The organism is Acinetobacter sp. SM1B, assembly GCF_003289665.1.
Taxonomy (GTDB): Bacteria; Pseudomonadota; Gammaproteobacteria; order Pseudomonadales; family Moraxellaceae; genus Acinetobacter; species Acinetobacter schindleri.
This window is the reverse complement of record NZ_QMBM01000001.1, coordinates 894768-935341: the sequence shown is the minus strand read 5'-3', so window position 1 is coordinate 935341 and position 40574 is coordinate 894768. Positions and strand designations below refer to the sequence as shown.

Here is a 40574-nt window from a genome sequence, read left to right as displayed (position 1 = left end):
TTATATCGCTAAAAAAGCCTTTACAGATAGGTTTGTGCAACAAAGCCGTTTGATCGGTCTTATTTATGCCAGCGATATAAATTGCGCCTCCATCGTTGGCCATACCGCGATGTAATTTCACATACTCTAGGGTGAGCTTACCTTGGTTATAAATTAAGCCCCCTTTGCTCACTTTACAACTGATAACACCACATCCTTCTAGTGTAACTTCACGCAGTCTGACAGATACGGTCTGATTTTTTTCTGAAACTGTTTCAGAATTAGCAATATTGAAAATTCCGCCCAAGGTATTAGCAGGCAGATTGTCCATAATTCTTATAGTTGCATTGCTCAAACCATCCTCTAGATTATCCCCCATCTTCTTTTCATAGGTGGTATGGATATACATGGAGCGTATTATTTGTAATGGAGAATTTAGCTTATAAATTTCCTTCTCTTTTAACTTGATAACAGGAACAGGCTTGTCATCCCCACAGCCCAGATAAGGCTTATCCATCCCCTGATTAATATATTGTACAGCCTCACGTAGGGAACATTCTTTATCATCCCTGACGATATCTTCAGTGGTAGTGACGACAATTTCAGCACTGTATGCCTGCCCCATAATACATAGCAAAGCAATGCCTAAGCTCTTCTTGAGCATGACCTTCTCCTAATTTCTTATATTCTTTCTTTTTATTCTAAAATCGCATCATCCTAGCGATATTTGAATTATTTTGCTCTAATCTGTCATAACTTGAGTAATTACTCAAGAATTTTTATTATTTATCGATATTCGTCAATCAATGCATAAATCTGCCTTAAATTAGCATTACTCACTTTGAGTTTCTCGCCCTTTAAAAGTTGAATAATTTGTTCAAGTGTTTGTAAAAGTACTGAGGTCTGATGCGGACCATGACTCAGCAGGTAATCAAAAATTTGCTGATCCAGATGAATCCCACGTCTATCCAATACTGATGATACTAAAGCAAAACGGTCAGCATAAAGACTTCCGTTCGGAACGCGCGTACTTACCGCCTGGGTCAAACGAGACTGTAAATCCGGTAATTCCAGCTTAAGTTCAATCGGAGCAAACCTTGAAGAAAAGACCAGCTGACCACCGCCTTCATTATTATAATTAATTAAGTGAAAAACTGCCTTTTGCCAGTGGGGTACGCCACTAATCGCTTCAATATCATCTAAAGCTACCAGATCATAGCGGTCAAGTGAGGTAATGGCTTCTGTAGGTGCATCCAAAAGTTCCAATAAAGAGACCTGAATTGCAGTTTTCCCCACTTCTAAGTAAGAATCACAAATCGCAGAAAGTAAATGACTCTTACCTGTTCCAGCACCACCATAGACATAAAAACGATTAATCAGACCCGCATGGAGCTGGCGAATCGCATCAATTACATGCCCCCATCCCGGACCCGAAAAATCACTGATTCGGGCATCGAGCTGGGGTTCAATATCAAGTTGCAATTGACGCATATCTATTTTTTGGCCTATCCATCTTTAAGCTGGGTTTGTTCAATCTTACTCGATTTTTCATCTGCTTGCAGTGCTTTCTCATGAGGCGATTTCAGGTCAATATCTACATCTACATTAGGGGTTTCAATATTGATAGAGCCAGTAGAGGCTTTTTGGATGATGAGGGTTCTATTATCGTAGAGTGCACTTTTTTCATAGAATTCACGGGCATGACGCAGCAATACAACGATCACCGCAGCGACTGGCAAGGCAATCAGCATACCCAGGAATCCTGCCAGTTGAGCACCTGCCAATACGGCAAATACCACAGCAACTGGTGACAGACCTATTTTATCGCCAAGCAGGAATGGCTGCAGGATATAGCCTTCTACTGCCTGACCTACCATGAATACAATACCCACTAGAACCAGTTGCCACCAGTCAATTCCAAACTGGAATAAAGTCGCCACTACTGCTGCAATAATCCCAACTGCAAAACCCAGATACGGGATAATACTACACAGGCCTGCGACCATCCCGATGATCAGACCGATTTCCAGGCCAATCAATTGTAAACCGACGGCATAAACAACGCCTAGTAATACCATGACCAGAAATTGTCCTTTCACAAATGCACCCAAAACTTCGTGACATTCACCAACAACTTCCAAAGTACTACGCTCGTATGGACGTGGAATGAGTCGGCGCATGCTGTCGAGCATGCGTTCCCAGTCGAGCAGGAAATAAAAAGCAATGATGGGAACAAGAACAATCGTTCCACCAATCTGAATAAAACTAATGCCAGATTGTGCCAATTTCAAGGCCATTGCCTGAATGCTGTCGGCACTATAATTGGTCTGGACATAATCCATGACCACACTGGAAATCTGATTGGTGTCAATTTCCATTGGCACGAGATTAAAGGTATCAGACAACCATGGCAGGAAAGTATAATTGACCCAGTGAATTCCAGCAGGAATGCTGTCGCGGGCATACATTAACTGTTTCCACACCAACGGCACCAAGTACCACATGGCTAGGGTCAGCACCACCCCGATCCCGATAAAAACAATACTGATAGAGAGCCAGCGCGGCAGACCAATACGATGTAAACGATCAACCAAAGGACTAAATAAATAGGCGATAAAAAATGCGCCGACAAATGGAACAACAACAGGCTTAAGCAGGTATAACACCCAAATAATCAAGGCGATACCAGCCAAGATAAAAATGCGACGTAAGGTACGATCTACCATAAAGTCTTGCCTTTTCTCTATTAATCATTATAAAAAGTAAAATATTTGAATAAAGATAGCATTTTAGGACATAAATAACATAAGAGTTTCGTATATTCGGGTATAATCAGCGCCGCGAATGCGGAGACTTCATTATGAGCAACTCAACTTCTACCCCAAACACTGGTTTAAGCTACAAAGATGCAGGTGTCGATATTGAAGCGGGAGACGCGTTAGTCGACCGAATCAAGTCCGTCGCTAAGCGCACTAAACGTCCTGAAGTTATGGGCGGTCTTGGTGGCTTTGGTGCACTTTGTAAAATCCCTAAAGGTTATGAAGAACCTGTTCTCGTATCTGGCACTGATGGTGTTGGTACAAAATTACGTTTAGCATTGAATTTGAACCGTCATGACACAATTGGTCAGGATCTGGTTGCAATGTGTGTAAACGACCTTCTCGTTTGTGGTGCTGAACCACTGTTCTTCCTGGATTACTATGCAACTGGTCACTTGAATGTTGATGTCGCAGCAAATGTTGTTACTGGCATTGGTGCTGGCTGTGAACTTGCTGGTTGTGCATTGGTTGGCGGTGAAACTGCTGAAATGCCAGGCATGTATGAAGGTGAAGACTACGACCTTGCAGGTTTCTGTGTGGGTGTTGTTGAGCAAAGTAAAATTATTGATGGCTCTAAAGTTAAAGCAGGCGATGTGCTAGTTGGTGTTGCATCTTCAGGTGCACACTCAAATGGTTACTCACTACTTCGTAAAATTCTTGACGTGAAAAACGTTGATTTAAACCAGATCATCGATGGTCGACTACTTGCTGACGTAGCAATGGAACCAACACGTATTTATGTAAAACCGATTCTTGAATTGCTTAAACAGGTAGATGTGCATGCAATGGCACACATCACTGGTGGTGGTTTGCCAGGTAACCTGCCTCGCGTACTTCCAAACGGGGCTCAAGCAGTTGTGAATGAGTCTTCTTGGGAATGGCCTGAACTATTCAAGCTTCTTCAACGCGAAGGTGGTGTAGAACAGTTTGAAATGTATCGTACATTTAACTGCGGCGTAGGTATGGTACTTGTTGTTGACGCAGCAGATGCAGACAAGACTGTAGACGTACTGAACAGCCTTGGCGAAAAAGCATGGACGATGGGTCACATTGCGGACAATGCCGAGTCTGTAGAAGGCGCTGATGAAAAAATCCGTGTGATCTTCGCATAATCGCATGATTAAAATTGCTGTTCTTGTTTCAGGCAGTGGATCTAACCTGCAAGCCCTGATTGATGCCAATCTGTCAGGGCAAATTGTCGGCGTAATTTCCAACAAGCCTGAAGCTTATGCTTTAGCGCGTGCGCAAAAAGCTGGAATTCAGACTGCAGTCATTGAACACAAGCAGTATCCGAATCGTGAAGCTTTTGATGATGTGATGCATCAACAACTGTTAGATTGGGATGTGGATTTAGTAGTACTGGCAGGCTTTATGCGAATTTTAAGTGAAAAATTTGTTAAAGCCTGGGAAGGTAAAATGGTGAACATCCATCCTTCTCTCTTGCCGAATTACAAAGGTATGCACACGCATCAACGGGTGCTGAATACTGGGGATACCCTGCACGGCTGTACCGTACATTATGTAACCGCTGAATTGGATGCCGGTCAGGCCTTGGCTCAAGGTATTTTAAAAGTATCTCATCAAGATACAACACATACTTTAGCTCAGCGCGTGCATGTACTGGAACATCTGATTTACCCGCAAGTGGTGGAATGGATCTGTACTGGTACGATTCAGCATACTGCTGCTGGCGTAATGTATCGCGGTGAGTTGATGCAGGAACCGGTTCAATTCTGCAAATTCTAAAGAATACACTGCATAAAAAAACGCATCCCCGGATGCGTTTTTTTATGCTTCACTTTTTTTACTTTAAAGACTGCTCTGCGATGAGCTGCTTGATCAGACCAACGACTTCATACGGTCTTTCTAAAGGAAACATGTGTCCACCTGGCGTTACCGTAAAGGGAATACCAAATTTCTTCTGGACCAATCTTGGAAACTGTCTTTTATGAAACAGGCTTTCATCACCTACAACAAGATGCATCGGCAGTTTGACCTTTGCTTGCGGTAACCACCATAAGGATGGATTGGTACGAAAGATATTCACTTCATCCATTTTGGGAATGGTCAGCTCAACCCCACCCCGCACTGGGTCATCTTTCAAGGCATGATCAATATAGGCTTGAAAACAATCCTGATCAAAATCTTTATAAAAGCCCTTTGAACGTAGTAATTCTGCTGCCTGCTCACGGGATTTCCAATGATCACGACGGCGTAAAGACAAAGCAGCGGGTGACATCGTATCCACAGCCTTTAGCTTTAACACTTTTGCCATATGCAGCATCAATGAAGATGGTCCCATAATCAAAGGTGGGTCCAGCATGATCACCTGCTTGAACAGTTCAGGCCGTTGACGAGCAGCCATCATGGTTAAGGCTCCACCTAGCGAATGCCCCAGACCAATCACCTGGCGACCTTGCGCTTGGCGTACGATACTGTCGATCACTTGCTGGGTCAGGCTATTCCAATGATTATCAATCGGATAACGTTTATCTGGACCCAGCAACGGCACATAGATAATGTCATACTCATCTTTTAGTCCATCAAACAGTTTCTGATAGACACGAGAAGGCACGCCATTGGCGTGCGCAAAATGAATAATTGGCTTCATTGCAGTTTGGTCTGACTTTCAGTACTGAGTTTCTGAGCGACCGAGCTGGCAATACCTTCGCCTAGGGAAGCCCCCATACGACCTAAGATAGACTCAAATGGGCTGTATTCAACGGTGTAGTTCAAGGCTTTATCAGTTTTCAGTTCACGCTTCAAGGTTTGTAAGCTACCGGTACGGTCAGCAATACCTAATTGTACTGCCTGTTCACCCGTCCAGAACAGACCAGAGAAAATTGCAGGATCAGTTGATTTAAGCTTTGCTCCACGACCTTGTTTCACTGCATTGATAAAGTGAGCATGCACATTATCCAACACACCTTGAACATGGGCTTTCTGTGCAGCATCAACTGGCTGGGTCATCGAAAGTAGTGCCTTATTTTCACCCGAAGTCATGGTACGGTCTTCCACGCCCAGTTTCTGCATCAGGTTACTCACGCCATAGTTCGGCATGATCACGCCAATTGAACCGACCAGACTCGATGGATTGACAATAATTTCATCTGCAGCAGAAGCAATATAATAAGCACCCGAAGCGCCAGTATCACCAATTACAGCATACAGCTTTTTCTGCGGATACTGCTTTTTCAGGTACTGAATTTCCTGCCAGATTTCATCAGATTGCACTGGTGAACCACCTGGAGAATTGATATTCAGAACCACTGCTTTCGCCTGCTTACTTGCATAAGCTTTCTTCAGCGACTTGATGGTGTTGTTACTATTCACACTTTGCTTGTCTGATGCAATCGTGCCAATAATATCAACCACCGCCAGATGCTCATCTGAAGTTTTAGTGGCATCAGTCGATGCTGTACTGCAGCTTTTGCCCATGGCAAGGATAATAAACAGCAAATAGGCAAACGTCAGGAATTTAAAGAAGATCCCCCAACGACGTGCGCGGCGCTGCTCTTCTACAGAGGCAAGTACCGCTTTTTCAAGCAGTTTCCACTCAGGTCCTGTCGGTTGCTGAGGTTGTGGCGTATTTTGTATTTGATTTTCAGGTTTTGGTGGCCAATCGGACATAAACAATCCAACACATAATTATATTGTGCCCATTATATACACCGATTTGAGTATTTCTGTCTAAACCAGTAGTTTTATCCTATAATAAATTTCAATTATTCCTTCCCATTGCTCTTAATATCAATTCAATGACTGCACAAAGCTCAAAGAATTCAACCTATGGTTTGCTTAAATTCGTCAGCCGACTTCCGCTCCCAATTACGAGATTGATGGCAAGCAGTCTTGCGGGCATTGTAAATCTATTGAAGACTTCCAAGACCTCAGAAACTATTCGCTTTAATCTGAAAATTGCACTTCCGGAGCTTTCAGAGCAGCAACGTGAAGAGATTACGCGTGCCTCAATCCGGAATGAATTGATGTCTTATTTTGAGTTTTTTAGTATTTGGGGCTCGAGCAATGAAAAAAATCTTCAACGTATCCATCATGTAGAAGGACAACATTTACTTAAGGAAGCACTTGCAGCAAATAAAGGGCTGGTACTGATTGTGCCGCATTTTGGTACCTGGGAAATCATGAATGCTTATATTGCTCAATTTACTCAAATGAGCATTATGTACAAGCCGGTCAAAGATCCTGCCGTGGATAACTTTGTTCGTGAGGCACGGAGTCGTGAGCAGGCTACCTTATTACCCACCGATGAAACAGGCGTTCGTCAGATTTTTAAAGCCTTGAAACAAGGCGGCACGACAGTGATTCTTCCAGACCATACCCCAACTGCAGGCGGTGAATATATTCCTTTTTTTGGTGTACCACTCAGCTCAAGCAACCTCAGCGCCAAACTGATTCAAAAGACCAAGGCAAAATGCCTGTTCCTTTTTGCAATGCGTAATACTGAAGGAGGCTTTGATGTATTCTTCGAGCCACTCGATGAGCAAATCTATAACTCTACCCCGAATCAGGGTACCGAGATTATTTTCAAGAAAATGGAAGAACTGATTCATCGTTACCCGGAGCACTACCATTGGAGCTATAAACGCTTTAAAGCGCATGAGTCTCTGGGCGGCACCATTTATCGCATTCCACAGGATGAAGCACTGGCTAAAATTAATGATCTGCGCCAGGCTTATCAGGACGAACAGGCAAAACTTGCAGCAGAAACTTTACAGACTTTAAATACGAATACAGCTATTGAATCTTAAGATTTTCTCTCTGCAACCATCTATATTTAGATCGATAAGATGCAAGGTGTATCTGTTGTTCTTTAATAAAAAACTCGACGCTACCGTGCTCTGGCGTACTTAACAGTGGAATATTTAAAGCTTGTAATCGTGCTTGAGTCAATCGACTGGGATGGCCATAACGATTAAATCGCCCAGCAGAAGCAATCGCGATTTTGGGGCGGTAATGCTGTAAAAACTGATAGGCTGAACTGTGCTGGCTACCATGATGCCCCAAGATCAACACATCGACTTTTAAATCCGGATAATCTCTTAGCAAATGAAACTCAGTTTGCCAGCCTGTATCGCCCATCAGTAAAAAATGCTGATAAGGCCAGGCATCTTTAACTTGTATATGGATAACACAGGAATTTTCATTTTTATCAGGTTTAAACTGATTAAGTGAGTCTGACCGCGGTGATAACACCTGAAAATAAACCTGTTCATTCCAGTTCCAGGACTGTCCCTGCTGACATAATTTAAATTGAGTACTTTCATTCAGTTCAGGCTGTTCACTGGCGATAAGCTCTGAAACCTTAAGTTGATCACGGATATGCATATAAGCTCCACTATGATCCTGATCCAAATGGGTCAATACCAGCTGATCAAGCTTAGATATTCCCTGCACGGATAGAAATGGAAGAATAATCTGCTCACCGATACTAAAACGACTTTCATCATAATTACCACCAGTATCCACCATCATGTTATGTTGGCCTTGACGGATAAAGATGCTTTGACCCTGCCCCACATCCAGCACATGCAATTGAAATGGCGAATGATAAAGCGGTATTGCCATGATGGGGACCAGTCCACACGCTGCCCATGACTTGGGTACCGCTCCACGCGGTATAAAAAGAATTACAAGAATAACTACACTCAATATCAGTAGCCATGGTGTCATTGCGACCGGGATCAGTTCAGGTGAAAACAGATGATCCAGTAGATTTAAAAAACCAAGTAACATACTGATCATCAGATCGTTCATTTGAAAGATCAGTGCCGCGAATGGTTCCGCAATGAAGAAAAATAGAGCGGCAATAATATCCAGTGGCACAATAAGTAGACCAATCCATGGAATCGCGAACAAATTACTCAATGGTGCGATCCAGGCCAGCTGTTTAAAGAAAATAATCATTAAGGGAAATAAGGCGACAAAAATTTTCCACTGAGATTCAACTAAAACTTTTACTGCAAAATATATACGTTGTCCTGGACTTTGGATTACATCTCGTGGTTGTCGCTGTATGGTCTGATAAATTCGCAGCAAGACAAAACAGGCACCATAAGACAACCAGAAGGCTGCGGACAAAATACTAAAAGGATCCAGTAACAGTAATATTGCTGCACTTAAGATCAGTAACTTTAAAGGTTGCACATACTGCCTTAACCAGATACTGGCCGTGATCATCACACAGATCAACAAGGTACGTAAGGCCGGAATTTCAAAACCCACAAAGGCGCAGTACAGCAAGACACAAAGTAAAAAAGGTATACTCAGGTAATATTGTCTGGGCCATTTCAGATAAAGAGCTGGAAAAATCCTTGCTGTCAAAAACTGTAAACTCGCACAGAATATCAGTGCAAAAATCACTACATGCGGCCCCGAAATTGCCAGCAGGTGACTCATACCAAAACGGCGAAACTGCTGTTCAATTGCTGGATCCAGTAAACTCTCATCTCCCGTTAGCAGAGCCAACATCAACCCTTTGTTTCGTATTGGCTGTTGGTAAATAAATACTCTTAACTCTAATCGTTTTTGTTCAATCCAAAGAAGTAGCGAGGATCTTAAACTTTGCTGTTGGCGTAAATGCTGGCTAAAACCGAGTGCATAAACTTCCTGCTGGGTGAAAGGCTGAATCTGTTGAATACGAAATCCTGCCATCAGGTTTTGTTCGAGATACCATTTCTCCACATCGAATGCACCAGGCGTGGCATAGGCATGTGCCGGTCGTATCTCACCAATCAGTCGGTAATACTGCCCCAGCTGTAGCTGATTTGACATATTAGACGCAGCCTGCACTGGTCTTTCCTGCTTAACAGAACCCAGCCACTGCACTAGCGTCCCATTCGGCTGTAATACCTGTAAGGGTTGCTGAATACTGGCGGTATTTATTTTGTTGAGCCGGGAGATATAAACGATAACTTCTCGCTGCCCAACTTCTTTCTCGATAAATTGCAATCGCTGATCAAGAGCATGATTGGCAAAGCCCTGCCCTAATAAAAAGCTCAGACTTAAGGAAAATAAAATAGAAATAAAACGTAGATAAACATGATGCAGCCTTAAATGGATGACCCGGTAGATAAGCAGCCATACCAGCATAATCAGGCAGACTGATCCTGCTGATAACTGGTATTCAGCTTTACTCCACCCCATTGTTGTCAAGCCAAGAATCCAGCCTACACCTAGCCATTGCAGCATGATTTTTCTTTTTATTGTTATTTTATGACGCAATAATAAAGCCCACCGGAGTGAGCTTCAATCAAAGAGGATTATTCCAATATTTTTAAGACAATATCAGTCATTCACCCATAACCCATCCTGCATATGCAGAATACGGTCTGCTGACTGAGCCAATTGCTCATCATGGGTTACGATCAACATGGCCATATTGAACTCCTGACGTAATTCGGTCAGTAGCTCAAATATTTTTACCGCAGTTTTACGATCCAGATTCCCGGTCGGTTCATCGGCCATCATCAATTTTGGTTTCCCCACTAAGGCACGCGCCAAGGCCACACGCTGGCGTTCACCACCAGACAACTCGCCCGGTTTATGGGTTAAACGATGACTTAGGCCCACACGTTCCAGCAGATACTCAGCTTGCTGTTTCACTTCCTTAAATTTGCTGCCCTTACGTAGCATCAGTGGCATCGCGACATTTTCAAGCGCGGTAAACTCAGGCAGAAGGTGGTGGAACTGATAGACAAAGCCCAAGTGCTCATTACGCACATAACCACGCTCAGCTTCAGACAGCGTATCAAAACGCTGGCCGTTCACCATCACGTGACCCGAAGTTGGACGATCTAAACCACCGAGCACATGCAGCAAAGTACTTTTGCCTGAACCACTTGAACCAACAATTGAAACAAATTCACCCGCCTGCACCTGCAAAGACAGACCACGGATCACTTCAACTGTAGATTTACCATCGGTAAAAGATTTTTGAATATTCTGGGCATCTAGAATGATATTACTCATAACGTAATGCCTCCGCAGGCTGAATCTTCGCTGCACGTAGCGCAGGATAGATTGTTGCTACAAAACTTAAGACCAATGACAACACAACAATCAGCACTACATCCTGCCAGCGTAGATAAGACGGCAAGTAGTTAATGAAGTAGGCATCAAACATATGCAGACCCAAAGTATTGTTCAGCCAGCCCACCAGACTACTAATACTAGTCGCAGCAACGATACCCAGAATTGCACCAGCACAAGTACCAATCACACCAATGACAGTTCCCTGCACCATAAAGATTTTGGTAATCGTTGCAGGTGAAGCACCTAAGGTACGTAAAATGGCAATATCCGATTTCTTGTCAGTTACCACCATTACCAGAGAGGAGACAATATTAAACGCTGCGACCAACACAATCAGGAACAGCAGCAAGCTCACCATTGCCTTTTCCATCTGAATGGCACTAAACAGGTTACCGTGAGTATAAGTCCAGTCAGATGCATAGAAGTTTGCTGGCAAATTCATGACAATATCACGTGAAACTTGCGGTGCCAGGAAGATATCATCCAGCTTCATGCGGATCCCCTGTGCACCATCTGGCAGACGCAGCAAAGTTGCCGCATCATTCAGGGCTATATAGCCCATCATTGAATCTACTTCTGCACCAATGCTGAATATTCCGACCACATTAAAGCGCTTAAAGCGTGGCACTACACCAGCAGGTGACGGCGTGGCTTCCGGCAATACCAGGGTAATACTGTCGTTTAAACCGACCCCCATTGAGTCTGCCATCTGCTTGCCCAGCACAATTCCGAACTCACCTTTTTTCAGCTGATCGATACTGCCTTCAACCATATGATTTTGAATGATAGAAACATTCTTTTCATAATCTGGTTCGATTCCTGTGACCATGATCCCGGCAACCTGCCCTTGCGCAGTCAACATTCCCTGTAACTGGGTAAATGGAGCAACACCTTGAACATGTTCATGTTGTTCAATTTTTTTTGCAAGTTCAGGCCAATTTGTTAAAATTTGTGTTGAAGAAACAGTGGCTTGAGGTATCATTCCTAAGACACGATTTTTTAATTCTCGATCAAAACCGTTCATTACAGACAGTACTGTAATGAGGACTGCCACACCAAGCGTGAGGCCGATCATAGAGACTAAAGCGATAAAAGAAATAAAGTGGTTACTGCGCCGTGCGCGAGTATATTTCAACCCTATGTACAGCGAGATTGGTTTGAACATAACCATCTAGTCCGAGGTAATAAATTATGGAAAATTTACAGCATCAGCATGGAGTTACTGAAAGACGTGTCATGTCACGCATCGATGCTGCCTTACGAATTAATTATCAGATTATTTCCGATGATGTAGCCTTAAATGATCCTTACGATGCTAATTTCATATTGCCCCGCTATTTTCTACTACTTGCTGAGTTAGATCAATTTGATCATGCACTCAACTACGAATTAGAACAATTAGCTGAAAAAGATCAACAAATTGCTCGAATCTTATCCTTATTTAACCAAAAATTAAACCTGATCACCGGGTCTTTATACGATTCAATTGTACAGAGCATGTTACCTGTCCCTGAAGATGTGAACTTTTCCGAGTCTGGCTTAAGCTTTTTTAGTAAACATCTCATCAAGGAAGGCACCTATATTCACTTGACCTTAAGCCATCCGGAGAACTTCTTCCATATTGCAGCGACAGCGCAAGTGGTTTATAGCCGTGCCGAAGATAATGGTCAATTCCGCACTGGGGCTTATTTCATTACTCTACATCCACAGGACCGGGCAAAAATTAGCGAATGTGTGAAAGCTTACGAAATTCCATAATCTGACTAAATTATTGATTTTTATGACGGGCCTGAATACTCGCCCGAATTTCTTTCAGGAAATATACAACAAGACCAGACAATAAAATTACGACCCCCACCAAAGCAATGAGGGGCAATTTTTCATTATTCAGTAAAGCGCCTATCATTAGTGCCAACATCGGTGTCAATACATTGGTAAGCGACAAGGTAGTCGGTTTGATCTTCTGCACCAGTTTAAAATAACAGAACATCGCAATCAGCGAAGCCATTATCACGGCATACCCTAATCCAAATAGGCTCTTGGCATGTGGCATGGCAGTGGGCGCATATTGCCAGATAAAAGGCAGCATACCGATAGAGAAGATTACCGACAAGCCAATCGAGCCTGCTGCCTGTGCCATCGGGTCAATTGGCGCATTAATCTTTTTCACCCAATACATAGACATGCAATAAACCAGTACACCAATTAGCGCAATCACAATCCCGACTGGTTGAAGATGCTGATCTGCATCCCCCAGACAAATGATGGAAAGTCCTGTTAAGGCAATTGTCATCCCTAGCCATTGATTGAGAGAAAGATGCATCCCAAACATGAAGCGCCCAATCAGGCCGGAAATCACAGGTGAAAGACCAAACATCAGGGCAATGATACCGGAGCTAAGATAGTCTGTAGACCAATAGGTAAAGGTCTGCGAGCCGATAAAACTGCAGGCCCCTGCCAGATAGCTGTGCAAGGAAACACGATCAAATGGTAACCGGGTTTTAAACAGCCAAAGTAGTCCCAAAGCCAAAGGCAGAGCCAGAAAGAACCGGATTGCCAATGCCCACATTGGATGCAGATCTTCCACACTCCAGACAATTGCCAGTGGTGTGGTGGACCAGATGAAAACCAGTAAGGCATAGGTTACCATCAGGTTACTTTGTTTGGGCATTTGAAAATTTTCTCGTTATTTTGCAGCTGTTTTACGCTTTTGCTTTTGAATGGTTTGATCGAGTGAACTGGAAAACTCGCGTTTATCACGCTCAGAAATTGGTGGCGGTCCGCCAGTTTGTACCCCTGCGCCACGCAGCGTATCCATAAAATCACGTAAATGCAGACGCGCTTTGACATTCGCCGTGGTATAGATTTCACCTCGTGGATGAATGGCAATACCACCTTTTTCAATGACTTGTGCCGCCAGCGGAATATCCTGGGTAATCACGATGTCATGTTCATTCATGCGATCTACAATTTCCTGATCTGCCGCATCGGCACCACTGAGTGCCTGAATCGAGTTAATACGAATTGAAGGAGTGATCCCTACAGGCTGGTTTGCTACAAAAGTCACTTCAAGCTGATAACGGTCTGAAGCGCGAATAATGACATCTTTAAGAATACGGGGTAATGCATCGGCATCTACCCAAAGTTTAAATGGCAACACGCATGGGTCCGGGATAGAAATGAATATCATCTATTCTAGCAAATGCAGTGCTCATCGTTCCGGTTTTCTTTATACCCTTTTGATATGACCATGTTTGGTACACCCTTTGGACAATTACAACTATGCTGATCTCTAGACTGCGAATAAGAATTGACAAGAATCTGATGGCAATTTAATTTTAAAATTCATCTGATTGACTTGAAAAATCAGAATGACCCTCGATTAACTATAAATAAGCAATCCCAGATCAATTGTGCATATGAAAAATTCAAATAGTCCTGAGATCATCACTATCGATGATCAAAACTTCGGTAGTCATGTTGAACACTGGAATCTCCTTACAGACAATCCAGGTACCGATGTACCGAAGTGGTTAACTCAGGCACTTGATGCCCCGGTCATGCCGATGGGTCTCTGCAAACAAGAATGCGATATGGATGAAAACACCTGGCTGATTCAGGGTCCGAGCAAGGCCACTGTGCAGTTAAGCCAGATCATTGAGGTGGAAAGCAATAAACCCAAAGCTGTGAAAACCGCTTTTCCATGCTTCGACAGTCCTTATAAAGTGAAGGCACAAATTGAACGGATTATCAGCTGCAAGTCTAATACTCAAGCCGTATTACGCCTGAATCTGGGTCTGAACAATATTGTGTATGCGTTTGACAGTCTGTATAGCGTCAATCATAAACAATACGATAAAGATCAAAATTATCTGGTGAATCTGAATGCCTGGGCTTATGAACTCGAGCCTGTAGCGGAACATGAACATCTGATTGTCGATGATCCGGCTTCAATCAAGCACCACCGTGCGCTGAATGATATTCTGGCAGCCAACAATGGCGTTGCACCTGAAAATCTGCAGGAACAGATTGATGCGTGGGAACCTAAATCTGAAGATGATAAAGCTCCGGTTACTGTAGATTTCTCTAAAATGGTGGCTTACCTCTATGGTGAAACCATTGGTCAGGAAGATGAAGCCTGGTTCCAGGGCAATATTGTCGGTAAGACTTCAATGCAATTTATGGATCAGGAATACACACTTTATGATGTCACCCTGATTCATGATGAAGGTCGTCCTGCCACCCTGCTCCGTGTTGCTACGCGCAATCCAGCACATAAAGACTTTAGTATCGGACAATATATCCGTGGCAATCTATGGATTCAGGCCAACATTTATAGCAAAGCCTAAAAATTTTACAGTTTAAATTCAAAAACAGGAGATATTCACATCCGTTGAATATCTCCTGTTTTTTTAAATAAAGATTTTCATTGATGATTTTATTGAGCTGGTTATTTTATCCACAACTTACTCTTCTAAATACACTTTATAAATTCATAAATTAATCACTTATCCACAATTTTAAATTCAAATGCATTCATTTTTAAAAATATCGAATATTATTTACGATATTGGCAATACCCTGTAAACAGTGATTCTTGCTTTTGCAGGATTAATAGGTAGATTTATTTAATGGATGAAAAAAATAATAACTTTATGCAGTTAAATTAAGAATGTACTTTATTTAACCAATTTTTTATGATAAAAAGGCTCATAACAAATAGTAATTAACGATAAATAGATCGGACAATAATATCTATGAAAATCGTACAGGAAGAAAATTTAAATCAAGTCGGGCATCATCTTCGCTCGAGCTATGACATTGACATGATGTCATGCTTGTTTTTTGCCTTGGGCATGCTGATCTGCGCCTTTCTACTTCATCTTTTCGTGTTTTAATTTTCGGAATCGGAAGATAAGAAAACCCAGCCTGAGCTGGGTTTTTTAAATTCTGGATTTAAGCGTTGCGTTTTGCAAACTCATCCATGAATTTTACCAGTGCCTGAACACCTTCAAGCGGAACCGCATTGTAGATACTTGCACGCATACCACCTACTGAACGGTGACCTGCAAGGTTCAACAGATGATTTTCTTCAGCTTCTTTCAGGAACTGTTTTTCCAGTTCAGATTTTGCCAAAGTAAATGGCACGTTCATCATTGAACGGTTTTCTTTGGCAATCGGGTTTGCATAGAAATCGCTAGAGTCGATATAACCATACAGCAGTTCAGCTTTTGCGAGGTTAGCTTTATAAATTGCATCTACACCGCCCTGCTCTAACAACCATTCAAATACCAGACCTGACAGGTACCAGGCATAAGTTGATGGAGTGTTCACCATAGAGCCGTTTTTCGCTTGATCTGCATATTTCAGGATGCTTGGAATTTCCGGTTTCGCTTGATCCAATAGATCTTCACGGATAATGACCAGCGTCAGACCAGCAGGACCAATATTCTTTTGTGCACCGGCATAGATCAGGCCAAATTTAGTTACATCGATTGGCGCAGATAGGATGCTTGAAGAGAAATCACACACCAATGGCTTGTCAGTTTCAGGAATATGGGCAAATTGCAGGCCACCAATCGTTTCGTTATCTGCATAGTGCACATAAGCAGCATCATCTGACAGGTTCCAGGTACTTTGCTCAGTAATCGCTAATTTACCGTCAGCAGTTTTAGTACCTGCTTCAATGACATTGATGTCGCCATAGCGTTTTGCTTCTTTCAGTGCTTTTTCAGACCAGATACCAGTATGGATATAGTCAGCCTTGTTGTTTTTACCTAACAAGTTCAACGGAATTGCAGAGAACTGTAGCGATGCACCACCCTGTAAGAACAATACTTTATAGTTCTCAGGAATGTTCATGAGTTTGCGTAGATCTGCTTCTGCTTTCTCAGCAACCGCGACGTAGTCTGCACTACGGTGACTCATTTCCATGATCGAAAGACCCTTGCCCTGCCAGTCGAGCATTTCAGCTTGAGCTTTTTCAAGAACGGCAGTAGGTAATGCAGCAGGACCAGCACAGAAGTTGTACGCGCGCATGATTTTTCCTTTCAGAGTGAAACACAATAAAATGATGGCATTTAACCATATCTGGACTTAGCTTGCACAAAATTATTTCAATCCATGAATGAAGATAGAGTCAAAAAATCAATGTAGATTCGAGGGATAAATTAAACAACCCAAGCTATTGATTAATATTTAAACGACAATCTGCGTCGCGAAAATTGATTACTTAATAAACAATCTCTTGATTTGGTGATATTTTATACAAATCAATTAACTAGGACTGTAATATGAGTACATTTTTGGATTTTTTTAAAATTTCTCCTCTCTCAGTAAAAGTGGAGTTTTTTAACCCTGACCTTGAAAAAGATAGCCCACAATTTATTGATAGCTATTATCTAACTTGGGCTAATGATGATTACTCAAAAAGAGCATTACAAACACAAAAAATTTTCATGGAAGAACTAATGCTTGCATTAAAAAATGAAGATAATGATAAAGCATTTCGACTCTGTTCCCATTTTTCAGAACCTAAATTTACTGGAATTGGTGTTTCAAAAAATAGCGTTAATGGTAGAGGTTCTAAAGATATTAAAGTTGAAAGAATTATATCGTGCTTAAAAGCTTCTGAAGCCGCTAAAACTGGAAATTTAGAAGATTTGGAAGATTTAATCTTAGTAACTGAAGGAATTGGTGCAGATACTATTTCAGACATTACTACAAATATTTGCCTAAAACACTTTGCTGAATACACTAAAGATCAGTGTTTAAAATTAGGGATTCCTTTAGAAGAAACTAGTCAATATTTTTATTATTTCTGCGACAATACACGAGAGTGGAAAAAATCTAAATTTGAATTACCTCATGCTCCATGGGGAATAAACAAATGTTATGGTCCTGTAGTACTACTTCCTTCTCAGATTCTAGATAGCATAATTAGCTACAGTCATAACTACTTATTTACCAATATCGCCACTCCTATATATAAGGATGAAGCTTTAACTAAATTCCCTTTAGCTTCATTTATTTATTCGGTTAAGAGTACTGGAGAAAAAAGAGTAAAAGCAAAACAGCTTAGGGAACAACATCCTGAATACAGAGGTAATAAAAAGAATATGGATAAATTAATAGCCTCAAATCCAAGACTTCTTAAAGAATATAGAGAAAAAGTAGCTAGAAAACGTTATTTAAAAAGAAAAGGTAAGAAAGAGGATTGAAGGGATGCAAATGCATCTTTTTCTTTTATCATAGAAACAATACTATAACTTTCCTTTTCTCCTGCCCTGCAAGCACTTGATTTATAATGCCCATAAAACTGATTTAATGTGCTTTTGCATCTCTACTTTATGAATATGAAGAAAAATAAACGATGTGTTTACTGGGGTCTGTCTGTACTTGCATCCATGATGTATGGCAGCTTTGCCTATGCACAAACTATCAGCTTTCAGGATGCAGAACGACAACTGCTGCAACGTTCCTATACCAGTCAGGCTTTCCAGAATCTGGAACAGGCTGCAAAACTTGAAGCAGAAGCGGTTAAAGGCATTGGTCTGCCACGGATTGATCTGAATGTCCGTGCCTATGCCTTTCGTAATGAATTAGACATTCCTTTAGGTGCTGTTAAAAATAACCTTGAGCAGTCACTTACCAATGGCTTAAATAATAAAATTGATGAGTTTAATTTAGACCAGGCTATTGCCGACCCGCTTAAAGAAAGCCTGAAGCAACCTATTCAGGATGGTGTTGGTTTAATTCCAGATTCATCCAATGTCGTACTTAGAGATGAAGTTATTCGCCCTACTATTTCAGTGATGATGCCACTTTATACCGGCGGACTTACCAGTAGTGCCAAAGAAATAGCCAGCATTCAGGCGGGACGCAGTGAATTGAGCAACCAGCAACAGCAGGATACACAACGCTTTGAACTGATTCAGGCTTATTTTAATGTGCAACTGCAAAAACAGTTATTGGAAGCCGCACGTTTTAATTCAAATGCCATGCAGCAACATTACCGTAACGCGCTGAAAATGGAACAGCAGGGATTCATCAGTAAGGGTCAGCGTATGCAGTTTGAAGTGGCGCGCAACAATGCTGATCGAACACAACAAAATACTCAGGCGAATCTAAATGCTGCCTTATTCCAGCTGAATAACTTTCTACAGGACAGCCATATTACCGAACTGAGCACACCTTTATTTGTAAATCGTGCTGAACCTCAAAATGTAAATATTCTGCTCAGCAGTTTTAGCCAGAACTCTCCGCTTATTAAAAAAATGAAAATGGATACTGAGCTGGCCAAAGCCAATGTTAAAGCCCAGCAGGCAACAAAAAGACCCAATGTATTTGCCTTTGGTGAATATAGCCTGGATGAAAACCAGAACTGGATTGTCGGCGTTGCAGCACGTTATAACTTATTTTCCGGCATTGATAAAAACAAGAATATTCAGGCTGCCGAACTGAAGCGCCATGCAGCAGAATTGATGACGGCACGTACCCAGCAGGAAATTGAGAGCCTGATTTATAAATCATTTAGTGAGGCGGTCAGCGCCCAGCAAAGTGATCTGTTATTACAACGAAACCTGAAAGCAGCACAAGAAAATCTGCGTATTCAGGAACTGTCTTTTAAGGAAGATGTTGGCACCGCGACGCAGGTAATTGATGCGCAAAATATGTTGAGTGGCCTGAAAGCTGAAATGGCCCTGAATGCCTATAAATACATCATGTCACTTGCCACTTTATTGCAAAGCCATGGCTCAATTACTGAATTTCCTGACTATATGCAACATGCCAATACCCACTATATTCGTTAATGGAGCCAAACATGACTGATGAGCAAAAGCCAGAATTTCCTGTTGATGAACCGGCTTCAGAAATGAATCATATCGATTCACCAAAACAAAGTCTTGCTGAAACTAAACAGGACAAATCTACCAAGAAATACCTGCTGTTAGGTCTGATTCCAGTCATCCTGGTTTTAATTGGCTTTGGCTTGTGGAAAACTTATCAGCCTAAAGACATCGAACTGCAAGGTCGGGTTGAGGCTGAAACCGTACAGGTCGCGACCAAGGTTCCAAGCCGGATTGAAAAAATTTATGTGCAGGAAGGTGATGACGTCAAGAAAGGTCAGGTATTAGTTAAGTTGCATAGCCCTGAAATAGAAGCGAAAAAACAGCAGGCATTAGCAAGCTTGCAATCTGCCTTAGCCTTACAATCGACAGCCGAACGCGGATCACAAGAAGAAAATGTCGCTTCACTGTATGCCAACTGGCAATCTCTCAAAGCACAGGAACAGCTGGCAAAAACCTCTTATCAGCGCGGTGCAAACCTGTTTCAAGAAGGTGTAATTTCCCGTCAACGCCGAGATGAGCTATTTGCTGCCTCACAGTCTGCCTCCCAGATGACCGAAGCTGCTTATCAGCAATATATTCGCGCTAAACGTGGCAGCACACCAGAACAGAAGAGTTCAGCAGATGCACAGGTCGACATTGCCCGTGCAGCAGTCGCTGAAGCCAATGCCCTGGAAGCAGAGACCGAACTACTGGCGCCTATTGATGGCACAGTATCTAAAACCTATGGCAATCTCTCTGAGCTGGTTGCAACCGCAGTACCTGTGGTCAGTCTGATTTCGGCAGAACGCTGGGTCAGTGTGAATATTCGTGAAGACCAATATGCTTCTCTAGGTGAACAAAAGCAGCTCGAAGGTTTTATCCCGGCACTCAATAAAAACGCAATATTTAAAGTAAAAAGTATTAGTGCTGAAGGTGAATTTGCCACCATTAAAACCACACGTCAGACTGGTGGCTACGATATTCGCAGCTTCAAAGTCCACCTTGTACCAGCGACTACAATTCCTGAACTGAAAGCTGGCATGAGTGTGCTGTTTAAGCTGCAAGAGTCTTCAAAATAATGTGGGCAGGTATCCGGCGCGAACTGTGCTATTTACTCAGGGAAAAATGGGATCTGGCTTTGGTTGTACTTGCCCCTGCCTGCATTTTGATTTTACTCGGCAGCATGTTTGCTCAAGGCAAGCCCAATCATTTAGCGATTGCGATTATTGATCAGGATCAAAGCCGCCTGAGTACCCAGATTTATAATCATTTATCGCTAAATCATACCCTACAGATATATATTGTTTCTGATCAGACCGTTGAAGTAGAAAAACTGCTGAATCAGAATAAAATCTGGGGTTATATCCATATTCCTGCGGGCGCAGAACAACGATTAGTCACAGCCCAGAATGCTGAAATTAGTATTGCCTTTAATCAGAGCTATTTTAGTATTGGCAATACTATTTCTTCGGCTATGTTCTTGAGCACGCTTCAGGCAATGGCAGAATTTACTGGCAGGCAGTATCTGGGTAATACCCTACCTTATCTGGAGGCACCGACACCTAATATTAAAATTTCCCCGCTGTATAACCCGCAATTAAATTATGAATTTTATCTGGAACCTTATATGGTTCCAGCAATTTTGCATTTGTTATTGTGCTGCTGTGTGGCATTTGCTGTAGGACAGGAAATCAAGCGTCATACTTTTAATCATTGGATTAATGGACAAAATCTCTGGTCAGCATTACTGTCTAAAAATCTGGTCTATGTCGCAATTTTCTGTTTCTGGACCTGGGTCTGGATGCTGTGGATGGTGGAGTTTCGGGGCTGGTTTATTGCTGGCTCATTATGGCTGATTTTATTGGCACAAGTCCTATTCTATAGTGCCTATGCCTTTATCAGTAGCGCGGTCGTACTGGCAACGCAGGATCTAAGGAAATCTTTTGGTTTACTGGCAGTCTATGGTGGCTCATCGCTCAGCTTCGCCGGTGTCACATTGCCTCTCAATAATGCACCACTGTTTACCCAGCTCTGGGCCAATATTATTCCCTATACACCTTATGCCAAATTACAGACTGAACAATGGGTGATTGGTAGTCCCTTATATCTCTCAGCTCAACCAATATTCATACTGACTACCTATGTGGTGCTTTATGCTGTATTGGCCTATGTATTTTTAAAGAAAATAGCGAAAGGAGTGTCCACATGAAAGCACTCTGGGCCGCTTACTGTAAAACTTTTAAAGATATTGTTAGCAATACCAGTATTTTTACTACGTTAATCCTATCTGTACTGTTTTACAGCTTTTTCTATCCAATGGCATATAAGGCTGAACATGCAGAAGCCTTGCCCATTATTATTGTCGATGAAGAGCAAAGCAACTTAACCACTACTATTATCAGTCATGTCAGCCAAAGCCCGAATGTACAGATCAAGGCAGTCACTGGAAATTTTACAGAGGCCAAACAGTGGGTAGAGGCTCAAAAGGCTGACGGGATTTTGTTATTACCAGACAACCTTTCACAATCCATTCGACATGGTGAAAATGGCGGGATTGGGCTGTATTTAAGTGCAGCGAATTTCCTGATTACCAAACAGATCGGTTTAGGCCTGGTTGGTTCTGTCGAAAATACCTTAAGTGAATATGCAGAACGCTTTAGCGAAATTTCGCATTTCTCTCCTGCCCTATCGATTCACCAGATTCCACTATTTAATCCACTTTCTGGCTATGGAAGCTATGTATTTCCAGCGGTTGCCCCACTGATTATTCATCAGACGATTTTTCTGGGGCTCAGCATGTTGATTGCACTGTATCGTGAAAATAAACAGGTGATCAATTTGACGACCTTATGTGGAATCAGTCTGGCAATTTTGACCATTGGCTGTCTGGGATGCTACTACCTGTTTGGTTTCACCTTCTGGTTGTTTGACTATCCACGTGGCGGGAATTTCTGGGGCATGCTGCTGGCTGTTCTGGTTTTTGTATTCTGCATAATCGGCATCACGACCCTGTTCGCCAGTTTTCTGGATATGCCAGAGCGTGCCGGACATGTTATTGTCTTTACCTCAATTCCCTTATTTATGCTGTCCGGAGTCGCCTGGCCGCATGCCGCGATGCCCGTCTGGATGCAAATGTTTGGACAGGCCTTACCTTCCACACAGATCGTACAGATGTTTATTCAACTGAATCAGATGGGCGTACCGACCAGCATGATTTTAGGGAAACTCGCCTATCTGCTGGTTGTTGGAATTTTTTGCTTTAGCTTAGGCTATTATCGTCTATGTCCACGCATTAAATAAGCTTGAACCCTGTTAAGCTAAAAGCTTATTCCCCATATACGCGGATATAAAAATTCTGGATTTTGCTGCTGCCGTTGGGCTTGTCAAAGCTGACATCGTATTGCACCAGATTGTTTGGATAAGCGATTTCATAGCTGACCTTGTATTCACTTGGTTGACCTGATTTTTCAACAAAAGTTTTAACCATCAAAGTCTTAGATTTATACTCACCTTCAGGAATGGAATGCGAAAACTTCTTCATGGTTTTCTGATTTTCCTGAAAATACTGCTGTAATTTCGGATCCAGATAACTTAAAAATTCTTCATACTTACCATCACGCAAGTCGTTATAGGCAATTTCTGCTGCCTGGGTTTGGGCTGTACTTGGATCTGCTACCTGCTCGTTAGTACTACAGCCGGCAAGAAGAGCTAGCCCAGCAAGTGACATCAATTTAGTTTTCATCATGGTCATTTCCAGTAAAGTCTGTAAAAAAGGACGCCGAAGCGCCCTTTTTATAAGAATTGAAGACTTAGTCTTCTGCTGTATTTTCGCCATCTTGAGCTGCATCTACAGCCTCAGGAGTTTCAGCCAGATGATCTTCTGAAACTTCTGTTTCTTCCAACATATCCAATTCTTCATCTTCAACGGCTTCAATCGCTTCTACACCAACCAGTTTTTCATCTTCAGCCAGACGGATCAGACGAACACCTTGTGCATTACGGCCAGTTTGTGCCACTTCAGATGCACGGGTACGAACCAAAGTACCGCCATCAGAAATCAGCATCAACTCTTTAGATGCATCAATTGCCACTGCACCCACCAGCTCACCGTTACGTTCAGAGGTCTTGATCGCAATCACACCCTTACCACCACGTTTTTTGGTTGGGAAGTCATCTACAGGCGTACGTTTACCATAGCCATTTGCAGAGGCACACAGTACTTCACCCGTTTCAGGCACCACCACCAGAGATACGATACGGCTAATGAAGTTCGCTTCAGTTGCATCTTCATCATCAGATTCAACCTCTGCATCTTCTGCATCTTCAACTTGCGAAGCACCGATGGTCACACGCATACCGCGCACACCCTTGGCTGAACGACCCATTGAACGTACATCAGTTTCTGCAAAGCGAATGGCTTTACCTTCGTTCGAGAACAACATGATTTGCTGTTCACCGTCAGTAATCGCAACACCAATTAAGGTGTCATCGCCATTCAGTTCAATCGCACGCAAACCGTTTGAACGAACATTCGAGAACTGTTCCAGTTCTACACGTTTAATCGTACCGTACTCGGTCGCCATAAACACATAGAAATTCTTGCGAACAGCTTCAGCTTGCTGAGCAAAGTCATTGATGATGTCGTCATCAAGATCAGTGGTTGAAAGCGCTAAGCCCAATTCTATCAACTGAACACGCAGTGCATCAGAAATATCATCTGCACCCTCTTCAGATTCAGCAAGTGCAGCTTCTAATGCAGCAAAGTGACTGTTGATCACTTCGTTGCTTTGCAGCTGGGCAGCATTGGCTTTTACAAATGCTTTAAAGTCTGCCAAACGTTCTTTGAATTTCTTCGGTGCATCAATCACTGGCAAGATTGCAGTAATCGTTTCGTTATCATCTAGTGGCAGTAAGTTCACCATTGGACGACCTTTGGCACCACGAGAGGCTTGTGGTACTTCGTAGACTTTCAGACGGTAAACCTTACCGACATTGGTGAAGCAAAGCACGGTTGCATGGTTCGAAGTAACCACCATATGCTGGATGTAATCATCTTCTTTCATGCTGGTTGCAGACTTACCACGGCCACCACGACGCTGAGCCGCGTAGTCAGACAATGGTTGAGTTTTTGCATAACCAGTTTTTGAAACTGTCAACACCATTTGCTCTTCAGGAATCAAATCTTCACGAGAGAAGTCGATACGTGATTCAACGATATCGGTTTTACGTGCATCGCCATATTGCTGAAGAATCAGTGCAAGCTCTTCACGAATGACGTTCATCAATAAATTAAAGTCATTCAAGATGGCAGTATATTCAGCAATTTGCGCAAGAATTTCAGAATATTCAGCTTGCAGCTTATCTTGTTCAAGACCAGTCAGTCGATGCAAACGCAGTTCCATGATCGCGTTCACTTGGGTTGGTGATAAACGATAGATATCGCCATCAATACCGAATGGACGGCTAGGATCTTCACCTTCAATTTCGTCAGGACGTACAGAAACCGCGCCTGCTTTTTCAAGTAATGCTGCTACACCGCCTGCTGCCCACTCGCCCGCTTGTAAACGCTCACGCGCCTCAGCCGGATTCGCAGAAGTCTTGATGGTTTCAATAATCTGATCGATATTGGCAAGCGCAACCGTCAAACCTTCCAGGATATGACCACGTTCACGCGCTTTGCGTAACTCAAACATGGTACGACGTGTCACGACTTCCTGACGGTGACGGATAAATGCCGCAATGATGTCTTTCAGGTTCATCAGCTTCGGTTGTCCATTGTCCAGACAAACCATGTTGATGCTGAATGAGTTTTCTAACTGGGTATTCTGGAACAGGTTGTTCACGATCACTTCAGCATTTTCACCACGCTTCAGGTCAATCGCAATACGCATCCCTTCTTTATCAGATTCGTCACGAAGTTCAGAAATCCCTTCGAGTTTTTTCTCTTTCACCAGCTCAGCAATACGCTCAATGGTTTTCGCTTTGTTGACCTGATAAGGAATTTCAGTGAATACAATCGTGCTACGGCCAGTTTTGGCATCTTCTTCGATGTGGTATTTACCACGGATATGCAAACGGCCCTTACCGGTACGGTAGGCATCTACAATACCCGATTTACCGTAAATAATACCGCCAGTAGGGAAATCTGGACCCGAAATATGTTCCATCAGCCCTTCAATGCTGATATTCGGATCATTGGCATAGGCTAAACACGCATTGATGACTTCAGTCATGTTATGCGGTGCCATATTGGTCGCCATACCTACGGCAATACCAGCAACACCATTAATCAACAGGTTAGGAATACGCGTCGGCATGACTTGTGGAATGCGCTCAGAACCGTCGTAGTTGTCTTCCCATTCCACTGTATCTTTTTCAAGATCAGCAAGGAGCTCATGGGTCAGCTTACGCATACGTACTTCGGTATAACGCATTGCCGCTGCACTATCACCATCGACAGAACCGAAGTTACCCTGGCCATCAACCAACTGGTAACGCAAGCTAAAGTCTTGTGCCATACGGACAATCGTTTCATAAACGGCAGAATCACCATGCGGGTGATATTTACCGATCACGTCACCGACTACACGTGCAGATTTTTTATATGCTTTGTTATAGTCATTGCCTAATTCGTGCATTGCGAAAAGCACACGACGATGAACCGGTTTTAAACCATCTCGTACATCTGGCAATGCACGTGACACAATCACGCTCATCGCATAATCGAGATATGAGCTTTTAAGTTCATCCTCAATGGCAATCGGTCTAATTTCCGATACGCTCATGCATACTCCTTATTCTACAGGTCCTGTTTGACCTGTATTTATATGTCGTAAATCCAGCTATAAATTGGTTCAAAAAACGCTGAACCAATATTTAAAATTCAGTCGGACAGTATAGCATAAATCAGGCTAAATTAAGCCGTTTCAGACCCAACTATCCAAAGGATTTTTGGTAGAAATTTTAACCACTTCACAATTTTTAACGCATAAAAAAACCTCTGCACACAGAGGTTCATTCTTAGCTTGAATTATCGCATTTTATGCACGGAAATATCTTGTACTGAATCCACTGTTTCTTTCTTGATCAAGCATACAAAGAAGATTTACCTGCGTACAATCCAGCTGCATCAATAGCTAGGTAATTAAATACTGGACGACAATCCACATCAGCAGCATGCATCAGGGTAACAGATCATCAAAGTTCACAGGAAGACGCCGCTAAACCGGCAAATAAATTAAAATATGAATATTAGTATTACTTTTAAATCTTCTAAAGCTCACTTAATATCTGCCCTATTAAGCACCAAAAGCAACACATCTAATCTTTATTTTCAGTCCAATTTTCTAATCATTATTCAAATTTTCATACTTAATTTTTAAATAATTTAGAACATCCATACAACAACCACGTAGATAATACAAAAGGAAAAATAAGCGCCAATACCATCAGCGCATCGCCTTGGATACCATAAGCACTGTTCTGAAATCGCTGATTATCAAGCTCGATCCAATGCTCTGCTTTCGCAAGTACCTGTGCATCTGAAAGCGTATTCAAATAGATCAAATGGATAAACCCTACAAAACTACAGGCAGCAAAAATAAGCCACAGTCCAGCGATCTGTATTAGGATGATCAAATAAGCCAATACAGCAAGAACAAATAGTATTAGAGTTGAACAAAACAATCGATAAAATCGAGCATTTTCGATTAAAGGCTAATATACAGGCAATATAGAAACTTTCATTATTATTTTATTCATTTTTCATTATAAATAAAAACGCCCCTGAACAGAGCAGTAAGTATTCACTTACTGCTCACGCAAGAGCGTCTTTTTAAACTGTATTCAGGAATTAGATTTTAGATACTAATTCTGGAATAACAGTGTTCAAGTCACCTACTAACCAATAGTCAGCGACTGCATTGATTGGTGCTTCTTCGTCCTTGTTGATCGCAACGATCACTTTAGACTCTTTCATACCTGCCAAATGCTGGATCGCACCAGAGATACCTACAGCGATGTACAGGTCAGGCGCAACGATCTTACCAGTTTGACCAACCTGCATATCGTTAGGAACGAAGCCTGCGTCAACAGCTGCACGAGATGCACCTTGAGCTGCACCCAGTTTGTCTGCAAGTGGATCAAGGATTTTGTGATAGTTCTCACCAGAACCCACACCACGACCACCAGAAACAACGATACGAGCAGCTGTTAATTCTGGACGTTCAGATTTAACGATTTCTTCGTTAATGAACTTAGAAATACCAGCATCACCAGTCGCTGTAGCAGCTTCAACAGCAGCAGAACCACCTTCAGCAGCAACTGGATCGAATGCAGTACCACGAACAGTTGCAACAACAACTGATTCAGAAGATTCTACAGTTGCAATTGCGTTACCTGCATAGATCGGACGCTTGAATGTGTTTGCAGAATCAACAGCAATGATATCTGTGATCATGCTTACGTCTAGTAATGCAGCTGCACGTGGCAGGATGTTTTTACCAGTCGTGGTAGAAGCAGCAAGAATATGGCTATAGCCTTTGCCCAATTCAGCAACCAGTTTCGCTACGTTTTCAGCCAACTGGTTTGCATAAGCAGCATCATCCGCAAGCAATACTTTGCTTACACCAGCAACTTTAGCCGCTTGGTCAGCAACTGCTTGAGCGCCAGAACCAGCAACCAATACAGTGATATCACCACCGATTTTTTGCGCCGCAGCAACAACGTTTAAAGTAGCAGCGTTTAATGCTTTGTTGTCGTGCTCAGCGATAACTAAAATACTCATGATTTTTATCCTTCTGTATTAGATCACTTTCGCTTCGTTTTTCAATTTTTCTACAAGCTCGTCTACAGACTTCACTTGTACGCCAGCTTTACGCTCTGCAGGAGATTCAACTTTTACTGTTTTCAGTTTAGTTGTAGTGGTTACACCGAAATCTGCAGGTGACTTGGTATCCAGCGGTTTTTTACGCGCTTTCATGATGTTTGGAAGAGCAGCATAACGTGGCTCGTTCAAACGTAAGTCAGTGGTAATGATTGCTGGCAAGTTCAATTCAACAGTTTGTAAACCACCGTCGATTTCACGAGTCACTTGTACTTTGTCGCCTTCAACTTTCACTTCAGAAGCAAAAGTACCCTGGCCTGCACCTAGAAGTGCACCAAGCATCTGACCAACCTGGTTAGAGTCGTCATCAATTGCTTGCTTACCAAGAAGGATCAATTGTGGTTGTTCAGCTTCAACAACACCTTTAAGAATTTTCGCTACTTCTAACGCACCTAATTGGCTGTCATCAGCTTCAACCAGGATACCGCGGTCAGCACCAAGAGCCATAGAAGAACGGATTTGTTCTTGAGCTTCTTTAGGACCAATAGAAACAACAACGATTTCTGAAACAGTTCCTTTTTCTTTTAAACGAACCGCTTCTTCCACTGCGATTTCACAGAATGGGTTAATTGACATTTTAACGTTTGTTAAGTCAACACCACTGTTGTCCGGCTTAACGCGAACCTTAACGTTGGCATCAACCACACGTTTTACAGCAACAAGAGCCTTCATGTAATCCTCGGCTGTTTTAGCAAATGTAAATATTTAGAAAAGTTATAATAACTCTTCACTTAAATTTTTTTAGGTGCCCTATCTTGCAATGCGTTCGGCATTTCGGTCAAGTCACAATTCACCAATAGGGTGTAAAAATGCGTAATTTTCCTTGAACGTCGCGTTCACATTTCAAGATTTGACATTTATACAGAAAAAATTCTCATCATTTTATTTAAAATTTAACTATTGATTTTTAGTATCTTTTTATTTGATTATGCACATCAAAAGATTTGATCTATTTTATAAAATTTAATTTCATTTCTTGTCACTATTATTATAAAGAATACAAATTACTCCTATCTAAATCTGTCATTTCTGACATATGGTGATGGGTTCGATTCATTCTTCCAGATTTGGTCAAAATTCCCTCTTACTTATAAATAGATCAATGAAATAGCAGAAAATAATTTTTATAAGGAAATATATTAAAAAAGCACGCTGTGATCACGTGCTTTTAAATTTTTAAAACGAATGTATGACTTATTTGATGAACATTGGTGAATTTTATAGCTCATTAATTAATGATTAGCCATGAAGCAGCGAGTGCCAATAAACCACCTGAAGTCCCATCAATCCACTTTTGCTTACGTTCATCAATCTGAGCCGAACGGGTAAGTCGAGCAAATAAAAGGCTTAAAGCACAATACACCACAAAGATCATGGCAATAAAGATAAAAGACAGAATCAAACCCTGGCTCACCGTATTCCCACTTTTATCTATAAACTGCGGCAGGATTGCAAAGTAAATCAGCATGCCTTTCGGATTCAGTAACGCAGTAATGAAGCCTTTTTGTACCGGATTGCTGGATGATTTCTTTTCAATGATCAACGTATTTTTGCTGAATACCGATTTCACCAGACTAAATGCCAGAAATAACAGATAAGCAATTCCTAACCAGCGAATGGTTTCAAACAGCACTGGAAAAGACACAATAATTGCTGCAATTCCTAACGCCACCAGAATCGAATGCACCAGATAACCGCAACATACCCCAATAGTCGCCATCATGCCTGCTTTTGCATCTTTACCCATCACTTGAGACAGGATAAATAGCATATCTGGTCCCGGTGTAAAAATAAGGGGAAGCACAGTCAGTGCAAAAAGTGCAAATACAGACATTTCCTTGTTCCTCTGTACATGTCGGAAAGTGAAATTAGTATCTGCGATTTTTTACAAAATAGGCTTTCAATTTATTTTATAATATGCATTATTTTTAGAATATTATTCTATTTTATGAAGATATCTTCCAAGTCTATTCGAGTAAAACTCGATCGTATTGACAAAAATATCATTCAACACTTACAAGCCAATGGCCGGATTCAGAATAACGATCTGGCACGTGAAATTGGCCTTTCGCCTTCTTCGTGTTTGCGTCGGGTAAAACTGCTTGAAGATGCGGGGGTAATCCAGAGCTATACCACGATCGTGGACCAGCAGAAGATTGGTTTCCAGCTGATTTTATTTTCTCGTATCTGGCTAGTGGGTCAGGATGCTGAAACGATTGACACCTTTATTGAAGCCATGAAGGAACTGCCCCAAGTGATGGAGTGCTATATCATTTTGGGTGAATGTGATGCGATGCTCAAAGTAGTGGTGCCCGATCTGGAAAGTTATCGTAAATTCCAGTCTACGCATTTAACTAAAAAGAATGGGATTACCAGTGTCAAAACCGATTTACCGAGTCAGATTATCAAGCAGAGTTTTCAACTACCTTTAGATGATCTTTAATATTGGCCAAATAAAAAGGACGATTGATATCGTCCTTTTTTACTGAAGATCAGTTTTAAACACGACTGTCCAGAAAGTCACGGTGCACATGACTGAGGTCAATCAGTTCATAAGATTTTAAATCAAAGATCTTCCAGATTTCGATGGCATCTTCTTTTAAGTCCACTGCCTGGGTCGCACGAGTAGTCGCTTGCCATTGCAAGTCTGAAATCCAGATATAGTATTCATGGCTATCAGGATTATAGGCTTGAACCTTACCATCTGTATTAATTCCCTGCACATGAGCACCTTCAGGTAACGATGCTTCAATATTTGGCAGACTGATTTCCACAAAATGTTTGATCTGGCGCAGACCATAACCTGCAAAAATTTCTTTTTGTGCTTCGCTTAACCGATCATATTTTTGTTGTATATCTACAATAATTTCTGTGCCCATATACTTCCAGTCCTGTCAGGCTGAATTCTTTTCAGCCATACCCTGTTTTTCAGCTTAAATTCTGTTCTTTTGTTATACCTGAATTTTAGCTTTTCGCGAATAAGACCATAGTGAAATAATCTGCATGGTCATTCTATTTCTCTCAGCATAAATATTCTTTATGAAATTTTTATGCCAACTTATATTTTTAATAATGATTATTTAAGATTTTCAGGTTTATGTTGTGCCCGTGGATGCGCCTGATCATAAATCTGCGCCAGATGATCAAAATCGACATGCGTATAAATTTGGGTTGTAGTCAGATTACTATGTCCCAGCATTTCCTGCACGGCTCGTAAGTCCCGGCTATTGGATAACATGTGACTCGCAAAACAATGTCTTAACAAATGCGGATGCAGATCCACATTGACGTCTGCACGCTGCGCCTGAAGCTTGACCCGATTTTCAATCTGCCTTGCCCCTAGCGGATTACCCTTCTGAGTGATAAAGACATGTGCTTCTGGCACAAAATCACCATGCCATAGAGGATAAATCTGTAACCACGCCATGACACTGTCTTTGGCTTTGGAACCAAATGGCACAATACGGGTTTTATTCCCCTTACCCGTAATGCGAAGCAGCTGACGGTTGAAGTCAATATCTTTAATTCTGAGGCCTTGTATTTCAGCCAGACGTAGCCCACTGGAATAAAGCAGTTCCAGAATTGTCTTATCGCGTTTCCACATCTGCTGCTGCACCTCACCTTCAGGTTCAGGCTGATCCAGAATCTGATGAATGGTTTCAATATCAACCATACCGGGCAAAGGTCTGGATTGTCTTTTCAGCTGAAAATCATCTGCCGGATTAAAACTGACATGCTGTGCCTGTTCAGCCCATTTCATAAACTGGCGAATTGCTGAAAGTAGCCGCTGCAGACTGCTGGAACTTAGGCCCTGTTGTTCAACTTTTTCCGCCATAAACTGGCGTAAATCTGTTGATTCAATATCTCCGAGTGCTAAAGCATGACGCTGACAAAAATTCAGAAAGTCGGAAACATCACGCTCATAGGCCTGCAAAGTATGTTTGGACTGGTTCTGGATTTCACGTTCTTTGAGCCATATGGATAACAATTGCTGTGGATCAAGCTGCATTCTATCCTCCTTGGCTGTTTGAACCTGACAAACATCAGTCTATCAAATAATACAAAAATAATTTATTCGGCCTATATAAAAAAGCCCTGACTCTTCAGGGCTTTTTAAATTAAGCTTGGAAATAACGTAAGTCTAAGCGACCTTCATAAACAGTTGCGGTTGGACCAGTCATCCAGACTACATCCCCCTCGACCCATTCAATCTGCAACTTGCCGCCCGCCAGTTCAATTTCGACATTGTTGGCAAGTAGACCACGGCGCATACCAGATACTGCGGCTGCGCAAGCACCCGTACCGCATGCCAGTGTTTCACCTACACCACGCTCATATACGCGTAAACGCGCATGCTTTTCATCAATGATCTGCATAAAGCCTGCATTGACGCGTGCCGGGAAACGCGCATGCGATTCTACTTGTGGACCAATACGGGCTACATCTGCATTAATCACATCCGGTACGACCGTTACCGCATGAGGATTACCCATGTTCACTACATCAATCGTCAGTTTTTCACCCTCTGCCAGATCGATGTCATACAGATTATCCGGTTCATCGGCCAGGAATGGAATTTCTTGAGGCAAGAATTTTGGATAGCCCATATTGACGCGCACCCAACCATTGGCGCCCAATTCAGGTTCCACAATGCCAGATTTGGTCTGTACTTTGATTTTAGTTTTCGTCGTCAGCTGACGCTCATGCACAAAACGGGCAAAACAGCGCACGCCATTGCCGCATTGTTCTACTTCAGAACCATCGGCATTGAAAATACGGTATTTAAAATCAGCACTCGCTACATCAGGTGGTTCTACAATCAGTAACTGATCAAATCCAATGCCAAAATTGCGATTTGCCAGACGCTGAATAGTCAGGGTATCCAGATAAGCACGCTGGCTGATCAGGTCAACCACCATAAAGTCATTGCCCAGACCATGCATCTTGGTAAATTCAAGTAACATTATTCTGTCTCCTTAAGGCAATAAACGCTCACGTTCCCACAATGATTCAATCGTTTCGCGTTCGCGAATCAGATGTCCTTGATCACCATCAACCATCACTTCAGCAGCACGGCCACGGCTATTGTAATTCGAGCTCATCACAAAACCATAAGCACCAGCACCGAGTACTGCCAGGACATCATTTTCCTTGATCGCAAGCTCACGCTCTTTACCGAGGAAATCGCCAGTTTCACAGATTGCACCCACCACATCCCATTCTTTCGTCTCGACATCATTACGCGGTGTCACAGACTGAATGTCCATCCATGCTTCGTATAAAGCTGGGCGAATCAGGTCATTCATTGCCGCATCAATAATTGCAAAATTACGGTGATTGGTCGGTTTGAGCAGATCCACTTTGGTCAGTAGCACGCCTGCATTGGCAGAAATACTACGGCCCGGTTCCATATAGACTTTCAGGCCCAGCTTTTCTAAAGCCGGACGCAACGCATTGGCATATTCTTGAACAGATGGCGGTGTCTCATCTTTATAAGTCACTCCTAAACCACCACCGATATCGATGTGTTTAAGGTTGATCCCCATCTCTTTTAACTGGTCGATCATCACGATGACACGATCCAGCGCATCTACAAAAGGTTGGGTTTCAGTCAGCTGTGAACCGATATGGCAGTCAATTCCGACGACATTCAAGTTGGCTAAAGATGCTGCATACTGATAAGTTTTAAATACGCTATCCGATGGAATGCCGAATTTATTTTCTTTCAGACCCGTTGAAATGTAGGGATGAGTTTTCGCATCCACATCTGGATTCACACGCAGTGAGATCGGCGCTTTTACACCCAATTCTGCTGCAACTTTCTGAATACGATCCAGTTCGGCATAAGATTCTACGTTAAAGCAGGCAATACCAACTTCTAGCGCTTTCTTGATATCCGCTTCTGATTTACCTAAACCCGAAAATACGATTTTAGAAGGTTCACCACCCGCTTTCAGTACACGTGCCAGCTCTCCGCCCGTGACGATATCAAAACCTGCCCCTTGTTTTGCCAATACATTCAATACCGCAAGATTGGAGTTTGACTTCACGGCAAAACAGATTTGGTGATCAATAAAGTCAAATGCACGATCCATGTCCAGATAATGCTTTTCAAAAGTCGCTTTTGAATAAACATAGAGTGGTGTGCCAAATTGCTCTGCCAGCTGTTGCAGTGAACATTGCTCGGCATGCAATACCCCATTAATACGGGTGAAACTCATGAAGGTATCCTTTCTTTGAAAGCGTTAAGGTGTAATGGTTGAATCTGATGTTTCGGGCGCAGCAAACTGTTGTTGCACAGGGGCATCTCGTTCTTCATCGGAAGTTTTAGACTCAGCTTCGGTATTTTTATAGAGCAGATACTTGGCACGCTTGTCGTAATCCGGATCATTTGGCAAGTGCAAGGCACCTGACTGACCACAACCTGCAAGAGCAAGACCTGCTGCTAAGATACTGATGTAGCAAATGACTTGGCGCATCTGACCACCTAATTGAATAGTTTCGATGAAGTATAACGCGATCATTCGCCATGACCAAAGCGTTAAACGCTAGAGAGTATCTTTAGACAAAAAAAAACGCCAGCAGATCGCTGACGTTTTTATTGATATGGATTATTTATGTTTCTGTTTATAGAAGCCTAAATAGCCCAAAATCAGTAGAACAAACCAAATCGGACTGACCATCAAGGCACGGCGAGTATCATCTTCTAATGCCAGCACACCAATCATGCCGACAAAGAAAATAATCACGATCCAGCAAGTCACCAAGCCACCTGGTAGCTTGAATACTGATTTGGCATGTAGCTCTGGACGGGTACGGTAATAAATCATGTAACTCCAGATAATCATCAGCCATACACAGATAAACAGGATGGTTGATAATGTTGTCGCCAATGTAAAGGCTTCAACAGTATTCGGTACAAAATACTGTAATGCCGCGCCTAATAATAAGCAGACTGCAGAGAAATACAGGGCATTGGCAGGTACAGCACGAGGGTTCAAACGACCGAAAGCTTTCGGTGCCTGTTCTTCACGCGACAGACCGAATAGCATACGGCTGGTCGAAAACACACCGCTGTTCATCGAAGACATTACGGATGACAGCACCACCAGATTCATGATGATCGCAGCAGCTGCAATACCGGCTTGGCTAAACAGATTCACAAATGGAGAAACACTTGGATTAATCTGATCCCATGGCGTCACAGACATTACAATGACTAGAGCAAGTACATAGAAAATAATGATACGGATCGGAATCGAGTTCACCGCTTTTGGCAGGTTACGCTCCGGGTCTTTGGTTTCCGCAGCCGTGGTGCCTACAAGCTCAACACCCACAAAGGCGAAAATTGCAATCTGGAAACCAGCCAAGAAACCCATAGCACCCGTCGGGAACAAACCACCATGATCCCAAATGTGCGCAAAGGATGCAACCGTACCGGCATCATTGGTAAAGCCGGTGAAAATCATCCACAGACCAACCGCAATCAGTACTACAATCGCAATAATTTTGATCAGGGCGAACCAGAATTCCATTTCACCAAAGAGCTTCACGGTGGCCAGATTCAGCCCCATGATAAAGACAATAGAGGCGATACTGATTAATACCCCTTCGCCCGGGGTAAATGGGAGACCATTATTAAAAAACTGTAAATAATAAATAATCGCAGACAGGTCGGCAATTCCGATCGTAATCCAGCATAACCAGTAGGTCCAGCCGACAAAATAGCCCGCCCATGGTCCGATCAGATCCGTAGAGAAGTCGATAAATGACTTATATTGTAAATTTGACAGTAATAACTCGCCCAATGCACGCATCACGAGAAATACCATGAAACCGATGATCATATAGATCACCAGAATCGAAGGCCCTGCCAGACTAATGGTTTTACCTGAGCCCATAAACAGGCCGGTACCAATAGCACCTCCAATCGCAATCAGCTGCAGGTGTCGATTGGATAAACTACGCTGCAGCTCGCCGTTTTCGGACGGCGAACCAGTATGATGACCTGACATTATTTTTCAACTTCGATGTCTAATCGCGACAAATTAACGCAAAAAAGGGGGAATACAAAAAGAAAATTCGCATCATTTGTATTTTCCACTTAATCTTAAAAGTTAATTTATTTTTCTTATATAACGAATAGGTTCTCTTTAGTCGTAGAAGCTCCGGATAAATTTCCTGCATATTTGTTGTAAAAGTTCCGAAACTGTGTAAAAAATAAACCTATAAAAATGTCGTGAATAGTGCTGAGGATGAGCACGTCTGGCATGTCATTTGCTTGATTAAAATTAAGTGAACTTTAAACTGATACTCAGGACGAATAAGAAGAACTTTATGCAAAATTTACAAAGCATCATGGAAACCCTCAGTGGTTGGGTCTGGGGTCCATATATGCTGGTACTGATTGTCGGTACTGGTGTATTCCTTACTTTCCGATTACTTTTCTGGCAATTCCGTATGTTGCCACTGGCCTTTAAACAGGTTTTTGGCAAACACCCTTCCCACGAAGGCGATATTTCCCAGTTTAGCTCACTCATGACCGCCCTTTCTGCCACCATTGGTACCGGTAATATTGCAGGCGTGGCAACTGCCTGTGTCTTGGGTGGCCCAGGTGCAGTTTTCTGGATGTGGATGACTGCCCTGTTCGGTATGGCGACCAAATATGGCGAAGGCGTTCTGGCGGTAAAATACCGGGTAAAAAATGAGAAAGGTGAAATGTCGGGCGGTCCGATGTATTACATCGAACGCGGCCTGAAATGGAAATGGCTAGCCTTAATTTTCGCATTTTTTGGTGCTGTTGCCTCTTTCGGGATCGGCAGCTCGGTACAGTCTAATACGGTAGCACTGGCCGTTGAAAATGGTTTTGGTCTGGAAACCTGGATTACAGGCGTGATCATCACAGCCTTTTCTGCACTGGTGATTCTAGGCGGGATTAAATCCATTGCCAGAGCTTCTTCCTTTATTGTACCGATCATGGCGATTGGTTATGTCGCGGGCGGTCTGATCATTATTTTTAACAATCTGGAGCTGGTTGGTCCTGCCCTGAAAATGATCTTTACCTATGCATTCACCGGTGAAGCAGCAGTTGGTGGCGCTATTGGTGCAGCGATTCGCTACGGTGTAGCACGTGGTGTATTCTCGAATGAAGCCGGTATGGGTTCAGCACCGATTGCCGCCGCTGCAGCAAAAACGGATCACCCGGCTCGTCAGGGCCTGGTATCGATGACAGGTACTTTTATTGATACCATTATTGTCTGTTCGATTACCGGTATTGTGCTGGTGATGGGCTTTATCATGGCGGGCAATGATTTTGGTGGTCAAACTGGTGCGGTACTGACCATCGGTGTATTCGACAAACTGTTACCAGGCGTTGGTGGTTGGGTCGTGACTTTCGGCATTATCTTCTTTGCCTACTCCACTATTCTGGGCTGGAGCTACTACGGCGAAAAATGTGCGACTTATCTCTTAGGTGAAAAGTTTTTTTTGCCTTACCGCATTATTTACATTGCGACCGTATTCATTGGCTGTATAGCTACACTGGATCTGGTCTGGCTGTTTGCCGATACTTTCAACGGTCTGATGGCGATTCCAAACTTGATCGGCTTGTTATTGCTTTCAGGTGTGATTGCCAAAGAATCGAAAGACTTTATTGCCCGACGCAAGTCTGGTGAGCTTTATTAATATAATCCAAAGCCCTAAAGAAAAAAGCCACTGTAAAAGTGGCTTTTTTTTACGGTCCCAGTGTTCTAAACGAAATCAGTTCAGACGACCTGAAAATTCATCGTCATCATGATTTTGATTAAGATTCAGAAATTCCTCACGATCTGCTTCAATCTCAAGCGCAGTTTCCAAAGATAAGACAAAAAATAGTACGCCAGGAATTTTCATTTCCCCTTCGCTATCTTCCAGATGGTCACTCAGCATTTGATAGATTGGGTTGGCTTCATCAAATGGCACATCGATATAAAGATCACCTGAATAGCTTTCAATCACACCGGGTTGTTCAATCCCCATACATGGTGCAAAAGCAATTTGGCGTTGCTCCAGCCACTCCATCAGATTCTGGCGCAGGTGATAGGAGTCAGCATCTGCATTTTCATGTTCATAATTTTCAAAATGTACAAATAATACATCACGGTCTTTTTCACGTGCGATTGCATCAATATGTTGCATATGTTGTGGCATGTTTGGTTTCCTGTTCCCGTGATGATTAAGGTCATTATAGGGTGTATTTGATGCTTATGTAGAGAAGCAGATGCAGATACGTCACACGCTGACGTAAAACAGCGAATTTTTCAGGGGAAGATCTTGGTTTTCAGTGGCATTCACCGCTATGCTGTAGCCCTATTCCCAATCTTGTTTTTCGGAAACTATGGCTAAAGCAAAAAGTGTCTATCGTTGTGAGCAATGTGGTGCAGACCATCCTAAATGGTCTGGTCAGTGCGCTGAATGTGGTGAGTGGAACAGCTTGCTGGAAGTCAACATTGCACCTGCGGTGACTCATCGTGCCCAGCCTAAAATTGGCGGCTATGCTGGTCAGGCCGCTGCGATTACCACGCTTAATAAAGTTTCCGTTTCACATGAAAGTCGCATGCCGACCGGAATTGGAGAATTCGACCGGGTTCTGGGTGGTGGTCTGGTGACAGGTTCCGTTGTACTGATTGGTGGTGATCCGGGGATTGGTAAATCGACTATTCTGCTACAAACTGCCACACATATGGCCGCGGGTAACAGTTCCGCACTCTATGTGACAGGTGAAGAATCTTTATCTCAAGTGGCATTACGCGCTCAGCGTTTAGACTTGCCAACTGAACATCTTAAAGTCATGGCAGAAACCTGTGTAGAACGCATTTGCGAAGTGCTGGCACAGGAACGACCAGCAGTTGCAATCCTCGACTCGATTCAAACACTTTATACCGAAACCTTGCAGTCTGCACCGGGTGGCGTATCACAGATTCGTGAATCAGCAGCGCTCCTGACCCGTTTTGCCAAAAATAGCGGAACTGCCCTGTTTATTGTCGGTCACGTCACCAAAGAAGGTGCACTCGCAGGTCCGCGTGTGCTGGAACATATGGTGGACTGTGTTCTATATTTTGAAGGTCAGTCGGATTCGCGTTATCGAATGATCCGTGCAGTAAAAAACCGATTTGGTGCGGTGAATGAGCTGGGGGTATTCGGCATGACCGATAAAGGTCTGCGTGAAGTCTCCAACCCGTCTGCCATTTTTCTGAGTCGTTATGATGAAGCCATACCCGGTTCAATTGTGATGATCAGCCGCGAAGGTACACGTCCATTGCTGGTTGAAGTTCAGGCACTGGTCGATGATGCGCATGGTCAACCACGTCGTGTAGCATTAGGTCTGGAACAAAACCGTCTGAATATGCTGTTAGCCGTAATGCATCGTCATGGCGGCGTACAAACCTCTGGTCAGGATGTCTATGTCAATATTGTCGGTGGTTTAAAGATTACCGAAACGGGTTCTGATCTGGCCGTTCTACTTGCCTGTGCATCGAGTATCCGTGGTAAAGCTCTGCCGCAGCAACTGGCTGTGTTTGGTGAAGTTGGTCTATCAGGAGAAATCCGTCCGGTACCCAATGGTCAGGAACGTCTCAAAGAAGCCATCAAGCATGGTTTTAAATATATTATCCTGCCGCGTGCCAATGCCCCGCAGAAAGAAATTCCGGGCGTACGCTTTATTGCGGTTGCCCGTCTGCATGAAGCCCTCAGTGAAGCCATGACTTTAAGTGATGAACTGTAGGATTCAATTTGTAGCACTCAGTTTGGAATTTCGGTAAAAAAATACAGTTTTTTGATTGAAATTCCATGTAAAGCCTATATAAATAGAGTGTTCAAATATATTTTTTACATAGGAAAACTGAATGGAAGTTCGACAGCGCGGTTTGATCGCGGGTTTCTTGACTGCAGCATTACTGATTGCGCCTCTAGCTGCTGAAGCAAAACGTGCCGGTGGTGGTAAAAGCCATGGTATGCAACGTTCTGCTGCGC

At 42.7% G+C, this 40574-nt stretch carries 37 protein-coding genes (1 of these 37 only partly in view); 14 read left to right on the top strand and 23 right to left on the bottom strand.

The genetic code is table 11. The annotated features are described in order from the left end of the window. The 3 genes from C8322_RS04410 to cxpE form a co-directional block, all read right to left on the bottom strand. The coding region (locus C8322_RS04410) for a CSLREA domain-containing protein (RefSeq protein WP_146747332.1) at positions 1-643 on the bottom strand (643 nt) is incomplete at its 3' end. A gap of 122 nt (positions 644-765) precedes the next feature. Beyond that, complete coding sequence (gene hda, locus C8322_RS04405; RefSeq protein WP_004815088.1) at positions 766-1470, bottom strand: DnaA regulatory inactivator Hda; 705 nt, start codon at positions 1468-1470, stop codon at positions 766-768. Between the two features lie 14 nt (positions 1471-1484). Further along, positions 1485-2705 carry a chloramphenicol efflux transporter CxpE gene (gene cxpE, locus C8322_RS04400; RefSeq protein WP_111810410.1) on the bottom strand — a complete coding sequence of 407 codons (1221 nt, stop codon included), beginning with the start codon at positions 2703-2705 and terminating at the stop codon, positions 1485-1487. 134 nt (positions 2706-2839) lie between these two features. Between cxpE and purM the strand changes: the two genes are divergently transcribed. Beyond that, complete coding sequence (gene purM, locus C8322_RS04395) at positions 2840-3910, top strand: phosphoribosylformylglycinamidine cyclo-ligase (protein WP_108675378.1); 1071 nt, start codon at positions 2840-2842, stop codon at positions 3908-3910. A 4-nt stretch (positions 3911-3914) separates the two neighbouring features. Further along, entirely contained in the window at positions 3915-4544 is a 630-nt protein-coding gene (purN, locus tag C8322_RS04390) for a phosphoribosylglycinamide formyltransferase (protein WP_108675379.1), read from the top strand. Between the two features lie 58 nt (positions 4545-4602). Here the strand turns inward: purN and C8322_RS04385 are convergent, their stop codons facing one another. Together C8322_RS04385 and sppA are read right to left on the bottom strand one after the other, a co-directional pair. After that, positions 4603-5409, bottom strand: a complete 807-nt coding sequence (locus C8322_RS04385) for an alpha/beta fold hydrolase (RefSeq protein WP_108675380.1) — start codon at positions 5407-5409, stop codon at positions 4603-4605. Next, a complete protein-coding gene (sppA, locus tag C8322_RS04380) occupies positions 5406-6428 on the bottom strand; it encodes a signal peptide peptidase SppA (RefSeq protein WP_004815079.1) in 1023 nt (340 codons plus the stop codon). Before sppA ends, C8322_RS04385 begins: the two co-directional genes overlap by 4 nt. Before the next feature lie 128 nt (positions 6429-6556). Here sppA and C8322_RS04375 point away from each other — a divergent pair, with 128 nt between their 5' ends. Then, on the top strand, positions 6557-7567 hold the full coding sequence (locus tag C8322_RS04375; RefSeq protein ID WP_108675381.1) for a lysophospholipid acyltransferase family protein: 1011 nt from the start codon (positions 6557-6559) through the stop codon (positions 7565-7567). On the opposite strand, the gene C8322_RS04370 is transcribed toward C8322_RS04375, so the two are convergent. The 3 genes from C8322_RS04370 to C8322_RS04360 all read right to left on the bottom strand — a co-directional run bounded on the left by C8322_RS04370 (position 7554) and on the right by C8322_RS04360 (position 12015). After that, a complete protein-coding gene (locus C8322_RS04370; RefSeq protein WP_111810409.1) occupies positions 7554-10007 on the bottom strand; it encodes a DNA internalization-related competence protein ComEC/Rec2 in 2454 nt (817 codons plus the stop codon). The genes C8322_RS04375 and C8322_RS04370 overlap by 14 nt on opposite strands. 96 nt (positions 10008-10103) lie before the next feature. Then, the gene (lolD, locus tag C8322_RS04365; RefSeq protein WP_111810408.1) at positions 10104-10787 is read right to left on the bottom strand and encodes a lipoprotein-releasing ABC transporter ATP-binding protein LolD; all 684 of its coding nucleotides are present in this window, start codon (positions 10785-10787) and stop codon (positions 10104-10106) included. After that, entirely contained in the window at positions 10780-12015 is a 1236-nt protein-coding gene (locus tag C8322_RS04360; RefSeq protein WP_111810407.1) for a lipoprotein-releasing ABC transporter permease subunit, read from the bottom strand. Before C8322_RS04360 ends, lolD begins: the two co-directional genes overlap by 8 nt. Positions 12016-12041: 26 nt before the next feature. On the opposite strand from C8322_RS04360, the gene C8322_RS04355 reads away from it, so the two are divergent. Then, complete coding sequence (locus tag C8322_RS04355) at positions 12042-12608, top strand: PilZ domain-containing protein (RefSeq protein WP_111810406.1); 567 nt, start codon at positions 12042-12044, stop codon at positions 12606-12608. A 10-nt stretch (positions 12609-12618) separates the two neighbouring features. On the opposite strand, the gene C8322_RS04350 is transcribed toward C8322_RS04355, so the two are convergent. Both C8322_RS04350 and C8322_RS04345 read right to left on the bottom strand, forming a co-directional pair. Next, the gene (locus C8322_RS04350; RefSeq protein ID WP_111810405.1) at positions 12619-13521 is read right to left on the bottom strand and encodes a DMT family transporter; all 903 of its coding nucleotides are present in this window, start codon (positions 13519-13521) and stop codon (positions 12619-12621) included. A gap of 15 nt (positions 13522-13536) precedes the next feature. Further along, positions 13537-14040 carry a YaiI/YqxD family protein gene (locus tag C8322_RS04345; protein WP_171334344.1) on the bottom strand — a complete coding sequence of 168 codons (504 nt, stop codon included), beginning with the start codon at positions 14038-14040 and terminating at the stop codon, positions 13537-13539. Positions 14041-14269: 229 nt separating this feature from the next. On the opposite strand from C8322_RS04345, the gene C8322_RS04340 reads away from it, so the two are divergent. Continuing rightward, complete coding sequence (locus tag C8322_RS04340; protein WP_111810404.1) at positions 14270-15199, top strand: hypothetical protein; 930 nt, start codon at positions 14270-14272, stop codon at positions 15197-15199. A gap of 607 nt (positions 15200-15806) precedes the next feature. Here C8322_RS04340 and serC read toward each other — a convergent pair. After that, entirely contained in the window at positions 15807-16889 is a 1083-nt protein-coding gene (serC, locus tag C8322_RS04335) for a 3-phosphoserine/phosphohydroxythreonine transaminase (protein WP_108675385.1), read from the bottom strand. Positions 16890-17143: 254 nt separating this feature from the next. Between serC and C8322_RS04330 the strand changes: the two genes are divergently transcribed. The 5 genes from C8322_RS04330 (at position 17144) to C8322_RS04310 (ending at position 22981) form a co-directional block, all read left to right on the top strand. After that, entirely contained in the window at positions 17144-18070 is a 927-nt protein-coding gene (locus tag C8322_RS04330; protein ID WP_008302392.1) for a hypothetical protein, read from the top strand. A gap of 129 nt (positions 18071-18199) precedes the next feature. Then, positions 18200-19663 carry a TolC family protein gene (locus C8322_RS04325; protein ID WP_034591968.1) on the top strand — a complete coding sequence of 488 codons (1464 nt, stop codon included), beginning with the start codon at positions 18200-18202 and terminating at the stop codon, positions 19661-19663. Positions 19664-19725: 62 nt separating this feature from the next. Then, on the top strand, positions 19726-20760 hold the full coding sequence (locus tag C8322_RS04320; RefSeq protein ID WP_390882851.1) for an HlyD family secretion protein: 1035 nt from the start codon (positions 19726-19728) through the stop codon (positions 20758-20760). Next, positions 20760-21890 (top strand): ABC transporter permease, encoded by a 1131-nt coding sequence (locus tag C8322_RS04315; protein WP_108675387.1) that lies wholly within the window; start codon positions 20760-20762, stop codon positions 21888-21890. The genes C8322_RS04320 and C8322_RS04315 overlap by 1 nt, the downstream gene beginning before the upstream one ends. Next, the gene (locus C8322_RS04310; RefSeq protein ID WP_108675388.1) at positions 21887-22981 is read left to right on the top strand and encodes an ABC transporter permease; all 1095 of its coding nucleotides are present in this window, start codon (positions 21887-21889) and stop codon (positions 22979-22981) included. Before C8322_RS04315 ends, C8322_RS04310 begins: the two co-directional genes overlap by 4 nt. Positions 22982-23006: 25 nt before the next feature. On the opposite strand, the gene C8322_RS04305 is transcribed toward C8322_RS04310, so the two are convergent. The 5 genes from C8322_RS04305 to C8322_RS04280 all read right to left on the bottom strand — a co-directional run bounded on the left by C8322_RS04305 (position 23007) and on the right by C8322_RS04280 (position 30399). Continuing rightward, a complete protein-coding gene (locus tag C8322_RS04305; RefSeq protein ID WP_167456617.1) occupies positions 23007-23423 on the bottom strand; it encodes a DUF4878 domain-containing protein in 417 nt (138 codons plus the stop codon). 67 nt (positions 23424-23490) lie between these two features. Continuing rightward, entirely contained in the window at positions 23491-26466 is a 2976-nt protein-coding gene (gyrA, locus tag C8322_RS04300) for a DNA gyrase subunit A (protein WP_108675390.1), read from the bottom strand. Between the two features lie 1067 nt (positions 26467-27533). Further along, positions 27534-28466: an electron transfer flavoprotein subunit alpha/FixB family protein gene (locus C8322_RS04290; RefSeq protein ID WP_004815039.1), complete on the bottom strand. Its 933-nt coding sequence runs from the start codon at positions 28464-28466 to the stop codon at positions 27534-27536. Positions 28467-28484: 18 nt separating this feature from the next. Then, entirely contained in the window at positions 28485-29237 is a 753-nt protein-coding gene (locus tag C8322_RS04285; protein WP_004815037.1) for an electron transfer flavoprotein subunit beta/FixA family protein, read from the bottom strand. A gap of 556 nt (positions 29238-29793) precedes the next feature. Further along, positions 29794-30399: a LysE family translocator gene (locus tag C8322_RS04280; protein ID WP_008302378.1), complete on the bottom strand. Its 606-nt coding sequence runs from the start codon at positions 30397-30399 to the stop codon at positions 29794-29796. Between the two features lie 114 nt (positions 30400-30513). Here C8322_RS04280 and C8322_RS04275 point away from each other — a divergent pair, with 114 nt between their 5' ends. Further along, on the top strand, positions 30514-31008 hold the full coding sequence (locus C8322_RS04275) for an Lrp/AsnC family transcriptional regulator (protein WP_004815034.1): 495 nt from the start codon (positions 30514-30516) through the stop codon (positions 31006-31008). A gap of 55 nt (positions 31009-31063) precedes the next feature. Here C8322_RS04275 and C8322_RS04270 read toward each other — a convergent pair whose 3' ends face one another. From C8322_RS04270 to C8322_RS04245, 6 genes are all read right to left on the bottom strand, one after another. Continuing rightward, positions 31064-31444 carry a hypothetical protein gene (locus C8322_RS04270; protein WP_008302376.1) on the bottom strand — a complete coding sequence of 127 codons (381 nt, stop codon included), beginning with the start codon at positions 31442-31444 and terminating at the stop codon, positions 31064-31066. Between the two features lie 197 nt (positions 31445-31641). Next, on the bottom strand, positions 31642-32574 hold the full coding sequence (locus tag C8322_RS04265; RefSeq protein WP_008302375.1) for a tyrosine recombinase XerC: 933 nt from the start codon (positions 32572-32574) through the stop codon (positions 31642-31644). A 109-nt stretch (positions 32575-32683) separates the two neighbouring features. Continuing rightward, positions 32684-33529, bottom strand: coding sequence for a diaminopimelate epimerase (dapF, locus tag C8322_RS04260; protein WP_008302374.1), 846 nt, complete (start codon positions 33527-33529; stop codon positions 32684-32686). A gap of 12 nt (positions 33530-33541) precedes the next feature. Next, a complete protein-coding gene (gene lysA / locus C8322_RS04255) occupies positions 33542-34786 on the bottom strand; it encodes a diaminopimelate decarboxylase (protein WP_108675391.1) in 1245 nt (414 codons plus the stop codon). Positions 34787-34810: 24 nt separating this feature from the next. Beyond that, positions 34811-35044: an LPS translocon maturation chaperone LptM gene (gene lptM / locus C8322_RS04250; protein WP_026056785.1), complete on the bottom strand. Its 234-nt coding sequence runs from the start codon at positions 35042-35044 to the stop codon at positions 34811-34813. A 132-nt stretch (positions 35045-35176) separates the two neighbouring features. Next, positions 35177-36580 (bottom strand): amino acid permease, encoded by a 1404-nt coding sequence (locus tag C8322_RS04245; protein WP_004815018.1) that lies wholly within the window; start codon positions 36578-36580, stop codon positions 35177-35179. A gap of 322 nt (positions 36581-36902) precedes the next feature. Here C8322_RS04245 and C8322_RS04240 point away from each other — a divergent pair, with 322 nt between their 5' ends. Further along, positions 36903-38249 (top strand): alanine/glycine:cation symporter family protein, encoded by a 1347-nt coding sequence (locus C8322_RS04240; RefSeq protein ID WP_111810403.1) that lies wholly within the window; start codon positions 36903-36905, stop codon positions 38247-38249. A gap of 75 nt (positions 38250-38324) precedes the next feature. On the opposite strand, the gene C8322_RS04235 is transcribed toward C8322_RS04240, so the two are convergent. Then, positions 38325-38753, bottom strand: coding sequence for a hypothetical protein (locus C8322_RS04235; RefSeq protein ID WP_103799925.1), 429 nt, complete (start codon positions 38751-38753; stop codon positions 38325-38327). A 187-nt stretch (positions 38754-38940) separates the two neighbouring features. On the opposite strand from C8322_RS04235, the gene radA reads away from it, so the two are divergent. Together radA and C8322_RS04225 are read left to right on the top strand one after the other, a co-directional pair. Then, positions 38941-40326, top strand: a complete 1386-nt coding sequence (gene radA, locus C8322_RS04230) for a DNA repair protein RadA (RefSeq protein ID WP_004815011.1) — start codon at positions 38941-38943, stop codon at positions 40324-40326. Positions 40327-40447: 121 nt separating this feature from the next. Further along, a protein-coding gene (locus tag C8322_RS04225; RefSeq protein ID WP_108675392.1) for a Tim44 domain-containing protein crosses the window boundary here: on the top strand, positions 40448-40574 show its 5' portion. The gene runs 881 nt beyond the window's last position; 127 of the gene's 1008 nt are visible here — the first part of the coding sequence; it begins with the start codon at positions 40448-40450; the stop codon falls past the right edge of the window.

Excerpts from the sequence above, each read along its gene's own strand:
- hda (WP_004815088.1), bottom strand. The coding sequence starts at position 1,470 with ATGCGTCAATTGCAACTTGATATTGAACCCCAGCTCGATGCCCGAATC.
- cxpE (WP_111810410.1), bottom strand. The coding sequence starts at position 2,705 with ATGGTAGATCGTACCTTACGTCGCATTTTTATCTTGGCTGGTATCGCC.
- purM (WP_108675378.1), top strand. The coding sequence starts at position 2,840 with ATGAGCAACTCAACTTCTACCCCAAACACTGGTTTAAGCTACAAAGAT.
- purN (WP_108675379.1), top strand. The coding sequence starts at position 3,915 with ATGATTAAAATTGCTGTTCTTGTTTCAGGCAGTGGATCTAACCTGCAA.
- C8322_RS04385 (WP_108675380.1), bottom strand. The coding sequence starts at position 5,409 with ATGAAGCCAATTATTCATTTTGCGCACGCCAATGGCGTGCCTTCTCGT.
- sppA (WP_004815079.1), bottom strand. The coding sequence starts at position 6,428 with ATGTCCGATTGGCCACCAAAACCTGAAAATCAAATACAAAATACGCCA.
- C8322_RS04375 (WP_108675381.1), top strand. The coding sequence starts at position 6,557 with ATGACTGCACAAAGCTCAAAGAATTCAACCTATGGTTTGCTTAAATTC.
- C8322_RS04370 (WP_111810409.1), bottom strand. The coding sequence starts at position 10,007 with ATGCTGCAATGGCTAGGTGTAGGCTGGATTCTTGGCTTGACAACAATG.
- lolD (WP_111810408.1), bottom strand. The coding sequence starts at position 10,787 with ATGAGTAATATCATTCTAGATGCCCAGAATATTCAAAAATCTTTTACC.
- C8322_RS04360 (WP_111810407.1), bottom strand. The coding sequence starts at position 12,015 with ATGTTCAAACCAATCTCGCTGTACATAGGGTTGAAATATACTCGCGCA.
- C8322_RS04355 (WP_111810406.1), top strand. The coding sequence starts at position 12,042 with ATGGAAAATTTACAGCATCAGCATGGAGTTACTGAAAGACGTGTCATG.
- C8322_RS04350 (WP_111810405.1), bottom strand. The coding sequence starts at position 13,521 with ATGCCCAAACAAAGTAACCTGATGGTAACCTATGCCTTACTGGTTTTC.
- C8322_RS04345 (WP_171334344.1), bottom strand. The coding sequence starts at position 14,040 with ATGATATTCATTTCTATCCCGGACCCATGCGTGTTGCCATTTAAACTT.
- C8322_RS04340 (WP_111810404.1), top strand. The coding sequence starts at position 14,270 with ATGAAAAATTCAAATAGTCCTGAGATCATCACTATCGATGATCAAAAC.
- serC (WP_108675385.1), bottom strand. The coding sequence starts at position 16,889 with ATGCGCGCGTACAACTTCTGTGCTGGTCCTGCTGCATTACCTACTGCC.
- C8322_RS04330 (WP_008302392.1), top strand. The coding sequence starts at position 17,144 with ATGAGTACATTTTTGGATTTTTTTAAAATTTCTCCTCTCTCAGTAAAA.
- C8322_RS04325 (WP_034591968.1), top strand. The coding sequence starts at position 18,200 with ATGAATATGAAGAAAAATAAACGATGTGTTTACTGGGGTCTGTCTGTA.
- C8322_RS04320 (WP_390882851.1), top strand. The coding sequence starts at position 19,726 with ATGAATCATATCGATTCACCAAAACAAAGTCTTGCTGAAACTAAACAG.
- C8322_RS04315 (WP_108675387.1), top strand. The coding sequence starts at position 20,760 with ATGTGGGCAGGTATCCGGCGCGAACTGTGCTATTTACTCAGGGAAAAA.
- C8322_RS04310 (WP_108675388.1), top strand. The coding sequence starts at position 21,887 with ATGAAAGCACTCTGGGCCGCTTACTGTAAAACTTTTAAAGATATTGTT.
- C8322_RS04305 (WP_167456617.1), bottom strand. The coding sequence starts at position 23,423 with ATGAAAACTAAATTGATGTCACTTGCTGGGCTAGCTCTTCTTGCCGGC.
- gyrA (WP_108675390.1), bottom strand. The coding sequence starts at position 26,466 with ATGAGCGTATCGGAAATTAGACCGATTGCCATTGAGGATGAACTTAAA.
- C8322_RS04290 (WP_004815039.1), bottom strand. The coding sequence starts at position 28,466 with ATGAGTATTTTAGTTATCGCTGAGCACGACAACAAAGCATTAAACGCT.
- C8322_RS04285 (WP_004815037.1), bottom strand. The coding sequence starts at position 29,237 with ATGAAGGCTCTTGTTGCTGTAAAACGTGTGGTTGATGCCAACGTTAAG.
- C8322_RS04280 (WP_008302378.1), bottom strand. The coding sequence starts at position 30,399 with ATGTCTGTATTTGCACTTTTTGCACTGACTGTGCTTCCCCTTATTTTT.
- C8322_RS04275 (WP_004815034.1), top strand. The coding sequence starts at position 30,514 with ATGAAGATATCTTCCAAGTCTATTCGAGTAAAACTCGATCGTATTGAC.
- C8322_RS04270 (WP_008302376.1), bottom strand. The coding sequence starts at position 31,444 with ATGGGCACAGAAATTATTGTAGATATACAACAAAAATATGATCGGTTA.
- C8322_RS04265 (WP_008302375.1), bottom strand. The coding sequence starts at position 32,574 with ATGCAGCTTGATCCACAGCAATTGTTATCCATATGGCTCAAAGAACGT.
- dapF (WP_008302374.1), bottom strand. The coding sequence starts at position 33,529 with ATGTTACTTGAATTTACCAAGATGCATGGTCTGGGCAATGACTTTATG.
- lysA (WP_108675391.1), bottom strand. The coding sequence starts at position 34,786 with ATGAGTTTCACCCGTATTAATGGGGTATTGCATGCCGAGCAATGTTCA.
- lptM (WP_026056785.1), bottom strand. The coding sequence starts at position 35,044 with ATGCGCCAAGTCATTTGCTACATCAGTATCTTAGCAGCAGGTCTTGCT.
- C8322_RS04245 (WP_004815018.1), bottom strand. The coding sequence starts at position 36,580 with ATGTCAGGTCATCATACTGGTTCGCCGTCCGAAAACGGCGAGCTGCAG.
- C8322_RS04240 (WP_111810403.1), top strand. The coding sequence starts at position 36,903 with ATGCAAAATTTACAAAGCATCATGGAAACCCTCAGTGGTTGGGTCTGG.
- C8322_RS04235 (WP_103799925.1), bottom strand. The coding sequence starts at position 38,753 with ATGCCACAACATATGCAACATATTGATGCAATCGCACGTGAAAAAGAC.
- radA (WP_004815011.1), top strand. The coding sequence starts at position 38,941 with ATGGCTAAAGCAAAAAGTGTCTATCGTTGTGAGCAATGTGGTGCAGAC.